Annotated in this window: 50 protein-coding genes, 1 tRNA gene, 1 other RNA gene and 1 pseudogene (2 of these 53 only partly in view); 24 read left to right on the forward strand and 29 right to left on the reverse strand. The window is 70.5% G+C overall.

The window, feature by feature from the left end; translation table 11 throughout:
* Window positions 1-210: the 3' portion of a peptide ABC transporter permease gene (locus ACFZ8E_RS17620; protein ID WP_243932522.1), read on the forward strand. 1,035 nt of this gene lie to the left of the window's left edge; the window shows 210 of its 1,245 coding nt (coding positions 1,036-1,245); its start codon lies beyond the left edge, outside the window; its stop codon occupies window positions 208-210.
* A gap of 4 nt (window positions 211-214) precedes the next feature.
* On the opposite strand, the gene ACFZ8E_RS17625 is transcribed toward ACFZ8E_RS17620, so the two are convergent.
* The 5 genes from ACFZ8E_RS17625 to argC form a co-directional block, all read right to left on the reverse strand.
* Window positions 215-619: a metallopeptidase family protein gene (locus ACFZ8E_RS17625; protein ID WP_147727767.1), complete on the reverse strand. Its 405-nt coding sequence runs from the start codon at window positions 617-619 to the stop codon at window positions 215-217.
* The gene (locus tag ACFZ8E_RS17630; protein ID WP_405043359.1) at window positions 616-1,326 is read right to left on the reverse strand and encodes a pyrimidine 5'-nucleotidase; all 711 of its coding nucleotides are present in this window, start codon (window positions 1,324-1,326) and stop codon (window positions 616-618) included. Before ACFZ8E_RS17630 ends, ACFZ8E_RS17625 begins: the two co-directional genes overlap by 4 nt.
* Before the next feature lie 123 nt (window positions 1,327-1,449).
* Window positions 1,450-2,343, reverse strand: a complete 894-nt coding sequence (gene argB, locus ACFZ8E_RS17635; protein WP_147727765.1) for an acetylglutamate kinase — start codon at window positions 2,341-2,343, stop codon at window positions 1,450-1,452.
* 70 nt (window positions 2,344-2,413) lie between these two features.
* Window positions 2,414-2,884, reverse strand: a complete 471-nt coding sequence (locus ACFZ8E_RS17640; RefSeq protein ID WP_147858225.1) for a nuclear transport factor 2 family protein — start codon at window positions 2,882-2,884, stop codon at window positions 2,414-2,416.
* 75 nt (window positions 2,885-2,959) lie between these two features.
* Window positions 2,960-3,907, reverse strand: coding sequence for an N-acetyl-gamma-glutamyl-phosphate reductase (gene argC, locus ACFZ8E_RS17645; protein WP_405043360.1), 948 nt, complete (start codon window positions 3,905-3,907; stop codon window positions 2,960-2,962).
* 177 nt (window positions 3,908-4,084) lie between these two features.
* Here argC and ACFZ8E_RS17650 point away from each other — a divergent pair, with 177 nt between their 5' ends.
* On the forward strand, window positions 4,085-4,588 hold the full coding sequence (locus tag ACFZ8E_RS17650; protein ID WP_243932519.1) for a hypothetical protein: 504 nt from the start codon (window positions 4,085-4,087) through the stop codon (window positions 4,586-4,588).
* Window positions 4,589-4,724: 136 nt separating this feature from the next.
* Here the strand turns inward: ACFZ8E_RS17650 and rpsI are convergent, their stop codons facing one another.
* The 3 genes from rpsI to ACFZ8E_RS17665 form a co-directional block, all read right to left on the reverse strand.
* Window positions 4,725-5,210: a 30S ribosomal protein S9 gene (rpsI, locus tag ACFZ8E_RS17655; RefSeq protein ID WP_147842051.1), complete on the reverse strand. Its 486-nt coding sequence runs from the start codon at window positions 5,208-5,210 to the stop codon at window positions 4,725-4,727.
* Between the two features lies 1 nt (window position 5,211).
* Entirely contained in the window at window positions 5,212-5,673 is a 462-nt protein-coding gene (gene rplM / locus ACFZ8E_RS17660; protein WP_147750196.1) for a 50S ribosomal protein L13, read from the reverse strand.
* Window positions 5,674-5,901: 228 nt separating this feature from the next.
* Window positions 5,902-6,480 (reverse strand): CoA-binding protein, encoded by a 579-nt coding sequence (locus ACFZ8E_RS17665; RefSeq protein ID WP_405043361.1) that lies wholly within the window; start codon window positions 6,478-6,480, stop codon window positions 5,902-5,904.
* A 246-nt stretch (window positions 6,481-6,726) separates the two neighbouring features.
* Here ACFZ8E_RS17665 and ACFZ8E_RS17670 point away from each other — a divergent pair, with 246 nt between their 5' ends.
* Both ACFZ8E_RS17670 and ACFZ8E_RS17675 read left to right on the forward strand, forming a co-directional pair.
* Window positions 6,727-8,148: an alpha/beta hydrolase gene (locus ACFZ8E_RS17670; protein ID WP_405043362.1), complete on the forward strand. Its 1,422-nt coding sequence runs from the start codon at window positions 6,727-6,729 to the stop codon at window positions 8,146-8,148.
* The gene (locus tag ACFZ8E_RS17675) at window positions 8,145-9,692 is read left to right on the forward strand and encodes a GMC family oxidoreductase (RefSeq protein ID WP_405043363.1); all 1,548 of its coding nucleotides are present in this window, start codon (window positions 8,145-8,147) and stop codon (window positions 9,690-9,692) included. The genes ACFZ8E_RS17670 and ACFZ8E_RS17675 overlap by 4 nt, the downstream gene beginning before the upstream one ends.
* Window positions 9,693-9,745: 53 nt before the next feature.
* On the opposite strand, the gene ACFZ8E_RS17680 is transcribed toward ACFZ8E_RS17675, so the two are convergent.
* Window positions 9,746-10,018, reverse strand: a complete 273-nt coding sequence (locus ACFZ8E_RS17680; RefSeq protein WP_405043364.1) for a DUF2312 domain-containing protein — start codon at window positions 10,016-10,018, stop codon at window positions 9,746-9,748.
* Between the two features lie 93 nt (window positions 10,019-10,111).
* Between ACFZ8E_RS17680 and ssrA the strand changes: the two genes are divergently transcribed.
* Window positions 10,112-10,483, forward strand: a transfer-messenger RNA (tmRNA) gene (gene ssrA / locus ACFZ8E_RS17685).
* A gap of 130 nt (window positions 10,484-10,613) precedes the next feature.
* On the opposite strand, the gene ACFZ8E_RS17690 is transcribed toward ssrA, so the two are convergent.
* Window positions 10,614-10,802, reverse strand: coding sequence for a hypothetical protein (locus ACFZ8E_RS17690; protein ID WP_147842055.1), 189 nt, complete (start codon window positions 10,800-10,802; stop codon window positions 10,614-10,616).
* Window positions 10,803-10,979: 177 nt separating this feature from the next.
* Here ACFZ8E_RS17690 and ACFZ8E_RS17695 point away from each other — a divergent pair, with 177 nt between their 5' ends.
* Window positions 10,980-11,375 (forward strand): TIGR02300 family protein, encoded by a 396-nt coding sequence (locus ACFZ8E_RS17695; protein ID WP_147842056.1) that lies wholly within the window; start codon window positions 10,980-10,982, stop codon window positions 11,373-11,375.
* A gap of 203 nt (window positions 11,376-11,578) precedes the next feature.
* Here the strand turns inward: ACFZ8E_RS17695 and ACFZ8E_RS17700 are convergent.
* Window positions 11,579-11,653: transfer RNA gene (locus tag ACFZ8E_RS17700), tRNA-Val, on the reverse strand.
* 234 nt (window positions 11,654-11,887) lie between these two features.
* Here ACFZ8E_RS17700 and ACFZ8E_RS17705 point away from each other — a divergent pair.
* The 7 genes from ACFZ8E_RS17705 (at window position 11,888) to ACFZ8E_RS17735 (ending at window position 26,776) form a co-directional block, all read left to right on the forward strand.
* Window positions 11,888-13,105: a hypothetical protein gene (locus tag ACFZ8E_RS17705; RefSeq protein WP_405043365.1), complete on the forward strand. Its 1,218-nt coding sequence runs from the start codon at window positions 11,888-11,890 to the stop codon at window positions 13,103-13,105.
* Window positions 13,106-13,124: 19 nt separating this feature from the next.
* Entirely contained in the window at window positions 13,125-15,272 is a 2,148-nt protein-coding gene (locus ACFZ8E_RS17710; protein WP_405044406.1) for a glycosyltransferase family 2 protein, read from the forward strand.
* Between the two features lie 163 nt (window positions 15,273-15,435).
* Entirely contained in the window at window positions 15,436-16,764 is a 1,329-nt protein-coding gene (locus ACFZ8E_RS17715; protein WP_405043366.1) for a UDP-glucose dehydrogenase family protein, read from the forward strand.
* A gap of 321 nt (window positions 16,765-17,085) precedes the next feature.
* Entirely contained in the window at window positions 17,086-24,507 is a 7,422-nt protein-coding gene (locus tag ACFZ8E_RS17720; protein ID WP_405043367.1) for an SDR family NAD(P)-dependent oxidoreductase, read from the forward strand.
* A complete protein-coding gene (locus ACFZ8E_RS17725; RefSeq protein WP_147725884.1) occupies window positions 24,504-25,871 on the forward strand; it encodes an aminotransferase class I/II-fold pyridoxal phosphate-dependent enzyme in 1,368 nt (455 codons plus the stop codon). The genes ACFZ8E_RS17720 and ACFZ8E_RS17725 overlap by 4 nt, the downstream gene beginning before the upstream one ends.
* A 276-nt stretch (window positions 25,872-26,147) precedes the next feature.
* Complete coding sequence (locus ACFZ8E_RS17730; protein WP_405043368.1) at window positions 26,148-26,357, forward strand: hypothetical protein; 210 nt, start codon at window positions 26,148-26,150, stop codon at window positions 26,355-26,357.
* 173 nt (window positions 26,358-26,530) lie between these two features.
* The gene (locus ACFZ8E_RS17735) at window positions 26,531-26,776 is read left to right on the forward strand and encodes a hypothetical protein (protein WP_147725882.1); all 246 of its coding nucleotides are present in this window, start codon (window positions 26,531-26,533) and stop codon (window positions 26,774-26,776) included.
* Between the two features lie 7 nt (window positions 26,777-26,783).
* On the opposite strand, the gene ACFZ8E_RS17740 is transcribed toward ACFZ8E_RS17735, so the two are convergent.
* Complete coding sequence (locus ACFZ8E_RS17740; protein ID WP_405043370.1) at window positions 26,784-27,554, reverse strand: MOSC domain-containing protein; 771 nt, start codon at window positions 27,552-27,554, stop codon at window positions 26,784-26,786.
* Between the two features lie 203 nt (window positions 27,555-27,757).
* Between ACFZ8E_RS17740 and clpB the strand changes: the two genes are divergently transcribed.
* Window positions 27,758-30,388: an ATP-dependent chaperone ClpB gene (gene clpB / locus ACFZ8E_RS17745; protein ID WP_405043371.1), complete on the forward strand. Its 2,631-nt coding sequence runs from the start codon at window positions 27,758-27,760 to the stop codon at window positions 30,386-30,388.
* A gap of 58 nt (window positions 30,389-30,446) precedes the next feature.
* Here clpB and ACFZ8E_RS17750 read toward each other — a convergent pair whose 3' ends face one another.
* Window positions 30,447-30,899 (reverse strand): hypothetical protein, encoded by a 453-nt coding sequence (locus tag ACFZ8E_RS17750; RefSeq protein WP_405043372.1) that lies wholly within the window; start codon window positions 30,897-30,899, stop codon window positions 30,447-30,449.
* Window positions 30,900-31,079: 180 nt separating this feature from the next.
* Between ACFZ8E_RS17750 and ACFZ8E_RS17755 the strand changes: the two genes are divergently transcribed.
* The gene (locus ACFZ8E_RS17755; RefSeq protein WP_147842537.1) at window positions 31,080-31,742 is read left to right on the forward strand and encodes a metallophosphoesterase family protein; all 663 of its coding nucleotides are present in this window, start codon (window positions 31,080-31,082) and stop codon (window positions 31,740-31,742) included.
* Between the two features lie 55 nt (window positions 31,743-31,797).
* On the opposite strand, the gene ACFZ8E_RS17760 is transcribed toward ACFZ8E_RS17755, so the two are convergent.
* From ACFZ8E_RS17760 to ACFZ8E_RS17795, 8 genes are all read right to left on the reverse strand, one after another.
* Window positions 31,798-32,355 carry a sugar O-acetyltransferase gene (locus tag ACFZ8E_RS17760; protein ID WP_405043373.1) on the reverse strand — a complete coding sequence of 186 codons (558 nt, stop codon included), beginning with the start codon at window positions 32,353-32,355 and terminating at the stop codon, window positions 31,798-31,800.
* 65 nt (window positions 32,356-32,420) lie between these two features.
* A complete protein-coding gene (locus ACFZ8E_RS17765; protein ID WP_147842535.1) occupies window positions 32,421-32,795 on the reverse strand; it encodes a DUF423 domain-containing protein in 375 nt (124 codons plus the stop codon).
* Window positions 32,795-33,448, reverse strand: coding sequence for a ribosome biogenesis GTP-binding protein YihA/YsxC (gene yihA, locus ACFZ8E_RS17770; RefSeq protein WP_147750177.1), 654 nt, complete (start codon window positions 33,446-33,448; stop codon window positions 32,795-32,797). The genes ACFZ8E_RS17765 and yihA overlap by 1 nt, the downstream gene beginning before the upstream one ends.
* Window position 33,449: 1 nt before the next feature.
* A complete protein-coding gene (gene yidC, locus ACFZ8E_RS17775) occupies window positions 33,450-35,294 on the reverse strand; it encodes a membrane protein insertase YidC (RefSeq protein WP_405043374.1) in 1,845 nt (614 codons plus the stop codon).
* Window positions 35,284-35,877 carry a ribonuclease P protein component gene (gene rnpA / locus ACFZ8E_RS17780; RefSeq protein ID WP_405043376.1) on the reverse strand — a complete coding sequence of 198 codons (594 nt, stop codon included), beginning with the start codon at window positions 35,875-35,877 and terminating at the stop codon, window positions 35,284-35,286. Before rnpA ends, yidC begins: the two co-directional genes overlap by 11 nt.
* Before the next feature lie 73 nt (window positions 35,878-35,950).
* On the reverse strand, window positions 35,951-36,085 hold the full coding sequence (rpmH, locus tag ACFZ8E_RS17785; protein ID WP_082643292.1) for a 50S ribosomal protein L34: 135 nt from the start codon (window positions 36,083-36,085) through the stop codon (window positions 35,951-35,953).
* 192 nt (window positions 36,086-36,277) lie between these two features.
* Window positions 36,278-36,820 (reverse strand): adenine phosphoribosyltransferase, encoded by a 543-nt coding sequence (locus tag ACFZ8E_RS17790; protein ID WP_147842532.1) that lies wholly within the window; start codon window positions 36,818-36,820, stop codon window positions 36,278-36,280.
* Between the two features lie 70 nt (window positions 36,821-36,890).
* Entirely contained in the window at window positions 36,891-37,685 is a 795-nt protein-coding gene (locus ACFZ8E_RS17795) for an inositol monophosphatase family protein (RefSeq protein ID WP_147725872.1), read from the reverse strand.
* A gap of 162 nt (window positions 37,686-37,847) precedes the next feature.
* Between ACFZ8E_RS17795 and ACFZ8E_RS17800 the strand changes: the two genes are divergently transcribed.
* Window positions 37,848-38,522 (forward strand): esterase/lipase family protein, encoded by a 675-nt coding sequence (locus ACFZ8E_RS17800; RefSeq protein ID WP_405043377.1) that lies wholly within the window; start codon window positions 37,848-37,850, stop codon window positions 38,520-38,522.
* A 241-nt stretch (window positions 38,523-38,763) separates the two neighbouring features.
* Here the strand turns inward: ACFZ8E_RS17800 and ACFZ8E_RS17805 are convergent.
* A pseudogene (locus tag ACFZ8E_RS17805) lies at window positions 38,764-39,222 on the reverse strand (hypothetical protein); the annotation flags it as partial.
* A gap of 146 nt (window positions 39,223-39,368) precedes the next feature.
* On the reverse strand, window positions 39,369-40,583 hold the full coding sequence (locus ACFZ8E_RS17810; RefSeq protein WP_405043378.1) for an NADP-dependent isocitrate dehydrogenase: 1,215 nt from the start codon (window positions 40,581-40,583) through the stop codon (window positions 39,369-39,371).
* A 213-nt stretch (window positions 40,584-40,796) separates the two neighbouring features.
* Here ACFZ8E_RS17810 and ACFZ8E_RS17815 point away from each other — a divergent pair, with 213 nt between their 5' ends.
* Together ACFZ8E_RS17815 and ACFZ8E_RS17820 are read left to right on the forward strand one after the other, a co-directional pair.
* On the forward strand, window positions 40,797-41,345 hold the full coding sequence (locus ACFZ8E_RS17815) for a formaldehyde-activating enzyme (protein ID WP_147725869.1): 549 nt from the start codon (window positions 40,797-40,799) through the stop codon (window positions 41,343-41,345).
* A 74-nt stretch (window positions 41,346-41,419) separates the two neighbouring features.
* A complete protein-coding gene (locus ACFZ8E_RS17820; RefSeq protein WP_243937242.1) occupies window positions 41,420-42,163 on the forward strand; it encodes an RNA methyltransferase in 744 nt (247 codons plus the stop codon).
* Window positions 42,164-42,262: 99 nt separating this feature from the next.
* Here ACFZ8E_RS17820 and ACFZ8E_RS17825 read toward each other — a convergent pair whose 3' ends face one another.
* Window positions 42,263-43,060 carry a tetratricopeptide repeat protein gene (locus ACFZ8E_RS17825; RefSeq protein ID WP_405043379.1) on the reverse strand — a complete coding sequence of 266 codons (798 nt, stop codon included), beginning with the start codon at window positions 43,058-43,060 and terminating at the stop codon, window positions 42,263-42,265.
* 107 nt (window positions 43,061-43,167) lie between these two features.
* On the opposite strand from ACFZ8E_RS17825, the gene ACFZ8E_RS17830 reads away from it, so the two are divergent.
* On the forward strand, window positions 43,168-44,565 hold the full coding sequence (locus tag ACFZ8E_RS17830) for a leucyl aminopeptidase family protein (RefSeq protein ID WP_405043380.1): 1,398 nt from the start codon (window positions 43,168-43,170) through the stop codon (window positions 44,563-44,565).
* 82 nt (window positions 44,566-44,647) lie between these two features.
* Here ACFZ8E_RS17830 and ACFZ8E_RS17835 read toward each other — a convergent pair whose 3' ends face one another.
* The 4 genes from ACFZ8E_RS17835 to ACFZ8E_RS17850 form a co-directional block, all read right to left on the reverse strand.
* Window positions 44,648-44,983, reverse strand: coding sequence for a diguanylate cyclase (locus tag ACFZ8E_RS17835; RefSeq protein ID WP_243945691.1), 336 nt, complete (start codon window positions 44,981-44,983; stop codon window positions 44,648-44,650).
* A 255-nt stretch (window positions 44,984-45,238) separates the two neighbouring features.
* The gene (locus ACFZ8E_RS17840) at window positions 45,239-46,426 is read right to left on the reverse strand and encodes a M20 aminoacylase family protein (protein WP_405044407.1); all 1,188 of its coding nucleotides are present in this window, start codon (window positions 46,424-46,426) and stop codon (window positions 45,239-45,241) included.
* 190 nt (window positions 46,427-46,616) lie between these two features.
* Window positions 46,617-46,904: a hypothetical protein gene (locus ACFZ8E_RS17845; protein WP_147728782.1), complete on the reverse strand. Its 288-nt coding sequence runs from the start codon at window positions 46,902-46,904 to the stop codon at window positions 46,617-46,619.
* A 77-nt stretch (window positions 46,905-46,981) separates the two neighbouring features.
* The gene (locus tag ACFZ8E_RS17850; protein WP_405043381.1) at window positions 46,982-48,289 is read right to left on the reverse strand and encodes a capsule biosynthesis protein; all 1,308 of its coding nucleotides are present in this window, start codon (window positions 48,287-48,289) and stop codon (window positions 46,982-46,984) included.
* Between the two features lie 228 nt (window positions 48,290-48,517).
* Here ACFZ8E_RS17850 and ACFZ8E_RS17855 point away from each other — a divergent pair, with 228 nt between their 5' ends.
* The 5 genes from ACFZ8E_RS17855 (at window position 48,518) to ACFZ8E_RS17875 (ending at window position 51,452) form a co-directional block, all read left to right on the forward strand.
* The gene (locus tag ACFZ8E_RS17855; protein ID WP_405043382.1) at window positions 48,518-48,901 is read left to right on the forward strand and encodes a hypothetical protein; all 384 of its coding nucleotides are present in this window, start codon (window positions 48,518-48,520) and stop codon (window positions 48,899-48,901) included.
* Window positions 48,898-49,956: a lysylphosphatidylglycerol synthase domain-containing protein gene (locus ACFZ8E_RS17860; protein ID WP_405043383.1), complete on the forward strand. Its 1,059-nt coding sequence runs from the start codon at window positions 48,898-48,900 to the stop codon at window positions 49,954-49,956. Before ACFZ8E_RS17855 ends, ACFZ8E_RS17860 begins: the two co-directional genes overlap by 4 nt.
* A gap of 80 nt (window positions 49,957-50,036) precedes the next feature.
* A complete protein-coding gene (gene fliP, locus ACFZ8E_RS17865; protein WP_279596288.1) occupies window positions 50,037-50,798 on the forward strand; it encodes a flagellar type III secretion system pore protein FliP in 762 nt (253 codons plus the stop codon).
* Window positions 50,799-50,861: 63 nt separating this feature from the next.
* Window positions 50,862-51,113, forward strand: a complete 252-nt coding sequence (locus tag ACFZ8E_RS17870; protein ID WP_405043384.1) for a DUF4926 domain-containing protein — start codon at window positions 50,862-50,864, stop codon at window positions 51,111-51,113.
* Window positions 51,114-51,260: 147 nt separating this feature from the next.
* The gene (locus tag ACFZ8E_RS17875; RefSeq protein WP_243987838.1) at window positions 51,261-51,452 is read left to right on the forward strand and encodes a hypothetical protein; all 192 of its coding nucleotides are present in this window, start codon (window positions 51,261-51,263) and stop codon (window positions 51,450-51,452) included.
* Window positions 51,453-51,572: 120 nt separating this feature from the next.
* Here the strand turns inward: ACFZ8E_RS17875 and ACFZ8E_RS17880 are convergent, their stop codons facing one another.
* Window positions 51,573-54,548, reverse strand: the 3' portion of a protein-coding gene (locus ACFZ8E_RS17880; protein WP_405043385.1) for a hypothetical protein. Its footprint extends 438 nt past the window's final position; only the last 2,976 of its 3,414 coding nucleotides appear in the window; the start codon falls outside the window, past its right edge; its stop codon occupies window positions 51,573-51,575.

Here is a 54,548-nt window from a genome sequence, read left to right on the forward strand (position 1 = left end):
CCGCTGCTGGTTCCCGGGGCGATGGCGGGCTTCGCCGCCGCCTTCACCATCGCCTGCATCGGCGTCGGGCTCACGGTGGTGTGGTGGCTGACGACGCTCGCCATCACCATCCTGGTCTTCGTCGCGATCGAGCGCGGCCAGTTCCGCACGCGGCGCCCGAAGGTCAGCCGCCTTAAGCTGCCGACGCCGGGCGAGCCGCCGCGCGCCTGACGGGTCAGAGGTCGGCCGCCGCCTCGATGCCGGCCATGTCGGCGTCCGAGAGCCCGACATGGTGGCCGATCTCGTGGATCAGGACGTGAGCGACGAGGTGGCCGAGCGTCTCGTCGTGCTCGGCCCAGTAATCCAGCAGCGGCCGGCGATAGAGCCAGACCGTGTTCGGCATCTGGCCCGTCACGGTCTCGCCCGCCTGGGCCAGCCCGATGCCGCGGAACAGGCCGAGCAGGTCGAACTCCGAGTCGCAAGCCATTTCTGTCAGCGTGTCGTCGTCGGGAAAATCGTCGACGACGATGCGGACGTCCTTCGCCAGCGCCCGGAATTCCGCCGGCAGCGCGGCGAAGGCCGCCTGCGCCAGATCCTCGATCTCGGCGAGGCTCGGCGCCTTGGCGGCGGCGAGGCTCACGCGGCGTCCTTCGCCACCGGAAGGACGCAGCTGCGCAGGAAGCCGGCGAGGTCGTTGGTGATGTGGTCGATATGCGCCCCCCGCACCGCCTCCTGCTCGAACGCCTCGCGGTAGGGGTCGATCGCGGCCGGAACCACGAGGACGGTGGCCATCCCCATCTGGTGGGGCACCGCGAGGTTGCGGGCGATGTCCTCGAACAGGGCCGCCCGCGTCGGGTCGACCCGATGCTGCGCGAGGAAACGCTCGTAGGTCGCGCGCTCGGGCTTGGGCACGAAGTCGGCGGCGGCGATGTCGAACACGTCCTCGAAATGGTCGAGGATGCCGAGGCTCTTCGCGACGTTCTCGGCGTGCCTGCGCGAGCCGTTCGTGAGGATCAGCTTGCGCCCGGGCAGCCGCTCGATCGCGTCGCCCAGAGCCGGGTCGAGCCGGATCGTCGCGTGGTCGATGTCGTGGGCGAAGTCGAGGAAGGCGTGCGGGTCGACGTTCTCCTCGACCATCAGCGCCTTCAGCGTCGTGCCGTAGCGGTGGTAGAAATACTTCTGCAGCGCACGCGCCGAGAGCCCGTCGAGGCCGTAGAGCTGCATCACGAACAGCGTGATGCGCTCGTCCACCTGCGGCCACACCATGGCGTCGCTCGGGTAGAGGGTGTTGTCGAGGTCGAACACCCAGGTGTCGACGGCCTCGAAGCCGCGCGCATCCGGGGCCATCACGTGGCTCTCGCCGGGTATGGTTCTGTTCGAGATGTCCGGTCTCCGAAAATGACCGCGGGGCGCGATGCGGTCGCCCGGGCCGAAGCACGACCCGGGCGCTTTCGATGGTGCGTTCGTCCGTCAGCTTCGGCGGATCAGGGTGCCGGCGCCGTAATCGGTGAAGAGCTCGAGTAGCACCGCGTGGTTGACCTTGCCGTCGAGGATGACGACCGCCTCGACGCCCTGGTCGATCGCGTAGATGCAGGTCTCGATCTTCGGGATCATGCCGCCGGTGATAGTGCCGTCGGCGATGAGCCGCCGGCAATCCTCGACCGTCAGCTCCGGGATCAGGTTCTTGTCCTTGTCGAGCACCCCCGGCACGTCGGTGAGCAGCAGCAGGCGCTTGGCCCGCAGCGCGCCGGCGATGGCGCCGGAGAAGGTGTCGGCGTTGACGTTGTAGGTCTTGCCGTCGGCACCGTACGCCACCGGCGCCAGGACCGGGATCAGCTCGGCCTTCAGCACCGCGTCGAGGACGCCGCGCTCGACATGCTCGGGCTCGCCGACGAGGCCGAGGTCCACCGTCTGCATCTCCCGGCTCTCGGGGTCCATCACGGTCTTCGACGCCCGCTTGGCGCGGACCATGTTCCCGTCCTTGCCGCACAGGCCGATCGCCCGGCCGCCCTCGGCCGAGATCCAGCCGACGATCTGCTTGTTGATCGACCCGGCCAAAACCATCTCGACCACCTCGACGGTGGCCTCGTCGGTGACGCGAAGGCCGCCGCGGAACTCGGATTGGATGCCGAGCCGGTCGAGCATCCGGCCGATCTGCGGGCCGCCGCCGTGGACGACGATCGGCTTCACGCCCGACTGCTCGAGCAGCACGATGTCCTCGGCGAAGTCCTCGGCCGCCGAAGCGTCGCCCATGGCATGCCCGCCATACTTGATAACCACGATCTCTTGGTCGTAGCGCTGCATGTGGGGCAGCGCCTGGGCCAGGACTTCGGCACGGACGTGCACGTTGGGCAGTTCGGTCATCGGCATCCTTTCGCGCCGGCATCGCGACGCGCGGGCTTCTACAGGAACGCGGGCGAACCGCGAAACGCGGTCACAGGCCGAGGTCGCTCAGGCCCGGATGGTCGGCCGGGCGCGGTCCTTGCGGCCAGTGGAACTTGCGCTCGGACGCGTCGATCGCGACGTCGTTGATGCTGGCCTCGCGGCGGCGCATCAGGCCCGTTTCGGTGAATTCCCACTGCTCGTTGCCGTGCGAGCGGAACCACTGCCCGGACGCGTCGTGCCATTCGTAGGCGAAGCGCGCCGCGATCCGGTTCTCGTGGAAGGCCCAGACCTCCTTGATCAGGCGGTACTCGCGCTCGCGCTCCCACTTGCGCGTCAGGAACGCGACGATCGCCGGCCGCCCGGTCAGGAACTCGGAACGGTTCCGCCACCAGCTGTCGGGGGTGTAGGCGAGCGACACCCGCTCGGGATCGCGGGTGTTCCAGGCATCCTCGGCGCCGCGCGCCTTCTTCGCCGCGGACAAGGCGTCGAACGGCGGCAGCGGTGGGCGCGTCTCGGTCATGCTGGAACGGTCTCCTGTTGCGGATGCCCGATTGTTCGCGGGCCGTCGGGCCACGTCAATGCGCCGGATGGCGGCTCAGGCGCCGAGCCCGAGCATCAGGCCGATGTTCTGCACCGCCGCCCCGGAGGCGCCCTTGCCGAGGTTGTCGAGGCGCGCGACCAGCACCGCCTGACGGTGCTCGGCCGAGCCGAACACCCGCAGCTCGAGGCGGTCGGTGTCGTTCAACGCCTCCGGCTCGATCTGCTCCTTGTGCGCGCCGGTGGTGGCGCCGATCACCACCTGCACCAGCGCCTGCTCCGCGTACCAGCGTGCGAGCGCGTTCTCGAGATCGCCGGCGGACGGACGGCCCGGCAACGCGTCGAGATGGAGCGGGATCGAGACCAGCATGCCCTGCCGGAACGCGCCGACGGACGGGATGAAGATCGGCCGGGCGGTGAGCCGGGAATAGGCCTGCGTCTCCGGCAGGTGCTTGTGCGCGAAGCCGAGGCCGTAGAGCAGGAACGGGGCCGCGGAGCCGGCCTCGTAGGCCTCGATCATGCTCTTGCCGCCGCCGCTGTAGCCGCTGACCGCGTTGATGCTGACGGGGAAGTCGGACGGGATCAGGCCGCCCTCGACCAGGGGCCGCAGCAGCGCGATCGCGCCGGTGGGATAGCAGCCGGGGTTGGCGACCCGGCGCGCGGCGGCGATCGCCTCCGCCTGCCCCGGGGCCATCTCGGCGAAGCCGTAGGTCCAGCCTGCCGCGACGCGGTGGGCGGTGCTGGCATCGAGCACGCGAGGGCCGCCGCCGGGCAGCGCGTCGCAGAGCGCCACCGTCTCGCGGGCGGCGTCGTCCGGCAGGCAGAGCACCACGAGGTCGACCTCGGCGAGCAGCGCCCGCTTCACGCCGGCATCCTTGCGGTCGGCATGCGCGATGCTGCGCAGGGTCACCTTGCCGTCGCGCTCCAGGCGCTCGCGGATGCCGAGCCCGGTGGTGCCGGCCTCGCCGTCGATGAACACCGTCGGCTTGTGGTTCTCGCCCGCCATCGTCGTCGCACCCTCGAATCCGGCCGCCGCCGGGGCGTCGCGTCGCCGTGCGGGAGGTGGCCGGTGCGTGCCGGCCTGTCAATGCCGGGCGTCATCAACAGGCCATCGCATCACCGCCGGAACGGGGCCGGCGTGCTCTCGTTGTTGGCAAAATCCACGACGACGGGTGATCGAGCGATGTCCGAGACCGCGAAGAAGACCGACCCCAAGCTTTGGGAGAAGACCAAGGACAAGGTCACGAAGAGCGACAAGGGCGGAAAGGCCGGTCAATGGTCGGCCCGCAAGGCTCAGCTCGCGACCCAGGAATACAAGAAGGCCGGCGGCGGCTATGCCGGCAAGAAGACCGACGACAATCATCTCAAGCAGTGGACCGACGAGGCGTGGGACACGAAGTCCGGCAAGGAGAGCGGCAAGACCGGGGAACGCTACCTGCCGAAGAAGGCGCGCGAGGCGGTCTCCGACGAGCAGTACGACCGCTCGACCGAGAAGAAGCGCAGCGACACGGCCAAGGGCAAGCAGTTCTCGAAGCAGCCGAAGGACGTGGCGAAGAAGGCCGCCGCGGCGCGCAAGTCCGCCTCCGGCGAGACCAAGGCCGACCTGATGAAGAAGGCCAAGGCGCAGAAGGTCGCCGGGCGCTCGAAGATGTCCAAGGCCGAGCTGGAGAAGGCCGTCCACGCCTGAAACGGAGTGGTTCGACGGCCTACTCCATCGGACGCCCTTCGAAGCGCCGCGCGATAAGCGAGCCGGCGGTTCGACCAAACCAAGAAAAAAGGCGGCTCCGCGAGGAGCCGCCTTTTCCTTTGTCCGACCGGGCCGATCAGCGCTTCGAGAACTGGAAGCTGCGGCGGGCCTTCTTGCGGCCGTACTTCTTGCGCTCGACCACGCGGCTGTCGCGGGTGAGGAAGCCCTCGCGCTTCAGCGGCGCGCGCAGCTCCGGCTCGTAGTAGGTCAGCGCCTTCGAGAGGCCGTGGCGCACCGCGCCGGCTTGGCCCGAGAGGCCGCCGCCGGCGACCGTAACGGTGATGTCGTACTGGTCGACGCGGTTGGCCACCGTGAGCGGCTGGCGCAGGATCATCCGCAGGACGGGGCGGGCGAAGTACACCTCGACCGCGCGCTTGTTGATGACGACCTTGCCGGTGCCGGGGCGGATCCAGACGCGGGCGACCGCGTCCTTGCGCTTGCCGGTGGCGTAGGCGCGGCCCTGGGCGTCGAGCTTCTGGACGTGGACGGGGGCGGCGTGCTCGTTGTCGAGGCCGCCGGCGTTCGACCGGTTGAGGTCGGAGAGGGACTGAAGCGTCGCCATCTTAAGCGCTCACGTTCTTGCGGTTGAGGACGCCGACGTCGAACGTCTGCGGCTGCTGGGCCTCGTGCGGGTGGCTGGTGCCCTTGTAGACCCGGAGGTTGCCCATGATCTGGCGGAACAGCGGGCCGCGGGGCAGCATGCGCTCGACGGCCTTCTCCACGACGCGCTCGGGGAAGCGCCCTTCGAGGATGAACTTGGCCGACCGTTCCTTGATGCCGCCGGGGAAGCCGGTGTGGTGGTAGTACACCTTCTGGACGTATTTGCGCCCGGTGAACTTCACCTTGTCGGCGTTGATGACGATGACGTTGTCGCCGCAATCGACGTGAGGGGTGTAGGCGGGCTTGTGCTTGCCGCGCAGACGCAGGGCGATGATCGAAGCCAGACGGCCGACGACGAGGCCCTCCGCGTCGATCACGATCCACTTCTTGTCGACGTCGGCGGGCTTCAGCGAAAAGGTTTTCATAAGCCGAATTCCGTTGGCGCTCGGTGGTGTATCGAAAAACGAGCCGCCGCCGCGTCGGGGGACGCGGCGGCGTTGGGCGCTGGATAGACGGGCCGAGGGTCGAGGTCAAGCCGTTTCACGGGCGCGCATCGTCCGAAAAGCGAAGTTCTGGAAGGGGTTCGGCCTAGTGGTATTAGGATACCGCAAGGAGGGAACCGGTGCTGTTACGCCGGCTGCGGACGCAGCGTTTCAATCCGTTCCGCCGCCGCGCGGGGCGATGGTGAACTTCTGCACGCCCTTGGCCGCGAGCACCGGCTTCTTCGCGCTGATGATCCGCGAGTTGACGCCGGTCCAGCCGATCTCGCCGGACAGGCGGCCGTACTCGATCTTCGGGCAGCGGTTCATGATCACGGTGACGCCGCGCGCCTCGGCGCGGGCGGCGGCCGCGTCGTCGCGCACGCCGAGCTGCATCCAGATCGTCTTCGGCCGCGGGTCCAGGGCCAAGGCCTCGTCGACGAGGCCGCCGGCGGCGGCGGAGTTGCGGAAGATCTCGACCATGTCGATCGGTTCGCCGATCTCGGCGATGGACGCGGCCACCGGGCGCCCGAGCAGCGTCTGCCCGGCGAGCTCCGGATTGACCGGCGTCACCGCGTAGCCGCGATCGAGCAGGTACTTCAGCACGATCCAGCTCGGACGCGCCGGATTGGCCGAGGCGCCGACCAGGGCGATGGTGCGCGTCGCCCGCAGCGTGGCGCGGATATGCGCGTCGGCGTAGCGGTCGTGGCGGGTGGCGAGGCCGTCGGGAACCTGGTCGAGGGTCGGGATCATCGGGCTTGGCTTCTTCTTCGGATCGCAGCCCGCTCTGCTTACGGCTGCGCGCGGATCGGGTCGACCCGGTGCACGGTCTCGGGTCGTTCCGGCGGTCGATCCCCCGGGTGTCGGCCATCGCCGTGCCGGCGGCGGGGGGCCCCGCGCCACGGGTCCACGTCGCGCGGGGCATCGCGCGCCGCATTCGGCGCCAAGCGCGGCAATTAGGTCGCTTGATTGCCGGGCGTCCCGCGCAACTTTGCTGGCATGAGCCCGAACGTCCCGTCCGCCCCCTCCCCGCCGCCGACCTTGTTCTGCCTGCACTTCCTCGGCGGCAGCGCACGGGAATGGGCGCAGGTCGCCGATCGCCTCGGCGCCGCGGTCGCGTGCGTCCCGATCGACCTCCCCGGCTTCGGCGACGCCGCCGACGTGCCGGGCTACGACGTCGCGGCGATGGCCGATCACGTCGCGGGCAAGATCCGTGCGGCGGCCCCGGCGCGCTGGCTGATCGCCGGGCACAGCATGGGTGCCAAGGTGGCGCTCGCGCTGGCCCGCCGCGCCGAGGACGGCGAGGCGGGGCTGGACGGTCTCTCCGGCCTCGTGCTGCTCGCGGGATCGCCGCCGAGCCCCGAGCCGATGGAAGAGGCGCGCCGCGAGACGATGATCGCCTGGATCGGAGCCGACGCGGCGACCCGGCAGGCGGAAGCCTGGGCCTTCATCGAGAGCAACGTCGGCTCTCCCCTCCCCGCCGAACGCGCCGAAGCCGCGGTCGCCGACGTGCTGCGCGCCGCGCCGGCGGCCTGGCGGGCCTGGCTCAGCGATGGAAGCCGCGAAGATTGGTGCGAGCGCATCGGCATCCTGCGCACCCCGGCCCTGATCCTCGCCGGGGGCGAGGACGGCGACCTCGGGCCGGAGGCGCAGGCCGCGCTGGTGGCGCCGCATCTCGGTTCATCGCGCCGTGTCACCCTCGACGGCGCCGGCCATCTGCTGCCGATCGAGCGGCCCGACGCGGTCGCCGACCTGATCCGCGCCCATGCGGCCGCACCCGACACGACGTTTGCCGAGACGCCTGTGATCGACGCGGCGTATGCGAGACTCATCGCGTCGGACCGGGTCAACAGCCGCCTGCGCGACGCCTTGCGCGCGCGGGCCGAGCCCGAAGATCCCAGCTATCGACCGCGGGCCCTCGACGCGATCGAGCTCGCGATCCTGCGCGCCCTCGTCGCCCGCGTCCTGCCGCAGGCCGCCGGGATCGACCTCGCCGCCCGCATCGACGCGCGGCTCGCGAGCGGCCAGGGCGACGGCTGGCGGTTCTCCGCTCTGCCGCCGGACGCATCGGCCTACAAGACCGCGCTTCGCAGCCTCGATGCCGCGGCGGGCGCCGACGGTCGGCGCTTCCTCGCCCTCGACGGCGCGGCGCAGGACGACCTGCTCCGGGCGATCGAGAAGGGCGTCCTGCCGGGCGGATCGGCGCTCGGCTTCGCGCCGGAGCAGCTGATCGTCTGGTTCGAGGACCTGCGCGCCGACGTGGTGCGCACCTGGCTCGCCCATCCGGCGGCGCTCGCCTGGATCGGGTTCTCCGGCATCGGTGCGGGCGGCGACGGGGCCCGGCCGGTGGGCTTCACCAAGGTCGGATTGGGCGAGCGCGAGGGCTGGGAGCCCGTCGCGCAGGGTGGGGACGGACGATGAACCTCGAGTCCATGACGCGCTACGCGACCGACGAGGTCGTCGATGCGGTGGTGATCGGCACCGGTGCCGGCGGCGCGCCGCTGATGGCGCGCCTCGCCGCTGCCGGATCGCGCGTGGTCGCCCTCGAGGCCGGCCCGAACTTCGACCCCAAGGGCTTCGCCTTCGACGAAACGCTCGCCGACGAGATCTACTGGACCGACGAGCGCCTGAGCGGCGGCTCGACCCCGGAAGCCTTCGGCGGCAACAACAGCGGCACGGGCGTCGGCGGCTCGACCCTGCACTGGGGGGCGTTCTGCCCGCGCGCCGACCAGCGCGATTTGATGATCCGCACTGAGACCGGCGAGGGCGTCGACTGGCCCGTGAGCTACGACGAGCTGCTGCCGTTCTACGAGCGCGTCGAGGCCTTCATCGGCGTCTCCGGCCCGCATAGCTATCCGTGGGACGCGAGCCGTCGCTACCCCCTCGCGCCGGTGCCCCGCAACGCGTCGGCGCAGATCATGGCGCAGGCCTGCGAGGGTGCGGGCATCCGCGCGACCGATGCGCCCGCGGCCGTGGTCTCCCGCGACTTCGCGCAGGAGGGCGGGGGCCTGCGCCCGGCCTGCATCAATTGCGGCTACTGCCACCAGGGCTGCCGCAACGGCGCCAAGACCAGCATGGACGTGACCTACCTGCCCCTGGCGGTGGCCCACGGCGCCGAGATCCGGTCCGAGGCGCGGGCCCACGGGTTCGAGCGCGATCGCGACGGCCGGATCACCGCGGTGGTCTACCGGCAGGGCGGCGTCGACCGCCGCCAGCGTTGCGCGCAGGTGTTCCTCTGCGCCGGCTCGGTCGAGACCGCGCGGCTGCTGCTGCATACGGGGCTGGCCAACGGCAGCGGGCAGGTCGGGCGCAACTACATGGGTCACGTCGCGACCCAGGTCTGGGGCACGTTCGACGCCGAGACGCGGCCCAACCGCGGCTACCCGTCGTCGCTGATCACCGAGGACATGATCCGGCCGAAGGACGCCGACTTCGCCGGCGGCTACCTCGTCCAGAGCCTCGGCGTCGCGCCGCTGACCTTCGCCAACTCGGTGGCCCGCGGCCGCAAGCTCTGGGGCAAGGCGCTCGGCGACTACCTGGCGGACTACAACCACGTCGCCGGCATCGGCATCAACGGCGAGACCCTGCCGTGCGATGCCAACCGGCTGACGCTCTCCGACGAGACCGACGCCCTGGGCATGGGCAAGGCGACCATCGATTTCGGCTACGGCCACAACGAGGAGCGGCTGAACGCCCACGCGACGAAGCTGATGATCGACCTGTGGACGCGGGCCGGCGCCCGCGACATCTGGGCGCTCGACCGGGTCGCCCACACCATCGGCACCTGCCGCATGGGGCATGACGGCGACGAGGCCGTCGTGGACCCGTTCGGGAAATCCTTCGAGGTCCCGAACCTGTGGATCTGCGACGGCTCCACCTTCCCGAGCTCGCTCGCGGCGAACCCGGCCCTGACCATCATGGCGCTCAGCCTGCGCAGTGCCGAGAAGGTGCTGAGCCGGGCCTGATCCGACGGGACGCGCCGGCGGCGGGCCCCGTCGGAGCGACCGATCGCGCGACGTCAGGCTGCGATCGCCTCGGGCTTCGGGGCGGGGGCGTCCATGGCCCGCATGTAGACGTCGAGCAGCGTCTCGTGCTCGTCGCGCGCATCCTGGTCGAGCTTGCGCAGGCGGATGATCTCCTTGAGGATCTTCACGTCGAGGCCCTCACCCTTGGCCTCGGCGAAGATCTCCTTCTTCGCCTCCATCAGCGTCTTGATCTCCTCGTCGACCTGCTCGACCCGCTCGATGATGGAGCGGATGCGGTCGCCGGCGATCCCAATCGTGTCGGTCATCCAAGAACCTCTGTTCGCGAGAAGCCACGGCCGGCTCGTCGCGCATCGGGGTGAGCGAACGGTTAAGGCGAGACCGCACGCCGCCGCACGAGGGATCTGGATTTTCGGCCGGGGACCGGCTATATCAGGGGTGCGGTTGATGACCGGTTCGTAATAACGTTTCAGGACCCGGAGGGCAGTACTCCGGCGCCTCCACCACGAACGCAGCGGGCGACGCCTGACGGAGCTGCGTTTCTGATGGGGGCGAAATAGGTTCGACTGGGCGGTAAAGGGATCGCGAGTTCAGCTTCACTCCGGTGAGGTACGATGCGACTGTCGGTAGGGACTCGACCGGTTCGACGCGGGCAACCCCCGTTTCGGGCACCTGACCAAATCCTAAATGCCAACGATAACGTTGTCATGGATGCCCGCCTCGCGGCGTAAGCATCTTGCGGTAGGGTAACCGTCGAAACAGAACCCGGGGCTTCGGCCCTGGGACCCACCTTTTCCTTCTCGTCGGCGTTCGCGTGCTCGATGCGCCAGGCCACCCGGCCCGGCATGTGCGCTCGCAGCCCCACCGTCTCGAGAAACGGCGGGGCCGAGCGCTACGAAGCCCTCAGCGCTTCTTGTTGGCGTTGTGGTGCCCGACGGCGCAGCCCGCGGCCGCACCCATCTTGCCGTGGCCGGCCATATGGCCCGCGACGCCGCCGACGATGGCACCCTTGATGCAGCCCTTGGCCTCGGCCGGTGCGGATTGGGCGAGCGCGCCGAGGGCGAGCAGGCCGGCGAGGATGGCGATCTTCATGAGCGTTGGTCTCCTTGGATGTGGAGACCGAACGAGCGGGACGCCGACAGCGTTCCGGACTGCTTTTTTCCGCCTTCGATGCAGGGCCGCCATGCGCGCATCGAGCGACATGAATTGACACCGCGCGAAAACCCGCGACATCACGGGGCTTGATCGCACTGACACAGGAAGGCGCACGTGGCTCGTCCCGAACTCGGTACCAAACGGATCTGCCCGACGACCGGCAGGAAGTTCTACGACCTCGGTCGTGATCCGGTGGTTTCCCCCTATTCCGGCGAGGTCGTCCCGACCGCCGCCCTCACCCCCTTCGCCAGCCGGTCCGCGCCGATCGCCGCCCGCAAGGATCCGGTCGCCGACGACGACGAGGCCGATGCCGCCGGTCCGGAACTGGTCTCCCTTGACGAGGTCGAGGCCGAGGAGACCGAGAAGGATACCGACACGGACACCGAGGGCGACGACGTCATCGAGCCGGATGCCGACGGCGAAACCGCCGACGACGACACCCTCGTGGTCGACGACGAGGACGACGACACCACCGATCTCGTCGACGTCGAGGAAGACGACGACGATTGAGCGTTCGCGACGGGTCGGGTCGGCTCGATCCCCGCGATAGGATCCGGCTCGATGCACCCCCGGTGCGTCGAGCCGATCGCATGTCGGGATGAGCGATCGTCGGCGTCCTCCTGGGAACGTGTCCGAAACGACGCCTCGGCCAAGAAAAAAGGGCCCCCTGCGGAGCCCTCGCTTCGTTCGTCGATCATTCCACGAAAGCGGAATGGTGGGCGCGACAGGGATCGAACCTGTGACCCCTTCCATGTCAAGGAAGTGCTCTCCCGCTGAGCTACGCGCCCTCGCCGAAGCCGTTTCGCTTCGGTGTAGGGGGCCTATAGCCTCCGCCGTGGGGCGGCGCAAGCCGCAGCGCGCCGCGAAGTTCGTTCCCATAGTCGGCAAGCCCAAATGCCAGCCGGCCACTGCTCGAGGCGAGCGCCCTGTATACCGAGCGCGAAAAGCGCTCCGTGGAGCGTGCCCGGAAGGACGGATTTCATCTCGGGCGTCGAGCGAAGTGCTCGCCGAGGCCGCCGCCGGTGCTTGGCGCCAGGAAAACAAGGGTGAGCGCTTTCGGGCGATTACCCCGGGCCCGGATGAACCGGCGCTGCACGGGCGTGCGAAAATGCGCTATGGCCCGATTTCGGTGGGCCTGGATCGGCGCGCCGGACTGGGGCCCGGACTGGGCGCGGCAGCGATGCGACATGCGGTTCTACATTGACTTCGATACGCAGCACTGCATCCGCGGATGGATCGTTCCTGACAATCCGCTGGCGATCAGCCGGGTCGTCGTGTCCGTCGACGGCCTGCGCCTGACCGATGTGCCCGCGAGCATCGTCCACGACCCGTTTCGCCAGAACGGATGGCATTCCACCGGGCAATGCGTATTCGAGCTGAACGACGCCGTGGTGCCGGGTCTCTCGGAGATGCCCCGCCTCAACCTGTACGATGCCGACACCAACGTGCTCGTGCACCGGCGCATCTCAGATGAAGACCTCGTCGACCGCCGTGTGATGCTGATCAACACCGGCATCCATCCGGAGGTCGCGATCCAGAACGCGCTGTTCCCGTATTTCCGGAGTTCCTACTTCAATCTCCACCGACTCTCCGACGAGATCCTATCGAGCATTTTCGGAAACCCGCTGCCGACCTCGCAACTTCTGTCCGGCGCGGTCGTCGTGCCGCGCTACGAGCAGTATTTCCCCCCCGACCGGATGCTCTCGGCGATCCTGGTGCAGGATCCCTATGTCGAGATGGCGACGAGGATGCTGTGGCTCAAGGAACGGGCGGATGCGGCGGCCAAGGACGCGGAAGGCTGGCGCATCGGGCGCTACGCCGAGGCGTCGCTGTTTGCCGGGGGCTACGACTACACCGACGTGAAAAGCCTCAAGCGCTTCTTCCGCATGCTGCCCCAGCCGGCCTACCACCTGCTCTACAACCCGCTGTCGCGCCAGCTCGGTACTCGCCTGCCCGACGACCGGGTGCATCCGGGCAACTCCATCGTCGCGATCGAGATCCTCGCTCGCGTCGGCATCGTCGGACACCGGACCTATTTCGACGCTTTCGCCTCCACCCTTCTCGACCGGCTCGGCCTCGCGGGCACGGTGCCGGTCCCGGTTCCGACGCCGGTTCCGGCCGAAACCCTGGCGCTTGCCGAACGCCTGCGCGGCGTGCGGGCCGTCGATGACATGCTGGTGTTCGACGTCGCGATGTCCGACGCCGTGCTGATGTCGTTGGCGAAGTACTGGACCGAATGACGTGAGCAAGGTCGAGGCGATACTTACCAGCGGCCGCCGTTCCCCGCAGCGCCTGAGTGTGGCCCACGACGCGAACGGGCTGCGCATCGACCTCTCTGGGCTCGACCTCGCGGGAACTTGGGTCACCATCACCCTGACCGGCGATCCAGGGGCGGCCCGCGACGCGCGCATGCTGATGAGCGTGCTCGTGGCCGAGGAAGGCCGCGCCAGCACGCCGCTGGCCGACGAGCCCCTCGGTGGCGGCGTGTTTGCCTGGACCGGCCAGTTGCCGGCTGCCGCGCGCGCTCTGCGGATCGCTGCGCTGGCGGGCGGGCGGGCGCCTACGCCGAACCGCATCGCCATCCACCGCCGGGGTCGGCTGCCATTGATCGCCCGTGCCCTATTCCGTTCGCCCGAGCTCACCTTCTGGGCGGTGTACTGGCGGAGCGTCGGCAAGCGGGTGCGCGGGCGCAGCTTCCTTGACCGGGCCCTGCGCTACCGCACCGAGAGCGGCTACCCGGCCTGGATTCGCCGCCGCGCCACCTTGAGCCCGGCCGACCGCCGCCGCATCCGCGCCGAGATCCTCGCCTGGGACGATCCACCCCTGATCTCGGTGGCAATGCCGGTGCACGATCCGTCGCCGCGGGTGCTGCGCGCTGCGCTCCGCTCGGTCTGCGACCAGCTCTACCCGCATTGGGAGCTGTGCATCGTCGACGACGCCTCGACCGACCCGGCGATCCCGGCTTTGCTCGCCCGGCAGGCCGCCGCGGACCCACGCATCAAGGTCAAGCGCCGCTCCGAGAACGGGCACATCGCCAGAGCGACAAACGATGCGATTGCGATGGCCGCGGGAACCTTCACCGCCTTCCTCGACCACGACGATGCGCTGCCCGTTGAGGCGCTCTACGAGGTCGCGCGGGTGATCCGCGCCGACCCCCGCCTCGTGCTGATCTACAGCGACGAGGACAAGATCGATGCGGGCGGACGCCGCTTCGAGCCACACTTCAAGCCGGATTTCGACCGCGAGCTCCTGTACGGGCAGAACTACGTCAACCACCTCACGGTGATCCGCACGGAAGCGCTCCGGGCCGTCGGCGGCCTGCGTCCGGGGTTCGAGGGCAGCCAGGACCACGATCTGCTGCTGCGCCTCACCGATGGCCTCGATCCCTCCCGCATCCGCCATATTCCCGCTGTGCTGTATCATTGGCGTGCGGCGACCGGCTCGGGAACGTTCTCGGATCGGTCCCTCGCCCAGGCCGAGGCCGCGCGCCTGACCGCGCTCGCCGAGATCGTCGCTCCCTGGGGGGCACGGGCCGAACGCGGACCATTGGGCTTCAACCGCCTCGTCCGGCCGATGCCGACGCCGCCACCCCGCGTCTCGGTGATTATTCCGACGCGGGACCGGGCGGAGCTCCTGAGCGTCACCCTGGACGGCCTGTTCACGGGTACCGACTATCCCGACATCGAAATCGTCGTGATTGACAACGATAGCCGCGAGCCGGAGACGGCCGCGCTGTTTTCCGCCTACGCCCGTGAGCCGCGCCTGCGCGTGCTGCCGGCGCCGGGGGCCTTCAACTTCTCCGACCTATCGAACCGCGGCGCCGCCGCGGCGACCGGCCCCGTGCTGCTGTTCCTCAACAACGACGTCGAGGTGATCGAGCCGGGCTGGATGCGCGAACTCGTGGCGACCGCCCTCGATCCCACAGTCGGCGCGGTCGGCGCGAAGCTGCTCTATCCGGACGGGACGGTGCAGCATGGCGGCGTGGTTCTCGGCATCGGCGGCGTCGCAAGCCATTCGCATCACGGGGTCGCTGACGAAGATCCCGGCTATTTCGGACGCATGGTCCAGGCGCGCGAGGTCTCGGCGGTGACCGGAGCCTGCCTCGCCATGCGAGCGGAGGTGTTCCGGGCGGTCGGCGGGTTCGATGCCGAGCGCCTGAAGGTGGCGTTTAACGACGTGGATCTGTGCCTGCGCATCCGGGCGGCCGGCTATCGAATCGTGTGGACGCCGTTTTCCAGGCTCGTCCACCACGAGTCGAAGAGCCGTGGGCGCGAAGACACGCCCGAGAAGCGCGCGCGCTTCGAAGGCGAGGCGAACACCATGCTGGAGCGCTGGGGCGCAGAACTGAAGGCCGACCCCTATTACAACGTCAACCTTTCGCGCAATTCGGCACATTACCGTCTTTAACCGCCGGCTCGGCGCGTGTAGCGCCGCCTTGCGCAAAGAAACGACGCACTTCCGTGACCTTGGCGGGCGCGGTCGCCGGACCGGGGGTATTCGACGCGCGACGGTTTCCCGATTATGGTGCGCCGCGAAATGAGCGCGTGTCCGAGCCGACGACGGAGGTTGCATGCGAATCGTCATGGTCGGGTCGGGGTATGTCGGCCTCGTCTCCGGGACCTGCTTTGCCAATTTCGGGCACGAGGTGGTGTGCCTGGACAAGGACCCGGCCAAGATCGAGGCGCTGCGCGCCGGTCGCATGCCGATCTACGAGCCGGGCCTCGAGGCGCTGGTCGCCGAGAACGTGCGCAGCGGCCGGCTCGGCTTCGGGCTGGACCTCGCCGCGGCGGTGGCCGAGGCGGATGCGGTGTTCATCGCGGTCGGCACGCCGTCGCGCCGCGGCGACGGGTTTGCCGACCTGAGCTACGTCTACGCGGCCGCCCGCGAGATCGCCGCCGCGCTCACCGGCTACACGGTGATCGTCACCAAATCGACGGTGCCGGTCGGCACCGGCGACGAGGTCGAGCGCATCATCCGCGAGGCGCGGTCCGATGCCGCCTTCGGGGTCGTGTCCAACCCCGAGTTTCTGCGCGAGGGTGCGGCGATCGACGACTTCAAGCGGCCCGACCGCATCGTCATCGGCACCGACGACGCGCGCGCCGAAGGCGTGATGCGCGAGGTCTACCGCCCGCTCTACCTCAACGCCGCGCCGATCCTGGTCACCGGACGGCGCACGGCCGAGCTGACCAAGTACGCCGCCAACGCGTTCCTGGCCACCAAGATCACCTTCATCAACGAGATCGCCGACCTGTGCGAGCGGGTCGGTGCCGACGTGCAGGAGGTCGCCCGCGGGATCGGCCTCGACAACCGCATCGGCCCGAAGTTCCTGCATGCCGGGCCGGGCTACGGCGGCTCGTGCTTCCCCAAGGACACGCTGGCCCTGGTGAAGACCGCGCAGGATGCCGGGACGCCGATGCGGATCGTCGAGACCGTGGTCGCGGTCAACGATCAGCGGAAGCGCGCGATGGCGCGCAAGGTGATCCAGGCCTGCGGTGGCTCGGTGCGGGGCAAGACGATCGCGCTGCTCGGCCTCACCTTCAAGCCCAACACCGACGATATGCGCGATGCGCCCTCGCTCGCCATCGTCGCGGGGTTGCAGGATGCCGGCGCCACCGTGCGCGCCTACGATCCCGAGGGGATGGAACAGGCCCGCCCGCTCCTGCCCGACATCGCCTACGCCGAGGATCCCTATTCCTGCGCGGAGGGCGCCGACGCCCTGGTGCTGGTGACCGAGTGGAACGCGTTCCGGGCGCTCGATCTCGAACGCCTGCGCGCCACCATGGCCGAGCCGATCCTCGTCGACCTTCGCAACGTCTATCGCGTGCAGGACGTCGAGCGCCTCGGCTTCCGCTACGCCGGCGTGGGGCGTGCGTCCGATCGCCGAGCGCGGCTGGATTGAGCCGGCAATCCGCGTCCCGCGATGGCGATCGCATCGCCGACCTGGGGACAGGCGGCACGTCGTTGCGACGTGCGGCAATGATGCAGCGCTCTCAACACAAATTCACCCGGTTTCATCGGCTCAGATGCGGGGTGATATCAGTGTGCGGCAAAGCTTAGGTTGATGAACGTTCGCCACAGCCGACCGCAAATCGGCCACTTCGATGCCGTCGTCCCTTCCTCAGGTTGGACAGCGATTTAGCGCCATACTAAGCATCGGCCCGGGGGCTGTCTTGCCGGCGACTGAACCGTTTTTCCGTTAACGAGCGTGTGCGAATCAAACGTGACACAACGTACTGACATCGCGATCGTCGGTCGCGCCTGCCGGCTCCCCGGCGCGCCGAGCGTCGATGGTCTCTGGCAGCTCCTGACGGAGGCGCGCTGCGCCGTCGGCCGCATTCCCGGGGACCGCTGGTCCCTGGACCGCTTCGGGCATCCGCGGGCGCAGGAGCGCGGCAAGAGCTACACCTGGGCCGCCGGCGTCCTCGACGACATCTGGTCGTTCGACCCGGCGGTGTTCGGCATCTCGCCGCGCGAGGCCGAGCAGATGGATCCGCAGCAGCGGCTCCTGCTCGAGCTGACCTGGGAGGCGCTGGAAGATGCGGGCATGCGCCCCTCGAGCGTCGCCGGCAGCCCGATCGGCGTGTACGTCGGCGCCTCGTCGCTCGATTACGGCAACCTGCGCATCCTCGACGTGCCGTCGGGCGATGCCTACGCGGCGACCGGCAACACGCTCTCGATCCTGTCGAACCGGATCTCGTACATCTTCGACCTCAAGGGTCCGAGCTTCACCGTCGACACCGCCTGCTCGTCCTCCCTGGTCGCCCTCGACAACGCGGTCGCCGCGATCCGGTCCGGCCGCGTCGACACCGCGGTCGTGGCCGGCGTCAACGTGCTGGCGAGCCCCTTCAACTTCATCTGCTTCTCCAATGCGCAGATGCTGTCGCGCACCGGGCTGTGCCAGGCCTTCTCGGCCTCCGCCGACGGCTACGTCCGCTCGGAGGGCGGCGTGGTGCTCGTGCTGCAATCGGCGGAGGCCGCGCGGCGCGGCGGATCGACCGTGCGCGGCGTGATCGCCGCGTCCGGCGTGAACTCGGACGGGCGCACCACCGGCATCTCGCTGCCGTCGGGCTACGCGCAGGGCGCGCTGCTAGAGCAGGTCTACCGCGAGGCCGAGATCGACCTCGACGACATGGCCTTCATGGAGGCCCACGGCACCGGCACGCCGGTGGGCGACCCGATCGAGGCCTCCGCCATCGGCGGCAAGATCGGCAAGGGCCGCAAAAGCCCGCTGCCGATCGGCTCGATCAAGACCAACATCGGGCACACCGAGCCGGTCTCCGGCCTCGCCGGCCTGCTCAAGGCGAGCCTCGCCCTCGAGCACGACCTGGTGCCGCCGTCGCTGCACTCGGCCGAGCTCAACCCCGACATCCCCTTCGCCGAGATGAACCTGCACGTGGTGCAGACGGCGCTGGCGATTCCGCGCGGCGCGCGTCAGCGCTTCGCCGGCGTGAACTCCTTCGGCTTCGGCGGCACCAACGCCCACGTCGTGCTGACCGATCCGGCCCCGGTGGCCACGCCGGCCTCCGCGGCCCGCGCGCCCGAGGTGCTGCTGCTCTCGGCCCAGAGCCGCGCCGCCCTCAACGAGCTCGCCCTCGACTATGCCGATCGCTTCGACGCCGCGGGCCCTGCCGAGGCCGATCGGATCGCGGCCGGCGCCGCGCATCGTCGGGAGCGCCTGTCGTCCCGCCTCGCGATCACCCTCGACGGCAAGGCCGACATCGCCGCCGAGCTCCGTGCCATCGGCGAGGCCGAGGACTCGGCCGTCGCGCTCACCGGCACCGCGATCGACCGGGCGGCCGACGTCGCCTTCGTCTATTCCGGCAACGGCAGCCAGTGGGCCGGGATGGGCCGCGAGGCCTATGCCGAGAACGCGGTGTTCCGCGCGGCCTTCGACCGGATCGACACGCTGTTCGCCGCCTACTCGAAATGGTCGCTCAAGGCGGCTTTGGACGCCGAGGACCTCGACGAGCGCCTGGCACTGACCAGCGTCTCGCAGCCGCTGATCTTCGCGATCCAGAGCGCTTCGACCACCGCCCTCCGCGCGGCCGGCCTCGCGCCGAAATTCGTGCTCGGGCACAGCGTCGGCGAGATCGCCGCGGCGGAGGCTGCCGGGATCCTCAGCCTCGAGCAGGCGGTGAGGGTCATCTTCTACCGCAGCCATCATCAAGAGACGACGCGCGGCCAGGGCACCATGGCGGTGCTGCTGATGCCGGCCGAGGAGGTCGAGGGCTTCCTCGAGGATTACCCGACCCTCGACATCGCCGCCTACAACAGCCCCAAGGCCGTCACGGTGGCCGGGCCCGTCGCCGCGATCGACGCCGCGCTCAAGGCGCTGTCGCGCAAGCGCCGGCGCGGGCGCAAGCTCGACCTCGACTACGCCTTCCACGGCCGGTTCATGGACCCGACCGAGAAGCCGCTGCTGCGCGACCTCGCCGGCCTGAAGCCGTCGCCCGGAACCACCGCGATGGTCTCGACGGTGACCGGCGCGGTGCTCGACGGCGGCCAGTTCGGCGGCACCTACTGGTGGCGCAACATCCGCGAGCCGGTGCGCTTCTGCGAGGCGGTGCAGGAGGCGACCCGCCAGGGCGCCCGCATCTTCGTCGAGGTCGGCCCGCGCGCGACGCTGATGTCGCATATCGGCGACGCGATCGAGCCGCTCGGCATCGACAACGCCACCGTCGGCGTGATGCACAAGAAGGCCAGCGGCGGCGATCCGATCGCCCGCGCGCTGGCGGCCGCCCTGGTCCAGGGCGCGGCCGTGAACGAGCGGACCGTCTTCGGCGACGCGCCGGCCGGCGCCCTGAACCTGCCGGCCTATCCCTGGCAGCGCCGCCCCTTCCGCCTCGGCGACACCACCGAAAGCCTGGGTGCGGCGACCCCGCGCGTGTACCACCCGCTCATCGGCTCGCGCGTCCAGGTCGACGGCCTGGAATGGCACGGCTTCGCCGACATCGCCACGATCCCCGAGCTCGACGACCACCGCATCGAGGGCCAGGCGATCATGCCGGGCGCCGGCTTCGTCGAGATGGCCCTGGCCGCCGTGCGCGAGGCCCTGCGCAGCGACCACGTCGTGCTCGCCGAGTTCGAGATCCACTCCCCGATGGTGTTCGGCGAGGAGGCCCTGCGCGAGGTCGCGGTGCGGATGTCGGGCTCCGGCAACGCGGTTCAGGTCCTGAGCCGCCCGCGGCTCACCCCGTCGCCGTGGCAGCTGCATGCCTCGGCCAAGATCGTCGAAGGCACCTTCGCGCCGCCGGTGCGGCCCGACGTCGAGATGCCGTCCGAGGACGTGCTCACCGGCGACGAGCTCTACCTGCGCGCCGAGGCGGCCGGGCTCGGCTTCGGCCCGAGCTTCCGCCAGGTCGCGGCGAGCGCCCGGATCGACGACGTCACCATCGTCTCCGACCTCGTTCCCGCCGAGGCCGACCCGCGCTACGGCCTCGTGCCGGCCCGGCTCGACGCCTGCTTCCACGGGCTGATCCTGCTGTTCGCCGACCTGCTCGGCGAGAATGCCGGCAAGGCCTACATCCCGGTGCGCTTCGGCGAGGTCCGGCTGCTGCGCCCCGGCGCCGCGATCGCGCGGGCCGTCATCCGGACCCGACGCTGCAACGAGCGCTCGATCCTGGCCGACTTCACCATCCTCGACGCCGAGGGCGAGGTCGTCGCCACCATCCGCGAGGGCCGCTTCCAGGCGCTGCGCGCCAAGGGCGGCGGCGACCTCGCCGCCTACGCGATCACGCAAGCGGCGGAACTCGCGACCGAGCCGACCGCGATCGCGATGGACCGCCGGTCGAGCATCGCCGCGCTGCTGAAGCCGGCCGCCAAGGCTGCCCGCGCCGCATCCGGCGCCCCGCTCTCGCCCGGGCATCTCCTGCTCGAGGGCTGGGCGACCTCGCTCGCCTACCGCCTCGCCTCCGGCCTGAAGCAGGGCGCCACCGTCGCGATCGACGCGCGCGTTCCGGACGAGATGCGCCCGTGGCTCGTCAACGCGCTCTACGCCCTGGAAAGCAGCGGGCTCGCCGAGCAGGATGGCGACCTCTGGCGTCTCGGCGACGGCGACGCGCTGCCGGCGCCGACCGAGATCATGCGCTGGATCGCGGCCGACCATCCCGAGCTGTCGGCCGAGCTGGTCCTGCTGGCCGATGTCGGCGCCCTGGTCGACCGCCTGCTCGCCGGCACTCTCACCGAGGCTCCGAGCCTGCCGCAGAACGCGCTCGACGCGTTCACCCTGCGCAGCGCCACCGCCCGCGCCTCGGCCGACGTCGTCGCCGGGATCGCCGACGCCTGCGGCGGCATGCTGCCGAAGGACCGGGCGCTCCGCCTGCTCCAGGTCGGCTTCGGGCCGTTGTCCGCCCAGGTCGCAGCCTTCGCCGAATCCGCCGAGGCGCGCCTCACGGTGTTCGACACCGACCGGCGCCTTGCGGAGCGCGCCCGCCTCGCCCTCCCCCGCGGCGTCGCGGTGATCGAGGCCGCCGAGGACCTTCCGGCCGCCGGCTTCGACCTGATCCTGGCCAGCGGCGCGTTGCATCGCGGCGAACGCGACCTGCCGCAGCGGCTGGCCAACGCGCTCGCCACCGGCGGCCTGCTGCTCGCGGTCGAGCCCGGCGCCTCGCTGTTCCGCGACCTCGTCTTCGGCCTGATCCCCGGCTGGTTCGAGGCCGGGCTCGGCGACATGCCGGTCGGCCGCCTCGACGACATCCCGGGCTGGCAGCGCACCCTCAGCGCCACCGGCCTCGTCAGCGTCGCGGTCGACCGCGCCGCCTCGGTCAACGGCGACGACCTCCTGCTCGTCGCCGAAGCGCCGCCCCGACCCGGCAAGGCCGCCGCGCAGACCTTCGCCTTCGTCATCGGCTCGGACGACGAGTTCGCCGCCGAGACCGCCTCGTCGCTCGCGACCCTGCTCGTCGCCGCCGGCGTGCACGTCTCGATCATCCTCGACTCCGAGGCCTCCCTGCTGGAGCTGGAGCGCGAGACCCCGGACACGGTGGTGTTCCTGGCCGGCGCCTTCACCCGCGGCGGCGATGCCGCGGTGCGGTTGCGCGAACGCTGCCTCAGCCTGAAGCGCTGCACCGAGCATCTCGGCGCGCGCCAGACCAAGCTCTGGGTGGTCTCGCCCGGTGCGACCCGCGACGGCGGCGGGCAGGCCGCGTCCGTCGAGGCCGGGGTCTGGGCGTTCTCGCGCACGCTGGCCAACGAGATCGCGACGCTCGACGTGCGCCGCATCGACCTCGCCCCCGAGATCGGCTCGAAGCGCGCGGCCGAGCGCCTGCGCGACCTGATCCTCTCGGGCACGCAAGAGACCGAGATCGTCCTGGACGACGACCGCACCCGGGTGATCCGCTTCCGTCCCGGTCACACGCTCCGGCGGATCGATCCCGAGGCGGTGCCGGCCGAGGCCGCCCGCCTGGAGCGCAGCAACACCGGCGGCCTCAACGAGATGGTCTGGGGGCCGGCGATCCGCCGCGCGCTGGGTGCCGGCGAGGTCGAGATCGCCGTCGAGGCGACCGGCCTGAACTTCCGCGACGTGCTCTGGGCGCTCTCGATGCTGCCCGAGGAGATCCTGGAGGACGGCTTCGCCGGCCCCCGCCTCGGCCTCGAATGCGCCGGCCGCGTCGTCGCGGTCGGTGCCGGCGTCCAGGCCTTCAAGGTCGGCGATCCGGTCGTGGCCTTCGCGCAGTCCGGCTTCTCGACCCACATCGTTGTGCCCGAGCTGGTCGTCGCGCCGTCGCCCGCCGGCCTCGATCCGATGGCGGCGGCGACCGTGCCGGTCGCCTTCCTCACCGCCTATTACGGGCTGGTCTCCTGCGCCCGGCTGCGCCGCGGCGAATGGGTGCTGGTCCACGGCGGTGCCGGCGGCGTCGGCCTCGCCGCCCTGCAGATCGCCAAGCTCAAGGGCGCCCGCGTCATCGCCACCGCCGGCTCGCGCGAGAAGCGCGCGCTGGTCAAGGCGCTCGGCGCCGAGCACGTGCTCGACTCGCGCTCGCTCGCCTTCGTCGACGATATCCGCGCGCTCACCGGCACCGGCGTCGACGTGGTCCTGAACAGCCTGTTCGGCGAGGCGATGGAGCGCTCGCTCAACGCGCTGAAGCCGTTCGGCCGGTTCATCGAGCTGGGCAAGCGCGACTACGTCGCCAACACCCATATCGGCCTGCGTCCGTTCCGGCGGAACCTGAGCTACTTCGGCGTCGACCTCGACCAGGTGCTGCAGCACCAGGGCGACGACGGCGCACGGATGTTCCGCGAGGTGATGGCGCTGTTCAACGACGGCGGCCTCAAGCCCCTGCCCTACCAGCCGTTCACCGCCGACGAGACCTCGGACGCGTTCCGGCTGATGCAGCAATCGGGACACGTCGGAAAGATCGTGATCGCGCCGCCGAAGCCCGGCCGCGTGCTCACCGCCCGCAACACGCCCTTCACGGTCTCGACCGACGGCGTCCACCTGATCACCGGCGGCCTCGGCGGCTTCGGTGGCGTGGCGGCCCGCTGGCTCGCCGACCGCGGCGCGAAGAACCTTCTCCTCGTCGGCCGCAAGGGCGCCGAGTCCGACGAGGCCAAGGCCGTCGTCGCCGACCTGACCGCCCGCGGCGTGACGGTCGCGGCCACGCCGTGCGACATCACCAACCGCGTCGCGGTGGATGCATTGCTCGCCGGGATCGAGGCGTCGGGCCGCAAGCTCGCCGGCGTGATCCATGCGGCCGCCGTGCTGCAGGACGGGCTGATCGCCAACCTGGACGCCGCCGCGCTCGACGCGGTGATCGGCCCCAAGGTGATCGGCGCCCAGAACCTCGACGCCGCGACGCGCGACCGTGAGCTCGACTACTTCGTGGTGTTCTCCTCGGCCACGACCTTCATCGGCAATCCCGGCCAGGGCGCCTACGTCGCGGCCAACGGCTTCATGGAGGGGCTGGCGCGCCAGCGCCGCCGCCGGGGGCTGCCGGCGCTGGCCGTCGCCTGGGGCGCGATCGGCGACGTCGGCATGCTCGCCCGTAACAAGACGGTGATGGAGGGGCTTGCCGGCCGCGTCGGCGTGACGCCGATGGAGGCCCGCCGCTGCCTCGACCTCATGGCCGATGCGCTGGGCGTCCAGGGCTCGGCGCCCGACGACGCGGTGCTCGCCATCGCCTCGATGCATTGGGGCAAGACGCGCGAGCGCCTCGCGACCATGCGCTCGCCGAGCTACGACGACCTCGGCTCCGACCAGCAGATGGAGGCCGGCGCGGTCGCCGCGATCAGCATCGGCACGCTGCTCAAGGGCAACGACATCGACGCGGTGCGCAAGACCGTGTCCGACGCGATCGTCGAGGACATTGCCCGCATCCTGCGCCTGCCGAAGGACGACATCAGCCGCGTGCGCCAGCTCTCCGAGATCGGCCTCGACTCGCTGATGGGCGTCGAGCTCGGCGCCAGCCTGCAGGAGCGCTTCGGCCTCGATTCGCCGCCGGCGGGCCTGTCGTCGGGGATGACCGTCAACGAGCTGTCGGAGTCCTTAATTCAGGCGGTTTCGGCGCCGATGGACGAGGCCGCCGGGGTCGCCCTGAGCCTCGCTTCGAGGCACGTCGGCAGCGAGGTCGATGCGGCGGTGCTCCAGCCGTTCCAGGATCTCGTCGAGAAGAAGAGCCTCGAGAGCAAAGAGATCCTGTCATGACGCAATCGCCACGGCCGGATGGGGGGCGCGCCGCGCTCGCGGGCTTCGTGACGAACCGGCTGGGACGCAACGCGCCCCGGCCGACCGCACTCCGCGCGCCGGAGAAGGTCGGCGATCCCTCGGTGCAGGATTTCGCGAGCCTGCCCGGCTACCGCGAGCTGCGGCTGCAGCGCTCGGCCGCCGAGCTGATCGGCCTCGACAACCCGTTCTTCCACGTCCACGAGACCAAGGCCGGCGCGACCACCCGCATCGCCGGGCGGTCCTTCGTCAACTTCTCGTCCTATGACTACCTCGGCCTCAACGGCCACCCGCGCATCTCGGATGCCGCCCGCGCGGCGATCGCCGAGTTCGGCACCTCGTCGTCGGCGAGCCGCGTCGTGGCCGGCGAGCGGCCGGGCCACCTCAGCCTGGAGAAGGCGCTGGCCGCGCATTACCAGACCGAGGCCTGCGTGGTGATGGTGAGCGGGCACGCCACCAACGTCACGACGATCGGGGCGCTGCTCGAGCCGGGCGACGTGATCTTCCACGACAACCTGATCCACAACAGCATCGTCACCGGCGCGCAGCTGTCCGGCGCCCAGCGCCGCTCCTTCGCCCACAACGACCTCGACGCGCTCGAAACCCTGCTTCAGGCGACCCGGCACGAGCACCGCCGGGCCCTGATCGTGATCGAGGGCCTCTACAGCATGGACGGCGACGCGCCGGACCTCGCCGGCTTCATCGCCCTCAAGGAGCGCTACAACGCCTGGCTGATGGTCGACGACGCCCACGGGCTCGGCGTGCTCGGCCGTACCGGCGCCGGGCTGTTCGAGCATGCCGGCATCGACCCGAAGCGGGTCGACATCTGGATGGGCACCTTCTCGAAGACGCTCTCGGCCTGCGGCGGCTACATCTGCGGCGCCTCGACGCTGATCGAGTACCTGAAGTGCACGGCCGGCGGCTTCGTCTACAGCGTCGGCATGTCCCCGCCGCTCGCGGCCGCCGCCGAGGCCGCGCTCGCGGTGATGCACGACGAGCCGGAGCGGGTCGAGCGCCTGCGCCAGAACGGCGCCCTGTTCCTCGCCTGCGCGAAGAAGCGCGGGCTCGATACCGGGACCAGCATGGGGCTCGCGGTGATCCCGGTGATCGTCGGCGATTCGCTGAAGTCGGTGACGTTGTCCGATCGGCTGTACAAGCGCGGGATCAACGTGCAGCCGATCATCCACCCGGCCGTGCCCGAGCGCGCCTCGCGCCTGCGCTTCTTCATGACCTCGGAGCACACGCCCGAGCAGATCCGCGAGACGGTCACCGCGGTCGCCGAGGAGCTCGCCGCCATCGAGAAGGGCGGCTCGCTGATCGAGCAGCTCCTGGCCAAGCGCAGCTGACGATCCGATCGATCGAGACCAATGACGCCCGGGTTAGAAGCCCGGGCGTTTTCCGTTTCAGTGATCGATACAAGCAACGCGATCTGAATCGAGCGACTGTAGATCGTCGATCAGCAAGTCTAGGGTCGGGCGATCGGTTTTCGGTGACGAAGAGTGCTTCCGAACCTCGTCGAACGCGATGGCGATCGGCCTTTCCGAGCATTCGAGGATTGTCGGCTTTACGGTCCTTTAACCACGACCTGCAACGTTGACGAGGTCTTCCAGGGACCGCCGACGATGCTCCATTCCGACCCGCTCCTGACCCGCCCCACCCTCACCCATACCGGCCTGCTCGCGCGGGCGGTCGATGGCCTGAAGCGCGAGGCCGCCTCTCCGGCCGAGATGTGGCGCCTGCTGACCGACAACTACATCGTCGATCTCGACGCGGTCGCGGCGCTGATGCCGATCCCCGAGCCCGAGCCGGTCTGGCTCGCCGCGCGGGGCTGATGCAGCAAGATCACAGGTGCGGCCGGCCTCGCCGAGCTGGCACGACATCTGCAAACCCCACAGCGTCATCAAGAGAAACGTCACGACGAGGAACGCCCGGACAAGAAACACGCGGTGGCTCGAACGCCTGAGCACCCCGCGGACCTGTCGATCGCTCGAACACGGGGTCCGTCATGTCCGAATTGTTGTCCGTTGCCCTCGTCTGCGCCGGGACGCTGCTGGCCCAGGATTGCTCCCGCGAGACCGCGCTCGACGTGATCGTCTCGCCGGCGCGCACGCCGATGGAGTGCATCATGCACGCCCAGACCATGGCCGCCGCGGCCGGGCTGCCCGGCGGCGACCATCGCTACCTCAAGGTCTCGTGCGAGCATCGGCGTACCGAAGCCGACCCGGTGGTCGTCGTGCGCCGGGCGTCCTGAGCGCGGCTCAGCCGACCGCCGTCAGGGTGTCGCCGACCGCGAGGGTCCCGCCGGCGATCACCTCGGCATAGACGCCGCAATCGCGGTGGCCGAGACGCGCATCGATCGCCCAGGGGATGTCGAGGTCGCGCACGCCGCTGACCGGGTCGACGTTGGTCGCCGCGCAGCGCACGGTGCGCTGGGTCAGCTTGAGGCGCAGCCCGCTCGGCGCCTCGAGCACGCGGCCGACCATCTCCAGCTCGGCCCAGGGGGCGAGCCCTTCCACGAAGAGGTTGCCGCGAAAGCGCAGCGGATCGACGGGCGCGCCGACGTAATCCTCGATCGCGCGCACGCTGGCGAGGTTGATCAGCGAAACGAAGCCGATCTTGGAATCGGTGAAGCGGTATCCGGTCTGCGCCGCCGCCGCCAGCACCCGCGGCGCGCCGCGCAGGGCGTGGGGCAGCAGGCGCCGCAACAGGTCCTCGAGCGTTGCCCGGCCCTCTTCGGTGTCGAGCTTGGCGTTGACGGTCTCGCCTTCGGCCTCGACGGTGAGCGTCGCGGTGGCGTCGTCGTATCGGGTGCGCAGGCGCGCCAGCGCGTCGTCGCGCATCAGCATCAGGTACTTCGTCTTGGGCTGATGACGCGGTGCGTTCGGATCGAAGCCCGAATCGCCGTTCTCGACTGCGTAGAGCCGATCGCCCGGGAAGTAGCCCGACGTCTTGAGGTCCGCCCGTTCCAGCGGCTCGGGGCTGAACCCCTTCACGGGGTAGCGGTAGAGGGCGGAGAGCGTCGCGGTCATGCCCGCACCGTGGCCCGGATCTTCACATCGATGCAAGGGGTCTGCCCCCTCTTGTGGTGCGCAATTGCAACACCACATCCTCGGTACCGGCGGCCATCGGCGCCGGGGCCTTCCGCGGCGGTTCCTCGTCGGGAGGCGACGTCTCGGGCCGACACCGCGCCTTCCAGGGCGGCGGAGGCCGAAGCGGTAGGAAACAAGAACGCATGAACTTCGAAAAATACACCGAGCGCGCCCGCGGCTTCGTCCAGGCTGCGCAGAACCTCGCGATGCGCGAGGGCCATCCCCAATTGCAGCCGGGCCACCTGCTCAAGGTGCTGCTCGACGATCCCGAGGGCCTGTGCGCGGGCCTGATCGACCGGGCCGGCGGCCAGTCGCGCGTCGCCCTGGCGCAGATCGAGGCGTGGCTCGCCAAGCAGCCGAAGGTCTCCGGAAACGCGAGCCAGCCGCAGGCGACTCGCGACCTGATGCGCCTGTTCGACACCGCCGAGAAGGCTGCCGAGAAGGCAGGCGATTCCTACGTCACCGTGGAGCGCCTGCTGCTCGCGCTCGCCGTCGAGAAGGACACCGAGGCCGGCAAGGCGCTCGTCTCCGCCGGCGTGACGCCGGCTTCGCTCAACGGCGCGATCAATGCCCTACGCAAGGGCCGGACGGCCGACAACGCTTCGGCCGAGAACGCCTACGACGCCCTGAAGAAGTACGCCCGCGACCTCACCGAAGCCGCGCGCGAGGGCAAGCTCGACCCGGTGATCGGCCGCGACGAGGAGATCCGCCGCACGATCCAGGTCCTGTCCCGGCGCACCAAGAACAATCCGGTCCTCATCGGCGAGCCAGGCGTCGGCAAGACGGCGATCGTCGAGGGGCTGGCCCTGCGCATCGTCAACGGCGACGTGCCCGAGAGCCTGAAGGAGAAGAGCCTTCTCGCCCTCGACCTCGGCGCCCTCATCGCCGGGGCGAAGTTCCGCGGCGAGTTCGAGGAGCGGCTGAAGGCCGTGCTGTCCGAGGTCACCGCGGCCGCGGGCGGCATCATCCTGTTCATCGACGAGATGCACACCCTGGTCGGCGCCGGAAAGGCCGACGGGGCGATGGACGCCTCGAACCTGCTGAAGCCGGCGCTGGCCCGCGGCGAGCTGCACTGCGTCGGGGCGACCACGCTCGACGAGTACCGCAAGCATGTCGAGAAGGACGCCGCGCTGGCCCGCCGCTTCCAGCCGGTCTTCGTCTCGGAGCCCACCGTGGAGGATACGGTCTCGATCCTGCGCGGGATCAAGGAGAAGTACGAGCAGCACCACGGCGTCCGCATCCAGGATTCCGCCTTGGTCGCGGCCGCGACGCTGTCGAACCGCTACATCACCGACCGCTTCCTGCCCGACAAGGCGATCGACCTCATGGACGAGGCCGGCTCGCGCCTGCGCATGCAGGTCGATTCGAAGCCCGAGGAGCTGGACAACCTCGACCGCGAGATCGTGCGCCTGAAGATCGAGGGCGAGGCGCTGAAGAAGGAGACCGATTCGGCCTCCCGCGACCGTCTGGCCCGGCTCGAGAAGGAGCTTGCCGACCTCGAGGAGCAGTCCGCCACCATTACCTCGCGCTGGAAGGCGGAGAAGGACAAGCTCGGCGCCGCCGCCGAGCTCAAGAAAAAGCTCGACGAGGCGCGCAACGAGCTGGCCTCCGCCCAGCGCCAGGGCCAGTACCAGCGCGCGGGCGAGCTTGCCTACGGCGTGATCCCGGGGCTGGAGAAGCGGCTCGCCGAGATCGAGGCCGCGGCCGAGAGCGCGGTCGCGCGCGACGGCATGGTCGAGGAGGCGGTGACGCCGGCCCACATCGCGGGCGTGGTCTCGCGCTGGACCGGCGTGCCGGTGGACAAGATGCTGGAGGGCGAGCGCGACAAGCTGCTCGCGATGGAGGACGCGATCGGCAGGCGCGTCGTCGGCCAGCGCGAAGCGGTGGAAGCGGTCTCGACCGCGGTGCGCCGCGCGCGCGCCGGCCTGCAGGACCCGAACCGGCCGATCGGCTCGTTCATGTTCCTCGGGCCGACCGGCGTCGGCAAGACCGAGCTGACCAAGGCGCTCGCCAGCTTCCTGTTCGACGACGACACCGCTTTGGTGCGCATCGACATGTCGGAATACATGGAGAAGCACTCCGTGGCCCGGCTGATCGGCGCGCCCCCCGGCTATGTCGGCTACGAGGAGGGCGGCGCGCTGACCGAGGCGGTGCGGCGCCGGCCGTATCAGGTCGTGCTGTTCGACGAAATCGAGAAGGCGCATCCGGACGTGTTCAACGTCCTGCTGCAGGTTCTCGACGACGGGCGCCTGACCGACGGGCAGGGCCGGACGGTCGACTTCCGCAACACGCTGCTGATCATGACCTCGAACCTCGGGGCCGAGTATCTGGTGGCGCAGAGCGATGGCGAGGATACCGACGCGGTGCGGGACGACGTGATGAGCGTGGTGCGAAGCCACTTCCGGCCGGAGTTCCTGAACCGGATCGACGAGATCATCCTGTTCCACCGGCTCAAGCGGGCGGAGATGGGCGCCATCGTCGACATCCAGCTCGTCCGCCTCCAGAAGCTGCTGGAGGAGCGCAAGATCGTCCTCGACGTCGACGCCGAGGCGCGCGCCTGGCTCGCCGACCGCGGCTACGACCCGGCCTACGGGGCGCGGCCGTTGAAGCGGGTGATCCAGAAGACGGTGCAGGACCCGCTGGCGGAGCTGCTGCTGTCGGGCAAGATCCACGACGGCGAGAGCGTGCCGGTGGCGGTGGGGCCGGACGGCCTCGTCATCGCCGGCACCGCGACAGCGCCGCGGCGGCGGCCGGCCAACGTGACGCTGAACTGACCTCGCGCGGCGCACCGGTTTCGAACCGGTGCGCCGCAGTTCTCGTGAAACGCTGCGCTCAGCGCACGACGACGTGGTATCGCTGCCGCAACGGATTGCCGAGCGGCCCGATGTACTCGACCGTGAAGCTGTCCTCACCGACCGTTCCCGGGGCGGTGCTGTAGATCAGCTGCGTCGCCGGCACCTTCCGCGTGTTGCACAGCGATCGCGGATTGTAGAAGCCGAAGCTCGGATATTCCCGGCCCTGACGGACCGTGACGCTGCCGAGCCGCGGCGGATCGATGAGGCCGAGCGACCCGGCGCCCATCGAGTGGCAGGCCGGATCGGGGTAAATGCGCCAAGCGATCTTCTGGCTCTGGCCGGACGCGACGACGCGCTCCTGGTCAGCCAGGAATTGTGCGTAAGCGATATGTGAAGACACACCAAGGTAAAAAGTCGCCAGAAGAAATGCAATTACGCGTTTTATCTTGAGTCTCCGAATCGAAACCGCAATCACATCGCACGACATCATGGTTATTGGAAAGCCCATGACATCGGGAGCTTCGTGGCATCCGCAATCTCAGCGTAGAGAGAAATGCGACGCCGGCAGGCGGAGTGGTGCGGGGCGGCAAACCGTGCATTCTGGCCGTCGGCGACGCGCGCGCCGTCCGCGGCGCTTCTGGCCTTCCACCGACGGAACGATCCGGCTGACATGCTGACCTACGCCATCGGCGACATCCACGGCTGCGCCGACCTGCTCGACGCCCTGCTCGCCCGCATCGAGGCCCATGCGGCGGGCGAGCCCTATCGCCTCGTCTTCCTGGGCGACTACATCGACCGTGGCCCGGACAGCGCGCGGGTGCTGCAGACGGTCAGCCGCCTGCACTGGAGCGATTCCGGGCGCGTCGCCTGCCTGATGGGCAACCACGAGGCGATGCTGCTCTCCGCACTGACGACCCCGGGGGCCGACGCGCTGTGGCTGCGCAACGGCGGCGCGGAGACGCTGGCCTCGTTCGGCGTGGACGAGGCGGCCGCGATCCCCGGCGACGTGCTCGACTGGATCGAAGGGCTGCAGACCGTCCACGCGGATGCCCGCCGCTGGTTCGTCCATGCCGGCTTCAGGCCGGGGTCCGACCCGGAGACCGCCGAGGTGCAGGACCGCCTCTGGATCCGCGAGCCGTTCCTCGCCGAGGATCACGATTTCGGCCGCCACGTCGTCCACGGCCACACGCCGCAGACCGGCGGCAACCCGGAGGTTCGCCCGTTCCGGACCAACCTCGACACGGGCGCCGTCTATGGCGGAGCGTTGACCGCGGGCGTGTTCTCGGATGCGCAGGGGCCGGCGCTGAGGTTTTTGCAGGTCCGGGCGGACTGACCGGCTCCGACCTGCGCCATGCGAAGCGATCGGCCGAGTCGTCCCAAACCCCTGATCATCGGAGAGTCACGACCCGCGCCGGGTTGCCGACCACCGTCGCGCCGGCCGGCACGTCCCGCGTCACGACGGCGCCGGCACCGATGATCGCGTCGTCGCCCACCGTCACGCCCGGCAGGATCAGGGCGGCCCCGCCGATCCAGACGTTGGCGCCGATCGCGATCGGGCGACCGAACTCGAGGCCGGACCGGCGCGCATCGGGATCGCGCGGGTGGTCCGCGGTGAGGATCTGGACGCCCGGCCCGATCTGCGTGCACGCACCGATCGTCACCGCGACCACGTCGAGGATCACGCAGCCGAAGTTGAGGAACGCCTCCGGGCCGAGCGTGATGTTGTAGCCGTAGTCGCAATGGAATGGCGGCCGGATCACCGCCTTCGGGCCGACGCCGCCGAGATGGGCGGCCAGCAGCGCGTGCCGCTCGGCCGACGGCAGCGCCAGCGTGGTGTTGTAGTGCGCGAGCCACGCCATGTTGGCGGCGGCATCCCGACGAAGCTCGGGATCGCCCGCGCGGTAGAGCTCGCCCGCGAGCATCTTCTGTTTCTCGGATCCCGACATCGGGCCTCGTCGTCACCGTTGGCGTAGAGAGCGGTCGTCGAAGCCGCGCCTGTCCCGGCAGGGGCTCAACGCCTGGCCGGGATGAACGCCGCGATCGCCCCCAGGGTCCAGCCCGCCATCAACAGGATGCCGCCCGACGGCGCGGCCATCGGGAACAGCGGCTGCCCGGCAAGCGCGCGGAGCGCGAGGTCACCGGAGAACAGCGCGAGGCCCAGCACAAGCGCCCAGGCTGCGATCCGGGTGGCGATCGCATGGGTCAGGCCGGCGGCGGCGAGTCCGGCGAGGGCCAGGATCGCGGGGGCATGGAACAGCAGGAACTGCGCCGCGGTCTTGAGGCTGTCCGCCCCCGGGATGTGGGCGGCTGCGGCGCTGGCTGCGACGCCGAGCCCGCCGGCGAGGCAGGCCAGGGCGACGAGGGCCCGATCCTTGACGGCAAGCATCAGGCGCCGCGCTCGGCCATCAGCCGGGCCACGGCGGCGCGCAGCTCGGGCACGCCGCGGTCGTCGCGGCTCGAGGTCAGCAGGATCTGCGGATAGGCCGCCGGACGCCGGGCGAGCGCGGCCTGGATGCCGGCGATGCGCGCGTCGATCTCGGACTTCTTCAGGGCGTCGCCCTTGGTCAGCACGATCTGGTAGCTCACGGCGGCCTTGTCGAGCCCGTCGAGCACGTCGGTGTCGATGCCCTTCAGCCCATGGCGGGAATCGATCAGCATGAAGACCCGCGCGAGGTTGGCGCGGCCCTTGAGGTAGGCGTGGATCAGGTCGGTCCAGGCCTCGACCTTCTCCTTGCCGACCGCGGCGTAGCCGTAGCCCGGCATGTCGACCAGCGTCAGGCGCTCGCCGATCCGGAAGAAGTTGAGCTGCTGGGTCCGCCCCGGCGTGTGCGAGGTGCGGGCCAGCGTGTTGCGCCCGGTCAGCGCGTTGACGAGGCTCGACTTGCCGACGTTCGAGCGGCCGGCGAAGGCGATCTCGACGCCGTCCATCGCCGGCAGCGTCCCGAGCGAGGGCGCCGCCGCGACGAAGTCGGCCGCACCCGCGAACAGCAGGCGGCCGCTCTCGGCGAGCGCCGCATCTTCCTGCTCCTGCTGTGTCACGTCAGCTCTTCGCAGGCGCGGTCTTGCCGCCGCGCTTGAACGTGTTCCGCAGGTTGTCCCACAGCTCCACCTTCACACCGTTGCGGCGCATGATGACGTATTGCTGCGTCACCGAGAGGGTGTTGTTCCAGGCCCAGTAGATCACCAGGCCGGCCGGGAACGAGCCGAGCATGAAGGTGAAGACGATCGGCATGAAGGTGAAGATCTGCGCCTGCACCGGGTCCGGCGGGGCGGGGTTCATCTTCATCTGCACGAACATCGTCACGCCCATGATGATCGGCCAGATGCCGAGATGGACGAAGTCCGGCGCCGCGAACGGCAGCAGGCCGAACAGGTTGACGATGCTGGTCGGATCGGGCGCGGCGAGGTCCTGGATCCAGCCGAAGAACGGCGCGTGACGCATCTCGATGGTGATGAACAGGACTTTGTACAGCGCGAAGAAGACCGGGATCTGCACCAGCACCGGCCAGCAGCCGGCGACGGGGTTGATCTTCTCCTTCTTGTACAGCTCCATCATCGCCTGTTGCTGCTTCATCTTATCGTCTTTGTACCGCTCCCGGATGGAGGTCATCTCGGGCTGCACGGCCTTCATCTTGGCCATGGAGACGTAGGAGCGGTTGGCGATCGGCAGGAACAGCAGCTTGAGGCAGAAGGTCACGATCAGGATCGCGACGCCGAAATTGCCGAAGAGGTGGAAGAAGAAGTCCAGCGCCCGGAACATCGGCTTGGTGATGAAGTGGAACCAGCCCCAGTCGATCATCAGGTCGAACTGCTTGATGCCGAGGTTCTTCTCGTAGCCGTTGATCGTGTTGACCTCCTTGGCGCCGGCGAACAGGCGCTGGGTGGTCGAGGCGGTGGCGCCCGGCTCGATGCTGCGGCCGTCGCCGCGCACGCTCGCCTGGTAGATCTTGGTCGCGCCGTCGGTGCGCTCGGTGAACGCGCCGGTATAGGACATCGTCTGGTCGGGGATCGCGGCCGCGGCCCAGTACTTGTCGGTGATGCCGACGAAGCCGCCGGTGACGTTCGCCCAGGCCTTGCCCTTGGTGGCGGCCCCGCCGTAGGCCGGCTCCTTGGCGAGGTGGTCGTAGGTGTATTCCTGCAGGCCGTCGCCGCCGAGCACGCCGATCATGCCCTCGTGCAGCACGTAGTAGCCCTGGGTGTGCGGCTTACCCCAGCGCGAGACGAGGCTGTAGGGATAGAGCGTGACGGCGTTCGCGCCCTTGTTCTCGACCTCGTCGCGGACCGTGAACATGTACTTGTCGTCGACGGCGAGGATGCGCTTGAACACCAGCCCCGCGCCGTTGTCCCACGACAGCGTCACCGGCATGTTCACGCCCAGCGTCCGGCCGTCGGCGGTCCAGACGGTGTCGTTGGTCGGAAGCGGGCCCGCGGCGGCGCCGACCCAGCCGAACTCGGCGTAGTACGGCGCTTCCGTCCCGGCCGGCGACAGCAGCACGATCTCCGGGCTCTTGTCGTCCACGGTCTCGTGGTAGTTCTTCAGCGCGATGTCGTCGATGCGACCGCCCTTGAGCGCGATCGACCCGGCCAGCGCCGGGGTCTCGATCTTGATGCGTGGCGAGCGGGCGAGTGCCTCGGTGCGGCCGATCGGGCCGGTGGCGGCGTTGGGCAGCGTGCCGGCGACGGGGGCGGCCGGGCCGCCCTCCTTCGGGCTCGGCGAGGGCACGCCGTCCGGCGTCACGCCGGGGCTCTGCTGCGCGGCCTGGTTCTGGATGTTGGCCTGGCGCTGCTGCTCGACCCGCGGCGCGGCGACGAAGTAGTTCCACCCGAGCAGCACGACCAGCGACAGGGCGATGGCCACGAACATATTCGTCTTGTCATTGCCCATCGGGGCCACCGTCGCACGCGTTCGAGGTTGCTGAGGGCGCACGGGCTGGTGCCGCTGCGCGATCGGATCTTTGGGGCGTCGCTTCCCGGGATGACGCAGGCCCCTTGCCGCGGCCCTTCGCGGATCCCGGCTTGCCGGAGCGCGACGGACGGGCGCGCTCGCTCGGCCCGCGGGGCTTGGCCACCGCGGGGATCGCCCGGCGCAGGTCGTCCTTGAGGGTGTCGAACGCGGCGTCGATCGCCGGGCGACGGGCGATCAGCACGATGTCGGCCGCGACCGCGCCGAACTCGGGCCCGAGTTCGGCGACCGCGGCGCGAAGGCGCCGACGGATGCGGTTGCGCTCGGTGGCATGGCCGACCCGCTTGGTGATCGTGAAGCCGAGATGGAGCCCGGCGATCGATTCGCCGTCCCGGGTCTCGCACGCCTCGCGCACGCGGCCCTGCGCCGTCAGGCGCTCGGTGTGGAAGCGGCGCCCGTCGGCCGCCGCCAGGAAGTCCGGCCGCCGCCTCAGCCGCGCGATCGCCGCGCGATCCGTCGTCGGCAGATCCGTCGTCGGCAAGTCGGTCGCAGGCAAGTCGGTCATAGGCATGGGAAGCTCGGCCTCGCTCACGCCTCGGGCACCCTCCGCGCCGCGATGGGCGGCGCGACGGTCACGCTCAGGCCGAGAGCTTCTTGCGGCCGTGCGCGCGACGACGGGCGATGACCTTGCGGCCGCCGGCGGTCGCCATGCGGGCGCGGAAACCGTGACGGCGCTTCCGGACGAGGCGGCTCGGCTGGTAGGTTCTTTTCATGGCTCTTCAAGCCTCCAAAGGTCGAGGCGCGCTCGCGGGCGGCTGACGCCGCACCCGACCTTCACGCGTCTTTGAATTGTGAATGCACGTGCGGACGGCGCCCGAACGGAGCGCCATCGCAACTGCGCGGCTTATGGCGGATGGGATTTACCGAGTCAACGTTTTGGCGGGCATCCGATGCCGCCGCGCGCGTCAGTGGCCCTCGAATTCCGTCAGGGTCCGCACGGGCACGTCGAGGTCACGCAGCTTCTGCGCACCGCCGATCTCCGGCAGGTCGATCACGAAGCAGGCGGCCACCACCTCGGCCCCGATCTGGCGGAGCAGGTTCACCGCCGCCGTCGCGGTCCCGCCGGTGGCGATCAGGTCGTCCACGAGCAGCACCCGGTCGCCCGGCTTGATCGCGTCGACGTGGATCTCCAGCTCGTCGGTGCCGTATTCGAGGGTGTAGGCGATCGACACCGTCTTGTGGGGCAGCTTGCCCTTCTTGCGCACCGGCACGAAGCCCGCCGAGAGCTGGTGCGCGACCGCCCCGCCGAGGATGAAGCCGCGCGCCTCGATGCCGGCGACCTGATCGATCCGCCCGCCCGCGAACGGATGCACCAGCGCGTCCACCGCCCGGCGGAAGGCGCGCGGGTCGCTGAGCAGCGTGGTGATGTCCCGGAACACGATGCCGGGCTTCGGATAGTCGGGGATCGAGCGGATCGATTCCTTCAGGGCGATGTGGCGGCGTTCCATGCCGGGCGGGCCTTCCTCGTGGTGATCGGCGGCTTAGAGCAGATGGCGCGCACCCTGGCCAGTTCGGCGCTCAGCCGTTGACCTTGCGCAGGATCGCGACGAGCTCCCGGTGCAGGCCCTCGTTGCCGCAGGCCACCGACTTCGCGGCGAGGGGCTCCGAGGCGCCGTCGGCCGAGGTGACGAAGCCGCCGGCCTCGCGCACCAGGATGATGCCGGCGGCGATGTCCCAGGTCTGCAGGTCGCGCTCCCAGTACAGGTCGAGGCGGCCGCAGGCGACGTAGGCAAGGTCGAGGGCCGCCGAGCCCATCCGGCGGGTGCCGCCGGAGACCGCCATCACCGCGGCGACCTCGCGCAGCAGGCGAGGATGGTTGCCGCGGCCGAGATAGGGCGTGCCGTAGGCGCTCAGCGCGTCGGCCATGTCGACCCGGCCCGAGACGCGCAGGCGCCGGTTGTTGAGGTAGGCGCCCTTGCCGCGCTCGGCCACGAACAGCTCGTCCTTGACCGGATCGTAGATCACGCCGGCGACCACCTGGCCCTCGCGCTCGAGCCCGACCGAGATCGCGAAGTGCGGGATGCCGTGCAGGAAGTTCGAGGTGCCGTCGAGCGGATCGACGTGCCAGACATGGCTCTTGTCGGTGCCCTCGACGATGCCGGATTCCTCGAGAACCATGCCGTAGCCCGGCCGCGCCTTCGTCAGCGCGTCGCGCAGCACCTCCTCGGCCTTGCGGTCGGCCGCCGAGACGAAGTCGCCGGGGCCTTTTCGCGAGACCTGAAGGTTCTCGATCTCGCCGTAGTCGCGCCGCAGCCCCCGCGAGGCCTTGCGCACGGCATCGACCATCACGGTCATCAGGGGAGAGGAGATCATCGGGGAGCCTCGAGCGTTCGCGCGTCGTTTGACGCCGCGTTAAACGCTCTCGGGCGCAGAATCGAGGGCCGGGCGGGGTATGCCTGTCATCCGCGCACGGGCCGGTCCGGCGCCGCATTCAATTCGGGTTGGCAATCGAGGAGCGGTGATCGAGGCGATGCGATGTCGTCACTGACCCCCATCGTGCTGCTTCACGGGCTTGGGCGGACGCCGAGGAGCATGGCCCGGCTGGCGCGGCGCCTCGAAGCGCTGGGCCATCAAACGCTCATCCCGGGCTATCCCTCGCAGAGCCGCGGGGTTCATGCGTGTGCGACGGGCCTCGAGCCTGTGGTCGAGGCTTTCCGGCAGCGTACCGGTCGAGCCATCGCGTTCGTCACCCACTCGATGGGCGGACTCGTGGCGCGCTGCCTCGCGACGGATCCGAATGACTCTCGGGCTATCGTGATGTTGGCGCCGCCGAACAGAGGCAGCGAAGTGGCCGATCACCTGTTCCAGTATCGTCTCGCGCGGGCGATGCTTGGTCCGGCACTCGCCGACCTGAGATCAGGCGTGCCCGACAAGCTGCCGATCCCACCCTGTTCGATCGGGATCATCGCCGGCACGCGGGCTTGGTTGCCGTTCACGGGACGTGTCATTGCTGGCCCGCACGACGGCTTGGTCGGTCTCGCCCGCACGCGCATCGCCGGACCGCACGACTGGATTGTCGTGGATGCCGCGCATACGCTGCTGATGAACCATCCCGACGTGTTCGAGGCGACGGGCGCCTTCCTGAGGGACGGCCGCTTCCCGGACCATCTGTATGATCTGCCGGACGACGTCATTGGCCCGGCACGGTAGGCGCCATCGCCGCTTCGCCGTCCAGCTTGTCCCGGTACGCGACGGTTCCCGTCCAAGCGAAGATCCGAGGTGATCGCGTTGGCCGAGGCCTTCTCGCCCTTCCGGTGCTCGCAGTGGAGAAGCGTCACGGTGCCGTGTTCGGCGTCGGCCCCGACCGACGGTCTGGCTGCCGGGCGGCATCAGCACCGACCATTATCGTCATGACGAGGGCGCAATCGCCGTGCGCCGCTCGAATTAAGCCTTATGCTCGCAACGCCATCGCTGGCGCCGCCGGAGGGGATGGATCCCAACCAGGCGATGATGCCGGAGCATAGTGACTGAAGCTCATGGCCACCGTAGCGCGACCGCCAGCCAGCGAGTGCAGCCGTCGATCATATCCGATCATGCCAGAGAGCGGCACCATGGCGTTGACGACGTTCGCGTTGCCGCGCATGTCCTGGACCTGGATCTGGCCGCGGCGGGAGTTGAGATCGCCGATCACCGAGCCGGTATACTCCTCCGGCGAGACGACCTCGACCTTCATCACCGGCTCGAGCAGCACGGAGCCGCCCTTCTGCAGGGCCTCGCGCAGCGCCGCCCGGGACGCGATCTCGAAGGCCAGCGCCGAGGAGTCGACGTCGTGATAGGCGCCGTCGATCAGCTCGACCTTGATGTCGACCACCGGGAAGCCGGCGAGGATGCCGGCGCCGAGGACCGAGTGCGACCATCGCTGCGTCGCTTGGTAAGGAATACTGATGAACCATCCCGACGTGGCGGAAGCGGCCCTCGCCTTCCTGCGCGACGGCCGCTTCCCGGATCGGTTGCGCGACATGCTGGGCGGAGCCGTCCGCCCGGCGCGATAGGGCCTCAGTCCGCCATCGCCGCCTTGAGGTTCTCGTCGACCTTGTCGAGGAAGCCGGTGGTGGAGAGCCACTTCTGCTCGGGCCCGACCAGGAGGGCGAGATCCTTGGTCATGTAGCCCGCTTCGACGGTGTCGACGCAGACGGTCTCGATCGTCGTCGCGAACTTGGCGAGCTCGGCGTTGCCGTCGAGCTTGGCCCGGTGGGCGAGGCCGCGGGTCCAGGCGAAGATCGAGGCGATCGAGTTGGTCGAGGTCTCCTTGCCCTTCTGGTGCTCGCGGTAGTGGCGCGTCACCGTGCCGTGCGCGGCCTCGGCCTCGACGGTCTGGCCGTCCGGCGTCATCAGCACCGAGGTCATCAGGCCGAGCGAGCCGAAGCCCTGCGCCGCCGTGTCGGACTGCACGTCGCCGTCGTAGTTCTTGCAGGCCCAGACGTAGCCGCCGGACCACTTCAGGCACGAGGCGACCATGTCGTCGATCAGCCGGTGCTCGTAGGTGATGCCGAGCGCCTGGAACTTGCCCTTGAACTCGGCGTCGAACACCTCCTGGAACAGGTCCTTGAAGCGGCCGTCATAGGCCTTGAGGATGGTGTTCTTGGTCGACAGGTAGACCGGGTACTTGCGGGCGAGGCCGTAGTTCAGCGAGGCGCGGGCGAAGTCGCGGATCGAGTCGTCGAGGTTGTACATCGACATCGCGACGCCGGCGGCCGGGAACTTGAACACCTCCTTCTCGATCACGGTGCCGTCGTCGCCCTCGAACTTGATCGTCAGGCGGCCCTTGCCCGGCACCTTGAAGTCGGTGGCGCGGTACTGGTCGCCGTAGGCGTGGCGGCCGATGACGAAGGGCTGGGTCCAGCCCGGCACGAGGCGGGGCACGTTCTTGCAGATGATCGGCTCGCGGAAGATGACGCCGCCGAGGATGTTGCGGATCGTGCCGTTGGGCGAGCGCCACATCTCCTTGAGCTTGAACTCCTCGACGCGCTGCTCGTCGGGGGTGATGGTGGCGCACTTCACGCCGACGCCGTGGCGCTTGATCGCCTCGGCCGCGTCGACCGTCACCTTGTCGTTCGTGGCATCGCGATGCTCGACGCCGAGGTCGTAATAGTCGAGGTCCAGGTCGAGATAGGGGTGGATCAGCTTGTTCTTGATCTCGGACCAGATGATCCGGGTCATCTCGTCGCCGTCGAGCTCGACGACGGGCTTCGCCACCTTGATCTTGTCCATGAGCCGCTGCCTTCCGTGGTAATCCGGGCGGGCCCCATGCAAATGCCGTGCGGCCGCGGGGCGGGTCATAGCGCGGGCGTTTCCCGGGCGAAAGCCGGGGGCGCGGACAGGCCGCCGGGGCTGTCATGCAAGCTCGGCCGTGCGGCGCTTAGGGGTGGACATCCGGCCGTCCGGCTGGGATCAGCGCGCATCCATCACGCGTGAGGAGCAACCATGAGCGAGCGCATCATCCTGCGGGCCGGCGAGGCGCTGGTCGCCGGCGGGCCGCCGAACACCGCATCCGAGCCGGAGGTGATCATCGGCGAGCTCGACGGGCCGGTCGGCACCGCGCTGGCCACGCTGACCGGCGACCAGGTCGTCGGCCATTCCCGCGTCTTCGCGCTGCTGAACACCGACATCATGGTACGGCCGGTGACGCTGTGCGTCTCCAAGGTCAGCGTCACGGAATCGAAGTACACCTCGATCCTGATGGGCACGGTGCAGTTCGCCATCGCCAACGGCGTGCTCGATGCGGTCCGCGCCGGCTACATCCCCAAGGAGAAGGCCAACGACCTCGGCATCATCTGCTCGGTCTGGCTCAGCCCCGGCGTGATCCAGGCCGAGACCGTCGACCACAAGGCGCTGTTCGACATCCAGCGCCGCGGCATGACGGAGGCGATCCGCAAGGCGATGACCAACGAGCCCTCGATCGACTGGCTGCTGGAGAACCAGGACAAGATCGTGCACAAGTATTATCAGATGGGCCTCGACGGGAAGATCTGATCCTTGCCGCCGAGACCCTCCGGTCCGGCCGGCGGCCCTTCCGCACGGCGGACGTCCATGCGAGAGCGCCGCGCATGAGCGCCCCCGTCGTCATCCTCGTCGAACCGCAGCTGGCCGAGAACATCGGCATGACCGCCCGCGCCATGGCGAATTTTGGGCTGTCGGAGCTGCGGCTCGTCGCGCCGCGCAACGGCTGGCCGAAGAAGGGCGCGCGCGAGGCCGCCTCCGGCGCGACGCACGTGCTCGACGCCGCCAAGGTCTTCGCGACGCTTCCAGACGCCGTCGCCGACCTCACCATGCTGCTCGCGACCACCGCGCGGGAGCGCGGGCAGATGAAGCGCGTGCTGCTGCCCGACGCCGCGATGACGGAGGCGGCCGAGCGCGGCGCGAACGCCGAGAAGGTCGGGGTGATGTTCGGCCGCGAGCGCGTCGGGCTCCTGAACGACGAGGTCTCGCTGGCCGATGCCATCGTCACCTTTCCCGTCGCCGAGGCATTCCCGTCGCTCAACCTCGCCCAGGCCGTGCTGCTGGTCGGCTACGAGTGGCGGCGCGCGGCGGGCCTCGCCCGACCGCGCTTCACAGGCGAGATCCGGGCGCCGCAGGCGACCCGCGAGGCGCTGCTCTCCTTGTTCGATATCCTCGAGGCGACGCTTGCGCGCGCCGGATTCTACCCGCCGCAGAAGCGCGAGATCATCGCCCGCAACATGCGCGACCGCCTCCACCGCATGAGCCTGACCGACCAGGACGTGCGCACCTTCCGCGGTGCGCTCAAGGCGCTCGAACGCGGGGCGCGGCGCCGACCGGACGACGCGTCCTAGAGGATTTTTGGTGATCCCCGGATCACGAAAAACGCTCTATCTTGTCGAGAGATCGCATTGTCTTCACGCGAGCCGGGATCCACCTCGCTTGAAGATGCTCTAGCTGCGATCGGCCGGCTTGCGGGCCGAGGCGGCCGCGGCGCGGCTCGACTGGGCGGCGAGGCTGCGCAGCGAGGCGAGGTTGGCGGCGACCTCCGCGGGCGGCAGGTCGCGGCGCAGGATCGCCTCGGCCTCGTCGAACCGGCCCTTCAGGCCGAGCACCAGGGCGAGGTTGCCGCGCACCCGCGCGTCTGCGCCGGGCCGCGAGACCGCGACGCGCATCGTCTCCTCGGCGCGGTCGAGCTGGCGCGCCAGCGCGTAGGACAAACCGAGATTGGACAGGACGGAGGGCTCGTCGGGGCGGATCTTGAGGGCCGCTTCGTAGAAGCTCTGCGCGCGGGCGTGGTCGCCGAGCTGGTCGGAGACGGAGCCCTGCGCCGACAGGATGCGCCAGTCGGGCTGCGCCGGGGAATGGGCGTTCTGCAGCACGTCCTGCGCCTCCTGCAGCCGCCCGACCTCGACCAGGGACTTGCCGTAGGCGCCGAGCACCGCCGTGTTGCGCGGGTTCCGCAGGGCGGCCTGCTGCAGCACCGCGCTCGCCTGGGCGCGCTGGTCGGTGGCCCGCAGCGCCTGCGCGTAGCGCATCGCGATGCCGAGATCGTTCGGGTTGGCGGCGTAGGATTCGGCGAGCGATTCGACCTGCCCGGCCGCGATGCGCGGGGCGTCGATCGAGCCGGTGGTCTCGGGCGAGCGCGACTGGCACCCAGCGGCCACGAGGGTGACCAGGCAGGCGGCGACCAGGCGGGGGGCCGAACCCCGGGCGAACGGGGCCGTATTCGGCCGGAGGGCCGCGATCATGGAATGCTCCGTCGAGGTCCGGCAGGAGGTTCTTCCCGTGCCGGACGGGACGGTGATAGAGCGTTAACCCTAACCCGGGGTTAAGCGCCCGGCCCGGCCAGGACCGCATGACAGACACCGCACCGTCCCTTCCGCCCCTGTTGCCGGCCGGAACCTCCGGCATCCCGATCTCCCTGGTCGCGAAGGACGGGTGGCCGAGGATCGAAGCCGGCCTCGACGCCGCGCAGCGGACCTATGCGGGGGCGATCGGCTTCGCGGCCAAGCCCGGGCAGGTGGCGTTGCTGCCCGCCGCCGACGGGACGCTCGCCCGCGTGCTGTTCGGCCTCGGCGAGACCGACGCGGCCGGCCACGATCGGCTTCTCGCCGGCAAGCTCCCCGGCCTGCTGCCGCCCGGCACCTACGCCTTCGCGGATGCCGAGGCGCCGGCCGAGGCGGCGCTCGCCTGGCTGCTCGGATCCTATCGCTTCTCGCGCTACCGCCCCGCCGGGCCGGAGCGCCCCCGCCTCGTCGCGCCGGAGGGAATCGACGCCGCCGACACCGATCGCATCGCCGCCGCGGTCGCGCTCGGGCGCGACCTTGTCAACACGCCGGCCAACGACCTCGGCCCGGCCGAGATCGAGGCGGCGGCGCGTGCGCTGGCCGAGCGGCACGGGGCGACGATCACGGTCATCGCCGGCGCCGAGATCGAGCGCGATTTCCCGCTGGTCCACGCGGTCGGCGCCGCCTCGACCCGCCCGCCCCGGCTGATCGACCTCACCTGGGGGCCGGCCGACGCGCCGCGGGTGACGCTGGTCGGCAAGGGCGTCGCCTTCGACACCGGCGGCCTCGACATCAAGCCGTCGGCCGGCATGCTGCTGATGAAGAAGGATATGGGCGGCGCAGCCGCAGCCCTCGCCGCCGCCGACATGGCGATGGGCGCCGGCCTGCGCCTGCGGCTGCGCCTGCTCATCCCGGCTGTGGAGAACGCGATCTCCGGCGAGGCCTTCCGCCCCGGCGACGTGATCCGCAGCCGCGCCGGGCTCACCGTCGAGATCGGCAACACCGATGCCGAGGGCCGGCTGATCCTCGCCGACGCGCTGGCGCTCGCTGATGCCGACGCGCCCGAGCTGCTGATTGACTTCGCGACGCTCACCGGCGCCGCCCGCGTGGCGCTCGGCCCCGACCTGCCGGCGTTCTTCACCGAGGACGACGCGTTCGCCGCCGCGTTCGAGGCGGCGGGCCGCGCCGCGGCCGATCCGGTCTGGCGCCTGCCGCTGCACGCGCCCTATGCGAGCCTGCTCGCCTCGAAGGTGGCCGACCTCAACAACGTCTCCGGCGGCCCCTTCGCCGGGGCGATCACCGCCGCGCTGTTCCTGCGCCGCTTCGCCCCGAGCACCAAGAGCCACGTCCACCTCGACCTCTACGGCTGGAACCCCTCGGCCAAGCCCGGCCGGCCGGAGGGCGGCGAGGTGCAGACCGCGCGCCTGGTCTACGCGCTGCTCAAGGAGCGCTACCCGGCGGCGTGACACGCGGGATCTCCGTGGGGGAAGTTGGCCCACATCGTCGTCGGCTCGCCTGCCGGGCTCGTCGCGGGCCGGAGCCGGGCCGCTAGGCCGCGGCGGCCAGCGCCTCCGGGCCGGCGGCCTCGATGCGGTTCCGACCGAGGACTTTTGCCCGGTACAGCGCGCCGTCGGCGCTCGCGAGCCTCTCGGCGAGATCGCGGCCCTCCGGGGCCGCGAGCCCGCCGCTGACGGTGGCGTGGATCGCGAGGCCGTCCGCCCCCGTCGCCGCCGCAGCGAACCGGCGCGCGATCGCCGCGCCGCGGCCGAGCGCCGGCTGCCGGTCGCAGCCGGGCAGGAGCGCGGCGAACGCCTCGCCGCCGAGACGGACGAGGAGCGCATCGGACCCCGTCCCCTCGCGTACGGTCTCGGCGAACAGCGTCAAGTCTCGTCGCCGACCGGATGGCCGTAGCGGTCGACGGTCCGCTCGCGAAGCTGGACGACGCCCGCGATGCAGGCTTGCCGCATGCCCGACATCCTCACGCCGCGTGGTCACGAGGCTGCACGCGCTTGCGCGCCGAGATATACAACAGCGCGCGTGTCGGCGACGGTCGCCGCGACCGCGATGATCGAGCAATGGCGGCGCTCTCATCTTCCCGCGTCGACAGCCGCGACCCGGAGACGCTTGCGCGTCCACGTCTCATCCCGCCAGCGGCAGCCCCGTCTCGATCAGCCGTGCCCAAAGCGAGGCGCCGAGCGGGGCGGCGGCGTCGCAGAAATCGTAGTGCGGGTGGTGGAGCGCGGCGCTGTCGCCGTTGCCGAGGAACAGGTAGGCGCCGGGGCGCCGGCCGAGCATGTAGGAGAAGTCCTCGGCCGCCATCATCGGCGCGACGGCGCGGTCGACCCGCGCTTCGCCGACGAGGCCGGCGGCGACGTCGGCCATGAAGGCCGCTTCCGCCGGGTGGTTCTCGGTCACGGGGTAGCTCGATCCGAAGTCGACGCTGCCGACCGCGCCGAACCCGGCCGAGACCTGCTCGACGATCGCCACGATCCGCGCCTTCGTCGCCGTGCGCACCGCGGTCGAGAGCGCGCGCATGGTGCCGCGCATCGTCACCGTCTGCGGCAGCACGTTGAAGGCTTCGCCGGCTTCGAGCGCGCAGACCGAGACCACGGCCGATTGCAGCGGGTCGATGGTGCGCGACACGATCGATTGCAGGGCGATCACCACGTGGCTCGCCACCACGACGCTGTCGATCGCGTTGTGCGGCAGGGCGGCGTGGCCGCCGCGTCCCTCGATCGTCAGGGTGAAGCGGTCGGTCGAGGCCATGATCGGGCCGGGACGGATCGCGAAGGATCCGAGCGCGAGGCCGGGGATGTTGTGCATCCCGTAGACCGCATCGATGCCGAAGCGCTCCATCAGCCCGTCCTCGACCATCGCCTCGCCGCCGCCGCCGCCCTCCTCCGCCGGCTGGAAGATCAGCACCGCCGTCCCGTCGAAGTTGCGGGTGGCCGTGAGGTACTTCGCGGCGCCGAGCAGCATCGCGGTGTGCCCGTCGTGCCCGCAGGCGTGCATCTTGCCCGGCACGGTCGAGCGGTAGGCGAGGTCGCGCACCTCCTGGATCGGCAGGGCGTCCATGTCGGCGCGCAGACCCAGGGTGCGGGCGGCGGCTTGGCCCGCGCCGTGTCCGGCCCCGTTTCCCCTGCCCCGGATCACGCCGACGACGCCGGTCCGGCCGATGCCGGTCTCGACCGCGTCGCAGCCGAAGGCCGCGAGCTTGTCGGCGACGAAGCCGGCGGTGCGCGTGACGTCGTAGAGCAGCTCGGGATGGGCGTGCAGGTCGTGCCGCCAGGCGGCCATCTCGTCAGCGAAGCGCCGGATCTCCGGCAGGCCGCCCGTGGATCGGTCCTCGGCGGCCGCGCCGCGGACATGGGCATCACGGGCGATCGGAGGTTCGGCGGACGGGTGTGGCAACGGCATGGATCGGAAGGCCTTCGGCTCCGGTCGTCGCGGCCGGCAGGTCCCACCAGCAAACAGGGGGCCAACGCTCCGGTCAACGCGGGAGCGACGGCGTATCGCCTCAGCGGCGGCGCCCCGATCCGCCGTCGTTGTGGGCGAGCGTCTGCGCCGCGAGAGCCGCGTCCAGTTTCCGCATCGCCTCGAAGCGCGCGATGTCGGCCTCGACGTCGCGGATCGTCTCCTCGACGAGGTGATGCTGGATCGCGAGGCGGGGATCGTCGGGCGCCATGCCCTCGCGCTCGCGCAGGCGCAGCACCGCCTGCCGCACCACCCCGTAGACCGCCTCGCGCTCGGCCCGGTTCATGGTCGGCTTGATCGCCTGGGCGACGAGGTCGGAGAAGTCCGGCATGGGCGTGCGATCGGGTCCGCTCGAGGGGGGGCGGCCGGACCCGGATGCGGGCCGGCCCTATCGGGCGCTGCGCCCGCTCAGATCCGCTGGTCCCTGATCCCGCCAACGATCAGCGACACCGAGCTCCACAGCACCACGAAGCAGAAGAACAGCACCGCGAGCTGGCGCCAGCGCTTGGGATAGAGCGAATCCGTCGGGATCATCGGCGGCACGAAGGCCGTGAGGAAGATGTGCTGCTTGCCGGCGGAGACGCGCGCCCGGTCGAGCAGCGTGTTCGCCATCTCGTTGAGCTTCTCGGCGATGGTGCGCTCGACCATCAGGCCCTCGTATTCGAGCAGCGCGTTGGTCATGGTCGCGCCGCCGGCGGCGCCCCCGTCGGTGGTCAGCTGGTCCTGCAGCGTCTTCATCTGGCCGTCGATCGCCGCCACCGTCGCGGCGAGGACCTGGATCGAGCGGGACTTCTCGTCGAGGTTCGAGCCGCGCAGCACCTGGAGGTCGTTCTCCGCCTTCAGCTTCTCCTTGCGCAGGGTCATCATCGTCAGCAGGGTGCCCTCCGCCGACTTGATCGGATCGATGATGCCCCAGTGGTTGCGGTAGCGCTGGATGTCCAGCGTCGCCTTGCGCAGCCGCTCCTGCGCCGCCGCCGAATCGATCTCGGCCTGCTTGACCATGTCGGCCTGCGCGCGTCGCGAGATCTCGTTGATCAGCACCTCGGAGCGGCCGACGACGTCCTTGGCGATCGCCAGGGCGTCCTCCGGCGTGAAGGCGCGGACCGACAGCTGGATCACGCCCGAGATCGCGTCGATCCGCGCCTGGACGTGCTCCTGCCAGTACTTCGTCAGCTCCTCGATCGGCTGCGGCGTGCGATAGCGCGCCCAGAAGTCGGCTTCCTTGCGAGAGAACATCTGCGACACGCCGAGGCTCTTCTCGACGGCGTCGACCATCGCCTGGCTGTTGATGAAGTCCCGGACGATGTAGCTGTCCTGGCTGTTGTGCTTCTGAATCAGGCTGGTGTACTCGCCGAGCGACACGTTCTCCATCGGCTCGACGTTGCCGCGCACGGCGAACTGCGCCTCGGCGATGTACTGGTCCGACGCGATCGCGAACAGGTAGAACCCGACGACCGCGGTCGGCAGCAGGACGAACAGGCTGAAGCGCTGGACCAGCCGGGCGACGTAGCTCTTCGGCTCCGCGTCGACCGGGCTGAGGCCCGGCAGGCGGGTCCAGGCGAGGCTCTCGCGGGTGCGCTGGACCAGCGAGCGCCGGGCCGGATCGCGGATCGTCTCGATCGTCTCGGCACCGCGCCGAAGCTCGGTCACAGACCGCTGCGCGACCTGCAGAAGGCCGCGGAGCCGATCGCCTTGCCTGACCTCGTCGACGCTCATCCGTTCCGGTTTCCTGCGCTCTGCTCGTTCGACCGCGCCGTGACGGAGACGGCCGCGCCGTGCGACCTCGCCGGCTCGCTTTCGAGACGAGGCCCGCTCGCGATCGGAGCGGTGCCGCAATCCCGTTCTTTTCGGCCCTTTTTAAGGCGTCGGCGGTGCGCAGCCTGCGGCGGCCGGCACGATCCGCCGCGGTTGCGCGCCGCCCGTCCCCGTCCTACCCGATGTGCGATGAAAACGGATCCCGCCGACGTCGCATCTGCCCGACCCGTCCGAACGGCGAAGGCTAAGTTCTCCGAGGTGGTGGCGGTCTGCACGAAGTGCGCCAAGCGCCAGGGCCTGCCCAAGCGGGCGATCCGCGACCGGGTGAAGGCCGGCCTGAAGCAGGCCCGGCCCGGAGCGAAGCTTCGGATCGTCGAGACCGGATGCCTCGGCCCCTGCCCGAAGCGCCTCGTCGCCGTCGCCACCGGGGCCAGCGTCGCGGGCGGGCGGATCCTGCTGATCGACCCGACGGCGCCCGCGGCCGAGATCGCCGCCCAGCTGCTGCCGTGCCGGAGACCGGCCGCGCCGTCGCACGATCCGGAGGCCGGAGACGATCGGGACGCGGCCGCGTGACGGCGCCGGGGGCCTCCCGCGCGGGCCGGCCCGGGGTCGCGCGGGCGATCCTGCGCCGCCTGCCGCTGGCCGGCACCGTGCTCGGCCTCGGCCTAGCCGTCTGGCTCGTCGCCACCAACGACCTCGGAGCCGTCGCCGACGCGTTCGGCCGGATCGGGTTCCTGGGCCTGGCCGCCGTCGTGATGATGCGGGCGGCCATCGTGACGATCTGCGCGGTCGCCTGGCAGCGCATCCTCGACGGCCTGTCGCCGGCCGGCCTTCCCGCCTTCGCCACCCTGCGCTTCGTGCGCGAGGGCATCAACGTGCTTCTGCCGGTCGCCTCCATCGGGGGCGACGTGGTCGGCGGCCGGCTGTTGACCTTCTGGGGCGTCGCCGGGCCGCTCGCAGCCGCCTCGATCCTCGCCGACATGCTGTTCCAGGTCGGGACGCAGGCGCTGTTCGCGTTGCTCGGCGCCGGCCTGCTGATGCAGGTGGAGGGCGAGCCGGCCGCCGAGCTCGCGCGCTGGGTGCTGCGGGCGCTCGCGGTCGCCGGCCTCGTGCTCGCCGCCTTCTTCGCCTTCCAGCGCACGGGTGCGGCGCGCTTCGTCGAGCGCAAGCTCGGCGCGCTCTCACGGCGCTTCGTGCGCGAGGCCGAGCCGGCCCGCAGCGAGGGCGGCAGCGTGCAGGATGCGCTCGATGCGGTCTGGGGCCGCGGACGGCGCCTGCGGCTGCTGCAATCGGTCCTGCTGCACGCCCTCGCCTGGACGCTGGGCGCGGCCGAGATCGCCATCGTGCTCGCCTGCATCGGCGTCGAGGGCGTGACCGTGCCCGAGGTCCTGGTGATCGAGGCCCTGAGCCAGGCGATCAAGTCGGCGGCCTTCCCGATCCCGAGCGGGCTCGGCGTGCAGGAGGGCGGCTTCGTGATCGTCGGCGCGCTGTTCGGCATCGATCCCGGCACCGCCATCGCCCTGTCGCTCGCCAAGCGCGTCCCCGACGTGGTGCTCGGCCTGCCCTCCCTGATCGTGTGGCAGAACCTCGAATCGCGCCGCGGCACCGTGGGCTCGCCGACGCCATGAGCGCGCGCGGCCCGTCCGCAAGGCTCGATCCGTCCTCCAGGCTTGCACGGCCCGAGAACCCGCCCCAGGGTGCCGGCGCCATGAAGCCCGCCGACATCCATCCTCGTTTCCGGATCCCGCGTCGTCTCGGGCTCGCCGTCTTCGCGCTCGCGCTCGGCGCGGGTCCGGCCGCCGCGCAGAGCCTCACCGTGGATCTCGGGGCGGGGGGCGCCAGCGAGCGCGCGCTGCAGCTCGTCGCGCTCATCACCGTGCTGGCTTTGGCGCCCTCGGTCCTGGTGATGGCGACCGCGTTCACGCGGATCGTGGTGGTGCTGTCGATCCTGCGCTCGGCGCTCGGCACCCAGACCGCGCCGCCCACCACGGTGATCGTCAGCCTCGCGCTGTTCCTTACCGCCTTCGTGATGGCGCCGACCGGGCGCGAAGCCTACCGCGCCGGCATCGAGCCGCTGCTCGCCAACCAGATCACGCAGGGGCAGGCCTTCGAGCGGGCGTCGGCGCCGTTCAAGGCGTTCATGCTGAAGAACGTCCGCGAGAAGGACCTGAAGCTGTTCCTCGACATGGCCAAGGTGCCGGTGCCCTCCGGGCCCGAGGCGGTCGGCCTCGAGATCGTCACGCCGGCCTTCATGATCTCGGAGCTGCGCCGCGCCTTCGAGATCGGCTTCCTGCTGTTCATCCCGTTCCTGATCATCGACCTCGTGGTCGCCTCCGTGCTGATGGCGGTGGGCATGATGATGGTGCCGCCGGCGACCGTGGCGCTGCCGTTCAAGCTGATCTTCTTCGTGCTGGTCGACGGCTGGACGCTCGTTGCCGGGTCGCTGGTGCAGAGCTACGGGGGAAGCTGACGCGGGCTTCGTTCGCGGAAAGCTCACATTGACGAGCCGCCCGGCGCGGCCCATCCTGAGCCCATGTCGGTCGACACCATCCACCTCACGCGGCGGACCGATCCCGGCGCTCCGCTGCGGGATCTCGACGACGCGCGCGTGCTTGCCAGTGTCGTGACGATGGACGGCGACATGATCCCGGTCGGCGCCGCGGGAACCGTGGTCGCGGTCTGGGGGGCCGGCGAGGCCTACGAGGTCGAGTTCCCGGAACCACCCGGCGCGCTCGCCACCGTCGAGGCAGCGCAGCTTGTGCGAACGGGGCGCTCGGTTCCTTGATCGACGAAGGCTGGTGGCCGGTCCTCGAGATTCCGGACGGCAAGCTGGTCGACTACCTCCTCAACCCCGAACATCCGACAGGCGGCCCGAAGGCGCGCTTCTTCCTGTCTTTCGGGTTCGTCCCGGCCGCAAGATCTCGGCCGAGCCTTGCTGGCACAAGCCGACGCACTCTACGGCACGGAAGCCCTTCGCTTGGTCCAGGTCGACGGTCGCGTGCGCCTCGTCGTCGAGGGGCCGATCGCTGCCCCGGATGGACGGCGCCCGCGCGTCCGCGTCGTCTGGCAGCAACAAGCGGCGATCGCTTGGCGCCTCATCACCGCGGTGCCGCTGACGCGCTGATGCCTTCGCCCATCGACCCGACGAAGCGAAGGCCGCGATCACGGCAACCGCTCCGATGACGAATGCATGCGGCGGACGCATCGCCATCCGGCGAGGCCGCACCGCCAGGTCCGACGATGCTCAGCCTGGCGGCGTCGCCTGCCCGTCGGCGCGCTTCTCGGGCTCGCCGCGGGCGGGGAGCGAGGCGTCCGGGTAGCGCTTGCGGTACTCGGCGAGGAAGGCCGCCAGGGTCTCGGCGTTCGTCGCCTTCTGGGCGATCTCGCGGAACCCCGGCTTCTTGGTCGCGTCGGCGCTGGTCAGCAGCGCGAAGGTGCGGGCATCGGCGCTGTCGGCCATCGCATCCGAGAACTTGGCCTTCAGCCGCTCGAGCCCGATCGGCTCGACCGCGAGGTCGTAGGCGATGCCGGCGCGGATCACGTCGGCGCGGGCCGCGTCGTCGAGCACCTTGCCGGAGCGCCACGCGTCACCGAGCAGGGCCTCGTGCGCCTCCCCGGCCTCGCGCCAGCGCCGCGCCGACCACAGGATGTCCGCCCGCAGCCGCGCCGCGTCCGGGCCGGCCTCGCCCTCGATCGTCTCGAGCGCGAGATCGGTCCGCGACAGGTCGGACAGCGCACGCGCGCGCAGCAGCGACCGGGCGCGGCGCAGGTCGCGGGGAAGCTCGGGCAGGTAGGTTCCCTCGATCGCCTCCAGCGCCATCAGCGGCTTGCCGTCCATGAGACGGATCGAGGCGAGCTGCGTCGCGACGCTCGATCGGCTCGGTCCGGTGAGGCGGTTGTCGATCTGGTACTGGAGCAGGTTGGCGGCGGGATCGAGCAGGTCGAGGCCGACGAGCCGCTCGGCCAGCCGACGCACCACGGCGTCGCCCCGCCGCCCGATCGGCGCGAAGTCCTTGAAGTCGAAGTACAGCGCCACCGCGTCGATCCCGCTGAGCGAATCGCCCCGCGGCGAGAGGTACAGCTCGTCGAACAGCGCCATCGCCTCGTCGTGCAGCGCCCGGGTCTCGGGTGCATCGGAGCCGATGGCATCGGCGGCCCGCACGGCGGTGAAGGCGTCGCGATAGCGCCCGGCCGCCATGTAGAGCCGGGCGAGCCCGGCGGTGATCGCGTTCTCGATCTCGCCGCCGTGCCAGGTGATCGCCAGCCGCTCGAGCCGGTCCATCGCCTCGTCGGGAGTGATCTTGCCGGTCTCGCGCGCGAGCAGCGTGCCGCGCAGAGCCGCCGCCGCCGCCGCCGGTCGTTCGCCCGATTCGGCGAGGCGATCGTAGGCGTCGAGCGCGGCCTTGGTCCGATCGGTCGCCTCGTCGACGCGGGCCCGGACCAGGGCGACGCGGTCCCGCTCCAACGGTGTCGGCTCGGCGGTCGCGAGCCGCGCGACCCGCTGCAATGCGGTGTCGAGGTCACCGGTCTCGAGCGCGGATTCGGCCGCCAGCGTGCGGATCGTCGCCTGCAGGGCGAGCGGGTAGCGCTCGATCACCGGCAAGGTCCGCTGGAAGCCGGCCTCGGCGTCGTGCCAGCGTCCCGCCTGCCCGTCGGCGACCGCGCGCCACAGCACTGCCTCGGGATCGCGTTGCAGCGCCTCGGTCGCGAGCACCCGACGCGCCTCTGCATTTCGGCCGATCGCGGCGAGCGCCGCGGCGCGCAGGATCGCGGTGTCGCGGCCGCTCGCCACCAGGGGGTCGTCGGCCGAGGCCGCGTCGAGGGTGGTCAGGGCCTCGGGCGCGAGGCCGTTGGCGAGCTGGGTGCGCGCGAGGGTGAGCCGCAGCGGGCCGCGCGTTCCGGCGGACGCCGCGATCGAGGCGCCGAACTGTGCCCGGATCGTCTCGCGCACGTCGCCGAGGCGCGCCTGCTCCCAGGGCTCGCGCTGGATCGCGAGGTTCGAGGCCTCGGCGAGCGGCGCTTCGGGGGGCCGCGCCACGGACGAGACCGCGAGGCCGCCCTCGCGCCCGATGACCACGCCGTCGAGGTCGGGACGCACGGTGAGGTCGTCGGCCTGAGCCAGCACGGCGAGGCCGAAGCGGCTCGGCAGCAGCTCGAAATCGACGAAGCGCTGGCGCTTCGCGATGCCGGCGGGCTTCCAGCCGCGCGCGGTGACGACGGCGATGCGCTCGCCGTCGAGATCGAGCCATGCCGCGCTGGCGGGTTGCGGCAGGCCGACCGCGACGCGCCCGTGGCCGGCGGCGTCGGGCAGGCGCGCCGGCGCGAGGGTGTCGCTCGGGCCGAGGTCGTCCCCCGCGGTCAGCTCCCAGGCGCCGGCGGCGGACCCGGCACGCGCGGGCACGAGATCGAGCAAGGTCCCGGCCGGGACGGCGAAGCGCAACGCCGTCAGCGCACCCGTCCGCACCGGCTCGCCGAGGGCGCGTAGGCCGCCCGACCCGCCGGTCGGGAGGGCGACCGGCTCGCCGGTCTCGAAGACCAGGGTCGCGACCCCGCCGCGCTCGAACAATGCGACCGCCGGGCGCTTGGCGAACGGGAAGACGAGGCCGGACCCGGCCTGCCGCTCGGGCGGCTCGGGCGCCGGTGGCCGGTTCGGCGCCGCGGTGCCCGGTGGTCCGGCGGCCGCCGGAACATCGGCCGTGGCGGAGGCTTTGGCATCCCCGGTCCTGGGCGCGACCCGGCTCGGCGGCTCTCCCTTGCTCGCGGGTTCGGGCTTGGTCGCAGGTTCGGCCTTGGTCGCGGCTTCGGCCTTGGCAGCCTGCTCCGCCCTGGCAGCCGCCTCGGCCTTGGCGGCGGCGTCCTTCTTGGCGACGATGTCGAACACCACGGTGTCGTCGTCGCGGTCGGTCGAGACCGTGAAAGCATCGCCCGCCGCCACCACGAGCCCGGCCGAGGCATCGTCGGCCGACGCGGTCAGGCGGGCCATGTCCTGGCGCAGCCGGCCACGGGTCTCGGACAGGTCGAAGCTGTAGGCCCCCAGGATGCGCAGCCGCGTTGCGCCACCTTCCGGGCCGACGGTCGCCTCGGCGCCCTCGGGCAGCCGCACCGTCAGGCGGGTGAGCGTCGGCAGCTTCGCGACCTCGACGCCGAGCGGCCGGCGCACAGGTGCGGGGTTGCGCGATTTCAGGATCGCTTCCGCGGCACGCGCACGCCGGGCCAGGTC

It is taken from the genome of Methylobacterium sp. HMF5984 (genome assembly GCF_045033435.1).
Lineage (GTDB): Bacteria > Pseudomonadota > Alphaproteobacteria > Rhizobiales > Beijerinckiaceae > Methylobacterium.

What these genes read in the sequence shown, in the direction of transcription:
- ACFZ8E_RS17630 (WP_405043359.1), bottom strand. Translation starts at nt 1,326, where the DNA reads ATGGCCCCGGATGCGCGCGGCTTCGAGGCCGTCGACACCTGGGTGTTC.
- argB (WP_147727765.1), bottom strand. Translation starts at nt 2,343, where the DNA reads ATGACCGAACTGCCCAACGTGCACGTCCGTGCCGAAGTCCTGGCCCAG.
- ACFZ8E_RS17640 (WP_147858225.1), bottom strand. Translation starts at nt 2,884, where the DNA reads ATGACCGAGACGCGCCCACCGCTGCCGCCGTTCGACGCCTTGTCCGCG.
- argC (WP_405043360.1), bottom strand. Translation starts at nt 3,907, where the DNA reads ATGGCGGGCGAGAACCACAAGCCGACGGTGTTCATCGACGGCGAGGCC.
- ACFZ8E_RS17650 (WP_243932519.1), top strand. Translation starts at nt 4,085, where the DNA reads ATGTCCGAGACCGCGAAGAAGACCGACCCCAAGCTTTGGGAGAAGACC.
- rpsI (WP_147842051.1), bottom strand. Translation starts at nt 5,210, where the DNA reads ATGGCGACGCTTCAGTCCCTCTCCGACCTCAACCGGTCGAACGCCGGC.
- rplM (WP_147750196.1), bottom strand. Translation starts at nt 5,673, where the DNA reads ATGAAAACCTTTTCGCTGAAGCCCGCCGACGTCGACAAGAAGTGGATC.
- ACFZ8E_RS17665 (WP_405043361.1), bottom strand. Translation starts at nt 6,480, where the DNA reads ATGATCCCGACCCTCGACCAGGTTCCCGACGGCCTCGCCACCCGCCAC.
- ACFZ8E_RS17670 (WP_405043362.1), top strand. Translation starts at nt 6,727, where the DNA reads ATGAGCCCGAACGTCCCGTCCGCCCCCTCCCCGCCGCCGACCTTGTTC.
- ACFZ8E_RS17675 (WP_405043363.1), top strand. Translation starts at nt 8,145, where the DNA reads ATGAACCTCGAGTCCATGACGCGCTACGCGACCGACGAGGTCGTCGAT.
- ACFZ8E_RS17680 (WP_405043364.1), bottom strand. Translation starts at nt 10,018, where the DNA reads ATGACCGACACGATTGGGATCGCCGGCGACCGCATCCGCTCCATCATC.
- ACFZ8E_RS17690 (WP_147842055.1), bottom strand. Translation starts at nt 10,802, where the DNA reads ATGAAGATCGCCATCCTCGCCGGCCTGCTCGCCCTCGGCGCGCTCGCC.
- ACFZ8E_RS17715 (WP_405043366.1), top strand. Translation starts at nt 15,436, where the DNA reads ATGCGAATCGTCATGGTCGGGTCGGGGTATGTCGGCCTCGTCTCCGGG.
- ACFZ8E_RS17725 (WP_147725884.1), top strand. Translation starts at nt 24,504, where the DNA reads ATGACGCAATCGCCACGGCCGGATGGGGGGCGCGCCGCGCTCGCGGGC.
- ACFZ8E_RS17730 (WP_405043368.1), top strand. Translation starts at nt 26,148, where the DNA reads ATGCTCCATTCCGACCCGCTCCTGACCCGCCCCACCCTCACCCATACC.
- ACFZ8E_RS17735 (WP_147725882.1), top strand. Translation starts at nt 26,531, where the DNA reads ATGTCCGAATTGTTGTCCGTTGCCCTCGTCTGCGCCGGGACGCTGCTG.
- ACFZ8E_RS17740 (WP_405043370.1), bottom strand. Translation starts at nt 27,554, where the DNA reads ATGACCGCGACGCTCTCCGCCCTCTACCGCTACCCCGTGAAGGGGTTC.
- clpB (WP_405043371.1), top strand. Translation starts at nt 27,758, where the DNA reads ATGAACTTCGAAAAATACACCGAGCGCGCCCGCGGCTTCGTCCAGGCT.
- ACFZ8E_RS17750 (WP_405043372.1), bottom strand. Translation starts at nt 30,899, where the DNA reads ATGATGTCGTGCGATGTGATTGCGGTTTCGATTCGGAGACTCAAGATA.
- ACFZ8E_RS17755 (WP_147842537.1), top strand. Translation starts at nt 31,080, where the DNA reads ATGCTGACCTACGCCATCGGCGACATCCACGGCTGCGCCGACCTGCTC.
- ACFZ8E_RS17760 (WP_405043373.1), bottom strand. Translation starts at nt 32,355, where the DNA reads ATGTCGGGATCCGAGAAACAGAAGATGCTCGCGGGCGAGCTCTACCGC.
- ACFZ8E_RS17765 (WP_147842535.1), bottom strand. Translation starts at nt 32,795, where the DNA reads ATGCTTGCCGTCAAGGATCGGGCCCTCGTCGCCCTGGCCTGCCTCGCC.
- yidC (WP_405043374.1), bottom strand. Translation starts at nt 35,294, where the DNA reads ATGGGCAATGACAAGACGAATATGTTCGTGGCCATCGCCCTGTCGCTG.
- rnpA (WP_405043376.1), bottom strand. Translation starts at nt 35,877, where the DNA reads ATGACCGACTTGCCTGCGACCGACTTGCCGACGACGGATCTGCCGACG.
- rpmH (WP_082643292.1), bottom strand. Translation starts at nt 36,085, where the DNA reads ATGAAAAGAACCTACCAGCCGAGCCGCCTCGTCCGGAAGCGCCGTCAC.
- ACFZ8E_RS17790 (WP_147842532.1), bottom strand. Translation starts at nt 36,820, where the DNA reads ATGGAACGCCGCCACATCGCCCTGAAGGAATCGATCCGCTCGATCCCC.
- ACFZ8E_RS17795 (WP_147725872.1), bottom strand. Translation starts at nt 37,685, where the DNA reads ATGATCTCCTCTCCCCTGATGACCGTGATGGTCGATGCCGTGCGCAAG.
- ACFZ8E_RS17800 (WP_405043377.1), top strand. Translation starts at nt 37,848, where the DNA reads ATGTCGTCACTGACCCCCATCGTGCTGCTTCACGGGCTTGGGCGGACG.
- ACFZ8E_RS17810 (WP_405043378.1), bottom strand. Translation starts at nt 40,583, where the DNA reads ATGGACAAGATCAAGGTGGCGAAGCCCGTCGTCGAGCTCGACGGCGAC.
- ACFZ8E_RS17815 (WP_147725869.1), top strand. Translation starts at nt 40,797, where the DNA reads ATGAGCGAGCGCATCATCCTGCGGGCCGGCGAGGCGCTGGTCGCCGGC.
- ACFZ8E_RS17820 (WP_243937242.1), top strand. Translation starts at nt 41,420, where the DNA reads ATGAGCGCCCCCGTCGTCATCCTCGTCGAACCGCAGCTGGCCGAGAAC.
- ACFZ8E_RS17825 (WP_405043379.1), bottom strand. Translation starts at nt 43,060, where the DNA reads ATGATCGCGGCCCTCCGGCCGAATACGGCCCCGTTCGCCCGGGGTTCG.
- ACFZ8E_RS17830 (WP_405043380.1), top strand. Translation starts at nt 43,168, where the DNA reads ATGACAGACACCGCACCGTCCCTTCCGCCCCTGTTGCCGGCCGGAACC.
- ACFZ8E_RS17845 (WP_147728782.1), bottom strand. Translation starts at nt 46,904, where the DNA reads ATGCCGGACTTCTCCGACCTCGTCGCCCAGGCGATCAAGCCGACCATG.
- ACFZ8E_RS17850 (WP_405043381.1), bottom strand. Translation starts at nt 48,289, where the DNA reads ATGAGCGTCGACGAGGTCAGGCAAGGCGATCGGCTCCGCGGCCTTCTG.
- ACFZ8E_RS17855 (WP_405043382.1), top strand. Translation starts at nt 48,518, where the DNA reads ATGAAAACGGATCCCGCCGACGTCGCATCTGCCCGACCCGTCCGAACG.
- fliP (WP_279596288.1), top strand. Translation starts at nt 50,037, where the DNA reads ATGAAGCCCGCCGACATCCATCCTCGTTTCCGGATCCCGCGTCGTCTC.
- ACFZ8E_RS17870 (WP_405043384.1), top strand. Translation starts at nt 50,862, where the DNA reads ATGTCGGTCGACACCATCCACCTCACGCGGCGGACCGATCCCGGCGCT.